Below are 57,671 nucleotides of genomic sequence, written 5' to 3' on the forward strand. Positions count from 1 at the left end.
CCAGCACCACGCTCAGCCAGCCGATGGCCAGTAGAGCGTAACGCAGGATCAGCGGGCGGTTGCCGACTGGCGAGGGCACCCGGTCACTCAGTGGTGGCGAGGCTTGAGGATCGCCGGTTTCTCGTCCGGGGCGTTGCACAGCAGATACAGGGCGGTGAGGGCTTCGGGGATCTGGACGATCATGTCGTCCATCAGGTTCGCGTCGGCGGCGATGTCGGAAAATTCCGGTTGCTCGTCGAACAGGCCGGAACCCACCATGATTGGCAGCAGCATTTCGCTGACTTCCTCTTCGGCGGTTTCGAACCAGGCGGCTTCGCGCAGGAACACGCCTTCCATGAACCCGATACACCAGCCACGCAGTTCCGAATCGTCCGGGTCATCGCCCAGGTCCAGTTCGCATGGCAGCTCGAATTCTTCGTCGGAGGCCAGTTGACGGGCGATATGGGCCTTGAGGCCGACCAGGGTGGCTTCGATTTCGGCGCGCTGGGCTTCGTCGCTGTAATGCGGCTCTTCGGCGAACAGGGCGTCGATCCACTCACGATCCGGCACCGTTTCGGCGCAGATCGACAGGGCGGTCAGGTAGCCGTGAGCGGCCACGTAGTCCAGCGCTTCCTCGTGCAGCTCATCGGCGTCGAGGAAGACTTGCAGGCGGGTCAGTTGCTCAGCGAAGGACATTACGGGCTACCTTGGGGAATAAACAATGCGGGAATTCTAGGCCTTCTTGAGCGTACAGGCCAGCCGCGTGGCGTATTTGCCTCTTGGAGGCTCGGGGGTGGACACAAGTGCGGGGGGCACCGCAAAGCAAATGTGGGAGCGAGCTTGCTCGCGATGAGGGCGTTACATTCCACATCTTCTCAAAATGACCCACCGCTATCGCGAGCAAGCTCGCTCCCACAGGGACTTGTGACAACAGAAGCCATGGGTTGGCCATCCCAGCCGCTAGCACCTCTTGTCAGCAGCCCCCTTTGCGGCGAAGGCCTCGGGTATACTGCCGCGTTTTGTGATGCCCTGCGGCGTTCCGCCGGTTCGAAACGCGCACTTACGATTTGCCGGTGCGGCGTTTGCGATTCTGAACCAGCCTTGCAGGGATGTTTCGGTGATTTTTGGAGTTTCTATGCTCGAACAGGCTCAACGCGTCCTCAAGGACATCTTCGGCTACGACAGTTTCCGTGGCCGCCAGGGTGCCATTATTGAGCGCGTGGCCAACGGTGGCGATGCCTTGGTGCTCATGCCCACCGGCGGCGGCAAATCCTTGTGCTTCCAGGTGCCGGCGCTGCTGCGCAACGGCCTGGCGGTGGTGGTTTCGCCGCTGATCGCGCTGATGGACGACCAGGTCGCGACTCTCGAGGAACTGGGGGTTGCCGCCGCTTCGCTGAATTCCACCCTCAGTGCCGAGCAACAGCGGGACCTGGCGACGCGGATCAAGCGCGGCGAAGTGAAAATGTTGTACCTGGCCCCGGAACGCCTGGTGCAGCCGCGCATGCTGGCGTTCCTGCAGAGCCTGGAAATCGCCCTGTTCGCCATCGACGAAGCCCACTGCGTGTCTCAATGGGGCCACGATTTCCGACGTGAATACCTGCAACTGGGGCAATTGGCGGAACTGTTCCCCGACGTGCCGCGCATCGCCCTGACCGCCACCGCCGACAAACGCACCCGCGAGGAAATCGTCGAGCGCCTGCACTTGCAGGAGGCCGAGCGGTTCCTGTCCAGCTTCGACCGTCCCAACATTTTCTACCGCATCGTGCCCAAGGAACAGCCACGCAAACAACTGCTGGCGTTCCTCGCCGAGCGCCGCAGCGATGCCGGCATCGTCTACTGCCTGTCGCGCAAAAAGGTCGATGAAGTGGCGGCGTTCCTGTGTGAACAGGGGTTCCCGGCGTTGCCGTATCACGCCGGCCTGCCCAACGACCTGCGGGCCTACCACCAGAAGCGCTTCCTCAACGAGGAAGGCCTGATCATGGTGGCCACCGTGGCGTTCGGCATGGGCATCGACAAGCCCAACGTGCGTTTTGTCGCACACCTGGACTTGCCCAAGTCCCTCGAGGCGTACTACCAGGAAACCGGGCGTGCCGGCCGTGATGGCTTGCCGGCCGACGCCTGGATGGCCTACGGCCTGCAAGACGTGGTGATGCTCAAGCAGATGCTGCAGAACTCCGAAGGCGATGAGCGCCACAAGCGCCTGGAGCAGCACAAGCTCGACGCCATGCTCTCGCTGTGCGAAGAAACCCGCTGCCGCCGCCAGACCCTGCTGGCCTATTTCGACGAAGACATGCCCCAGCCTTGCGGGCACTGTGACAACTGCGTCGATGGCGTGGAAACCTGGGACGCCACCGAGCCGGCCCGCCAGGCCTTGTCGGCGATTTTCCGCACCGGCCAGCGCTATGGCGTCGGGCACCTGGTGGACGTGTTGCTGGGCAAGGACAACGAGAAGGTCCGCAACTTCGGCCATCAGCACCTCTCGGTGTTCGGCGTGGGCAAGGCGCGCACCGAAAGTGAGTGGCGCTCATTGTTCCGGCAACTGGTGGCCCGCGGCCTGGCAGACATTGACCTGGAAGGCTACGGCGGCCTGCGCTTGTCCGAAACCTGCCGGCCCTTGCTCAAGGGCGAGGTTACCCTGGAGCTGCGCCGCGACCTCAAGCCGGCCACGGCGATCAAGAGCAGCAAGAGCCAGGCCAGCCAATTGGTCCGTGGCGAAGAGCGCGATCAATGGGAAGCCTTGCGCGCCTTGCGTCGCAAGCTGGCCGAGGAACACGGCGTGCCACCGTACGTCATCTTCCCCGATTCGACGCTGCTGGAAATGCTCCGCAGCCAGCCCACCTCCCTGGCGGAAATGGCCCGGGTCAGCGGCGTGGGGGCGCGCAAGCTGGAGCGTTATGGCGAAGCCTTCCTCCAGGTCCTGGGGGGCGAGGTCGAAGCGCCGAAAGCGGTGGCCGATGTGCGCCACGAGCTCATCACGCTGGCCCGGGCCGGTATGACCCCGTTGCAGATCGCCGGGCAATTGCAGTGCTCGGAGAAAAACGTCTACACGATGCTGGCCGAGGCCATCGGCAAACAGCAGTTGTCCCTGGAACAGGCACTGGATTTGCCCGAGGAGCTGATGGGCGAGGTACAGGACGCGTTCCTGGACGGCGAAGGCGAGTTACCGCCGGTGTCCGAAGTCGCCGCGCTGTTTGTCGGACGGGTGCCTGAAGGTGTGCTGTATTGCGTCAGGGCTGCGTTACAGTCGGAATTTGAAGTCTGATCAGTGAGTTGCGCTCCTTTAACGATTCAGTACAAGGCGAACCTTGCTTGAATCCAAAGCTCATGCTTAGCTGACTAATAATTAGTTTTTCTCTATTTCAGATCTGATGAGTTTTTTATGCCGTTAACCGATCAACACCGCTTTGGCATGCAGTTGGCGCAAATGTCTCGAGGCTGGCGCGCCGAACTGGACCGCCGCCTGGCCGGGCTGGGCCTGTCCCAGGCGCGCTGGCTGGTGCTGCTGCACCTGGCCCGTTTCGAACAGGCGCCGACCCAGCGTGAACTGGCCCAGAGTGTCGCCGTCGAAGGCCCGACCCTGGCCCGGTTGCTCGACAGCCTGGAGACCCAGGGGCTGGTGCAGCGCCAGGCTGTGGCCGAAGACCGTCGGGCCAAGAAAATCGTGCTCTGCGCACCGGCCCTACCGTTGATCGAACAGATCGAAACCATTGCCATGCAATTGCGCCGGGAGCTGTTCGAAGGTGTCGACGAGGCGGACATGCGCGTGTGCATGCGGGTTCACGACACGATCCTGGCTAACCTGGAAAAATCCTGAGGCAGATCCCTGGCGTCAGACTTTTGAGATTCGCCGGTTAGCGAACTATAACCAGTACTAAGCGTTCCTATTGGGAGCGTTTACGCCGTGGTTGGTTCTGGTAATCGAAAGGGATGCCCATGCTTGTAAGTTTGCAGTCCACGTTGCGCAGTTGGGTCAACGTGTCGATCGTCGTGGGTGCCCTGGGGTTTCCGGCCTTGGCGTCAGCACTGGGCCTTGGCGAGATCACGCTCCATTCCGCCCTGAACCAGCCGTTGCGCGCCGATATCGCCCTGGTCGATGTGGCCGGAATCAGTGAAGGGGATCTGTCGGCCAGCCTGGCGAGCCCGGACGACTTCAGTCGTGCGGGTGTGGAGCGGGTATTCTTTCTCAGCAACCTGCGCTTTACGCCGGTATGGCGGGGTGAGCGCAGCTTCATTCGGGTGACGTCCAGCAAGCCGGTGGAAGAGCCCTTTCTCAATTTCCTGGTGCAGCTCAATCAGCCCAATGGGCGCCTGCTGCGCGAATACACCGTGCTGATCGACCCACCTGGCTCACCGGGTATCGTGCCGGCCCGTGACGAACCGTCCACGGCCCCGCAGCCTGCGACGCCGAGCCAGGCCACCCCGGCCGTCAAGCCGCCTCCGGCAGTACAGGGCAAGCGTTACACGGTCGTGCAGGGAGACAACCCCTGGGTGATTGCCCAGCGCCTGCATGACGCCGGCAGCAACGCGTCGGTCAATGAGTTGATGCAAGGGATCCAGGCCCTGAATCCCGGCAGCGACCGGCTCTCCATCGGCCAGCGCCTGTTATTGCCCGACTCGGCCGTGCTGCCGACAGCGGCTGCATCCACCGCTGGCCAGGCCTCCGCCGCGGCCGATGAGCAGTTGGCCGCCAGCGTGCTGCAGAACCAGGAGCAACAGAAGACCATCGAGGCTCTGCAAGCGCGGCTCCAGGCCCAGGACGAAGAAATCGCCGGCCAGCGCAAGCAGATCAGCGAATTGCAGACCCGGCTGGCCGAGACTCCGGCCCCCGTTGCGTCGGCGCAACCTGCGCAGCCTGCGTCGGAGCCGGCTCCGGACGTCTCCCCCGTGACCGAACCGGTTGCAGAGCCGGAGGGCATTGCTTGGACATGGGTGGCGGGGTTGGTGGCCCTGTTGGGGTTGCTCGCATTGTTACTGTTCATTCGGCGTCGCCAGCAGCATGACGAGTTGGAGCCGATGACCGAGCGCCCCGAGCCGATGCTGGAGGAAGGTGGCGAAACCTTTGCGTCAATCCCCGACACGGAGCCATCCGAGGCTGCGAACTCGTTCAACAACGGTGATGCGCCCCAGGGTGATGTGCTGGAGGGCGTCGGGATCTACCTGACCTACGGCCGTTTCACCGAGGCCGCCGGGCTGTTGCGCGCGGCATTGCTGGCCGAACCGGAACGCACCGACCTGGGCCTCAAGTTGTTGGAGGTATTGGGCAAGCAGGGCGATGTCATCGGTTTCCAGGCCCAGGAACATCATCTGCTGGCACAAGGCGTCGATGCCGGGACGCTGGAGGATATCCGCGGGCGCTATCCCAAGGTTGCCTTGATCACCGCACCGATAGTGGAACAGGCGCAACACCAGGTACCGGTTCTTGCGCCTGAACGTGAACAGGCACCCAGTGACGAGTTCGAACTGGACCTGGACGCACTGTCCATGGACACCAGCTGGGACCTGGCGGATGACCAGGGCACCCTCGCCGAAGATAAACCTGCGACGCCACTGCCCGACAACAGTGTCGAGGGCTTGTCGCTTTCAGGTTTCGATGAATCGGAGTTGCAATGGGAAGCGCCCCTGGAAACCGAGTCGTTGGACGATGATTTCCTCGAAGGCTTTGCCGATGAAGAACAGGCGCTGGAATTTGAGCCGTTGGCCCTTGAACCTGTTTCCCTGGACAGCCTGTCCCTCGAACCCCAGGTCCCGGAACATTCGGTCAAGCTGGAACAGGCACAGAATTGTATCGACGATGGCGACCTGAAGACCGCCGTCACCCTGCTTGAAGAATTGCTCGAAGAAGGTGACGAACCCCTCAAGCAGACCGCCCGGGTGCTGCTGGCGGGGATTCGCTAAGCGCCATCGAGGTTGTAGCGGCTGGCCTCATCGCGAGCAAGCTCGCTCCCACATGGGCGCGCAGCTTGCTGTGGGAGCGAGCTTGCTCGCGATGACGGCCTGTCAGGCTATCAACCCAGTCCAGGCAAACACCCAGCCCCTCAAAACGTCTGCCCCAGGTTCAGGTACACCGCCTGTTCATCGTCGTCGTTGAAGCCATAGCTGAAGTTCAATGGCCCCAGCGGTGTATCGAAACCGAGGAAAATGCTGGCGGCGTTGATGTAGCCACTGTCGAATTCGTTGTCGTTGTTCCAGGCCCGGCCGCGTTCCAACGAGCCGCCGATGTACAACGGAAAATCCAATGGCAGGTAGGCCCGCGGTGTAAGGCGGCGGTAATACACGGCGCGCATCAGGCTCATGTTCTGTCCCGACACCCCATCTTCGCGAAAGCCGGACAATTGCCGCGCGCCACCGAGCACAAAGCTGGAGGTCACGACCTCCGCGGTGTCCAGGGTGCGACCGTAGCGTCCGCCCAGGATGAAGGTGTCCGGGCCGCTGCTAAGCGCCTTGTCCAGTTTGAATTCCCACTGGCGGTAGCGCTGGTCGGAGCCCAGCCCCGGTTCGTATTGGCGCCAGCTCAGGCCGATGTCTTCCCCTTCGTGGGGGAAATACACGCTGTCGAGGGAGTCGAACGAGTACTTGAGTTCGTAGAAACCTTCGTTGAAATTCTCGCTGGGCTGGTCGTGGTCGCCGATGCGCACATCGGCCTTGCCCCAGGCCTGGCCGACACCGAAGCGGATTTCGCCGCTGTTGCCAATCTGGCGGCCCACGTTGAGCCCGAAGCCATAACGTTCGACGCGATACTGGGCCACCGGATCGTTGTCCAGGATGGACTCGACATTGCGCGATTCGAATTGCCCATAGGGGGCAATGAAGTAGCGCGAGCCGACGTCCAATGGCTGGTAGAACTCGCTGTACAGCTCCTGCTTGTCGCCGATCTGCGCCCGGGTCAGCCACTCGGCGCCCAGGCGATTGATGCCGTTGACCCGATAGCTGGCCCCCAGGTTGAAAGCGCTGTCGCCGCGCATATCGTCCGACAGGCTCAGCCCCAGCCGCAGGTAGTCGGTGCCGGTGCGTCGGCCCCGGGCGCTGATCACCAAGGTGTGGTCCGGGCCCTTGTGGACCACGCGGTATTGCACCTGTTCGAAGTAGTCCAGGCCGTACAGCGTGCCCATGTCGGTCTGCAGGCGGCCCAGGTCCAGCGGCTCGCCGATCTGCTGGCGAATGTAGTAGCGAATCACGTCATCGCCGACTTTCGAGTCGTTCTCTACGCGAATGGCGGTGATGACTGGTGTGCGTTCGCTGGGCGCGCGCGCGGCCATGAGTTCGGCGTCGGGCGCCTCGGAAGGGCGTAGAGGGGCCAGGCGTGCCTCGAGTATCCGGGTGGCGCGATAGCCGGCGTCGATCATGTCCTGGGCCCGGCCGAAGTCGGTGGAACCGAAGCTCGCCAGGGCCGGCTGGATCAATACGTCGCTTTTTTTCAGGGTAGCCAGTTGTTCTTCAGAGTTGCGCCGGGTCATCAGGGTGGTCGACTGGTTCAGCACGTCGACCACCGTGACCAGTTGCTTGCGGGTGCGCAGCGGTGTGCCGATGTCGACCACGATGGCCACGTCCACGCCCATGTCCCGGGCCACATCCAGCGGGATATTGTCGGCCATGCCGCCGTCCACCAGCAGCCGGCCGTCCAGCTCCACCGGGGCGAACACCGCTGGGATCGACATGCTGGCGCGAATGACCTTGGGCAGGTGGCCTTTGCGGAACACGACTTTTTCGCCTGTGGCGATGTCGGTGGCGACGGCGCGAAACGGGATCGGCAGTTTGTCGAAGTCCCGCGTGTCGCTGGCGTGGGCCAGCAGGCTTTCGAGCAGCAGGGCCAGGTTCTGGCCCTGGATGACCCCCAAGGGCAGGCCGAGGCTGCCGTCGTCACGAAAGCTCAGTTTCTGTTTCACCAGGAAGTCGCGGTCATCCTGCTTGCGCCGGAACGGCACGTCCTTGCGTGGCGGCGCATCGGACAAGGCCTGTTGCCAGTCTATGCCCAGGGCGAGCTTTTCCAGCTCGTCGATCTTGTAGCCCGAGGCATACAGCCCGCCGATCACCGCGCCCATGCTGGTGCCGGCGATGGCATCGATCTTGATGCCTTGCTCCTCCAGGGCCTTGAGCACGCCGATGTGGGCCAGGCCCCGCGCCGCTCCGCCGGACAGCACCAGGCCGATTTTCGGGCGTGGCGCTTCGACGGCGGGCTCGTTGGCATGGCCGGGCAGGGGCAACAGCAGCAGAAGCAGGAGGGGGAGCAGGCGGCGCATCGTCTATCTCGGGGCGGGCGATCAAAGGCAGGTATTATAACGACGCCTTCGAACCCAGGAGTTCACCCGCAATGACCGAACACAAGCCCGAAGTTGTCATCACCTATTGCACCCAGTGCCAATGGCTGCTGCGCGCCGCCTGGCTGGCCCAGGAGCTGCTCAGCACCTTCGGCGACGACCTGGGCAAAGTGTCCCTGGTGCCGGGCACCGGCGGTGTGTTCCACATCAGTTGCGACGGTGCGCAAATTTGGGAGCGCAAGGCCGATGGCGGTTTTCCCGAGGCCAAGGTCCTCAAGCAGCGGGTCCGCGACCGGATCGACCCGGAGCGGGACCTGGGCCACAACGACCGGGTTCAGTGAGACGCGGCTTGGGCGCCCACCCCTGGTTTCTTCGAACCACCCAGCTGGCTCGAGATCACGATGGCCGCGATGATCACCACGCCGCCCACCAGCATGCGCAGCGTCGGGCGTTCGTCGAATAGCCACCAGGCCATGGCGATGCCGTAGACCGGTTCCATGGCGAAGACCACCGCCGCCGTGCGGGCCTTGATCACCGCCAGGCTGGCGACGAACAGGCTGTGGGCCAGGCCGGTGCAGAACACGCCGAGCAAGCCGATCCACAACCAGTCGAGGGGGCGAACGTCGCTCAGTTGTGGCGCGGCCATCGGCAACAGGCACAACCCGACCACCACGTTCTGGCACAGCGCTGCCTGCACGGGCGGTACATGCGCGGAGCCGGCACGGTTGGTCAATGACAGCAGTGAAAACAACAGCCCCGAAGCCACGGCCCAGAGCAGGCCGGTGGTGGCACCGCTGGCCAGGTCGAAGTTCGGCGTGACCAACACCAGGCCGACGCTCACCAGCACCACCAGCCAGATTTCATTGGCGCGAATCCGCTCGCGGAAGATCAGCCCCTCGAGCAATACCGTGAAGGCCGGGAAACTGGCGAACCCCAACGTGGCGATCGCTACGCCGGCCACCTTCACGGCGATGAAGAAACTCACCCAGTGCCCGGCCAGCAACAGGCCGCCCAGCAGCAATCGCCGGCCATCCTGTGCCCGCAGTTTCTGCCAGCGGCTGCTGCTGGCGAACCGGGCGAACATCGCCAGGGCCAGCACGGCGAAGACAGCGCGACCGAACACGATGACCGCTGGCGAAGCCGCGGCGAGTTTGCCGAAGACACCGGTCAGGCCAAACATGAGTGCACCAATGTGCAGGGCGCCGAGGGCAGTACGGGGCGTCATTTCAATCCTTTCAACAGACAGTGGGGCAACTGGCGAGTGTCTTCTGTGGGAGCGAGCTTGCTCGCGAAAGCGGTGGTTCAGGCAATGCAGATATTGACTGACAGATAGCAATCGTCGGATTGCCGCCCGGAGCAAGCTCCCACAGGACCGCCGCGTCACGGATGTCAGTATTTAAGCGTGGGTGAGACGGCTGTGTCTGTCGCGATCCTAGCGATTTTTAGCGCGCATCTAGCGCTGACGCCGCAGCTTGCCCGGCGAGGCGCCGAATTCCCGCAGCACCGCCGCGGCGAAAGCACTCTGGGAGTTGTAGCCGACCCGGTGGGCGATCTCGCCGATGGGCAGGTCCGACTCGCGCAACAACGCCACGGCCTGGTGCAAGCGGCGGCTGCGGATGTACTCCATCGGGGTTTGTCCGCACTCGGCGATGAAGCGCGCATGCAGGCGGGCGCTGGAAAGGCCGGCGACCCGCGCCAGGTCCGCCACTTGCAGCGGATAGGCGGCGTTCTGGTCGATGTGGGCGTTGAGTGCGGCGTAGGGCAGGCGGCGGCCTCCGAGGGGGCGCTGGCGAACGTCATTGAGACTCGCCAGCAGCAGCACCGCGCCTTGCTGGGCGATCACCGGGTCGTCCACCGGGCTGCCCGCCAGCCAACTGACCAATTGGCTTTGTCCCGCGTCCAGGGGCAGGCGAGCGGTGTCGTCGAGCAAGCGGCGGCTGGCGTCGGCGTGATCCCCCAGGCATCGCCCGACCCAATCGTCACTGGGCACATCCAGCACCAGGCAGCGACTGCCCTGGGGACTGCCGCAGGCATGATGGGCTCCGGCGGGTACTACCACGAAACTCTGTTGCACCACCTGGCTGCCACGCCCTTCGACCTCGAAATCCAGCGCGCCGGACAACCCGAACACCAGTTGCGCGTGGTCGTGGCTGTGGACAATCAAATCGTGGCTGTAGTGGCGTAGCGTGAGGATCGGTCTCATCGCGGTCTCCCGTGTCAGGCCGCCAGCATACACCGAGGGCACATCGCCCCGCGCTGTCATGTAATGGACTTGTGTTTGTCATGGGCCATTAACCGCTGGCGTGCACAGTGGCGAAAACGATCAGAGGGTTGCCCAATGACCAGCGCCGAGCTCGCCAAACCCAGCCGCAAGCAGCGTGTTCGCACCCTGTGGATTTCCGATGTGCACTTGGGCACCCGGGATTGCCAGGCCGAGCACTTGTCGCAGTTTCTCAAGGGCTACCACGCCGACAAGATCTACCTGGTGGGTGACATCATCGATGGTTGGAAACTGCGCGGTGGCATGTATTGGCCCCAGGCCCACACCAACGTCATTCGTCGCTTGCTGACCATGAGCAAGCGCGGCACCGAAGTGATCTACGTCACCGGCAACCATGACGAATTCCTGCGGCGCTATTCGAAGCTGATCCTGGGCAATATCCAGTTGGTGGACGAGGCGGTGCACGTCACCGCCGATGGTCGGCACTTGTTGGTGATCCATGGCGACCAGTTCGATGTCATCACCCGTTACCACCGTTGGCTGGCGTTCCTTGGGGATTCGGCCTACGAGTTCACCCTCACGCTGAACCGCTGGCTCAACCATTGGCGGGCCCGTTATGGCTACGGCTACTGGTCGTTGTCGGCGTACCTCAAGCACAAGGTCAAGACCGCCGTCAGCTTCATCAGCGATTTCGAAGAAGCCATCGCCCACGAATGTGTGAAGCGCGAACTGCATGGCGTGGTCTGTGGGCATATCCACCACGCCGAGATGCGCATGGTGGGCGAGGTGGAATACCTCAATTGTGGCGATTGGGTCGAATCCTGCACGGCGCTGATCGAGCATTGGGACGGGTCGATCGAGCTGTATCGGCTGGCGGAAGCTCAGGCGCGTGAAGCGCTGCTCAAGGCTGAGTTGAAAGTGGCCGAGCCGGTTTAGACCGGTCTGATGCTTTCGCAAGCAAACATATAACCCCCTGTGGCGAGGGAGCTTGCTCCCGCTGGGCTGCGCAGCAGCCCCCAAAAACAGGGCGGCTTCGCCACCCAGCGGGAGCAAGCTCCCTCGCCACGGGTTTTGCTGTGTCTGTCAGGCCGGTATGTCAGCCATCGCCGCCTTGTAGATCGATTGCTTGGGCGTGGCAAAGACCCTTTCCAGCATCGGCTCGAAGAAACTCAACGGCAGGGTGTCGTATTCGGCATCGAATGCCGCCGCGTCATACTTCGCACAGAACTCAATGGTCGCCTGGTATTGCGGATGGCCACTGAATTGCTCGCGCAGGTGCCGGTCCATGCCCAGGTGATGGAAGAAGTAATAGCCCTGGAAAATCCCGTGCTTCTCCACCATCCACAGGTTTTCGGCGCTGACGAAGGGCTTGAGGATCGCCGCGGCGATGTCCGGGTGGTTGTACGAACCCAAGGTGTCGCCGATGTCGTGGAGCAGGGCGCAGACCACGTATTCCTCGTCCCGCCCGTCCCGGTAGGCACGGGTGGCGGTTTGCAGGGAGTGAGTCAGGCGATCCACCGGGAACCCGCCGAAATCGCCGTCCAGCAGCTTCAAGTGGGCCAGGATCCGGCCCGGCAATTGTCGCGCGTAGGCGCTGAAGTCGGCCGCGATGATCGCCCAGTCTTGTTGGGTGCCTTCTTTCATGTGGGTAAAGCGTGCGTGGTTGCTCATCGGCAGTCCTTATTAGAACGCGACCTTGCCCAGCAGCATGTCGCGGTACATGACGAAATCGCCGAGCAGGCTGTAGAGCGGATTCTGGAAGGTGGCGGGACGGTTCTTTTCGAAGAAGAAGTGCCCGACCCAGGCGAAGCCGTAGCCGGCCACGGGCAGGGCGAGCCACAGCCACCCGTTACCCACGACCAGAGCGAGGGCGAACACCAGGATAACCAGGGAGGTGCCGATGAAATGCAGTCGCCGGCAGGTGCTGTTGCTGTGTTCGCTGAGGTAATACGGGTAGAACTCGGCGAAACTATTGAATCGTTTAGCGTTTTCCACGACGGATGGCTCTGTGGTTATTGTTCTGGTACTTGGAGTCTAGAGCCATCAATCGCTACGGCCAGTGACAATCAGCGCCACTTTAGTATCCTTCGCAAATCCAGCCGTACCCTGCGGCTCGTCATGCAAGTAAAACGTCATGAGCGAACGAACCACTTCTTCAAGCTGGGCGATGGGGATTGTCAAGGCGTTGGAAATGGACGGCCTGAATTGTCGGGTACTGTTCAAGCAACTGGGGCTGGACTTCGATGCGCTGGAGGATCCGGATGCGCGTTTCCCCCAGGACTCGATGACTCGGCTCTGGCAACGGGCCGTGGAGTTGTCGGGTAACCCGGCCATCGGCTTGAACATGGGCAAGGTGGTGCGCCCGGCCTCGTTCCATGTGGCTGGCTACGCCTTGATGTCCAGTCGCACCTTGGTGGAGGGGTTCCAACGGCTGGTGCGTTATCAGCGGATCATTGCCGAAAGCGCCGATTTGAGTTTTCGCCAGTTGGAAGAGGGCTATGGGCTGATCCTGACGGTGCATGGCGACCATCTGCCGCCAACCCGTCAAAGTGCCGAAGCGTCCCTGGCGTGTGCGCTGGCCCTGTGCAGTTGGTTGACCGGGCGCACCCTGCACCCGGTGAAGGTGTTGCTCCAGGGCGCGGAACCGTTGGACCTGGCGCCTTATCACCGAGCCTTCCCCGCGCCGTTGGTGTTTGGCGCGCCTTATGACGCGCTGATCTTTGAGCGGGCCGACATGGAGGCGCCGCTGCCGACGGCCAACGAAGCCATGGCACAGCTTCACGACCGGTTTGCCGGGGAATACCTCGCGCGTTTTTCGGAAAGCCGCGTGACCCACAAGGCGCGACAAGTATTGTGTCGGCTGTTGCCCCAGGGGGAACCCAAGCGAGACGTGGTGGCGCAGACGTTGCACCTGTCGCAGCGCACCTTGCAGCGGCGCTTGCAGGAGGAGGGCACCAGTTTCCAGAACCTGCTCGAGGACACCCGTCGTGAACTGGCCGAGCAGTACCTGGCGCAGCCAGGCATGACGCTGCTGGAAATCGCCTATCTGCTGGGGTTCGCCGACCCGAGCAATTTTTTCCGGGCCTTTCGCCGCTGGTTCGACACCACGCCCGGCGAATACCGGGCGCGATTGGCGAGCCAGCCTGAACCGGTCAGTGGCGCCAGAACGCCGGGATACACAGCACGAACACCGTGATGATCTCCAGCCGGCCCAGCAGCATGCCCCCGGATAGAATCCACTTGGCCGCGTCCGGCAGCGGTGCGAAGTTGCCGGCTGGCCCGATGGTTTCCCCCAGCCCCGGGCCGACACCGGACACGGTACTGGCCGCGCCGGTCAGGGCCGTCATCCACTCCACGCCCAGCAGCGACAGCAGCAGGGCGATCACGCAGATGGTGATGGCGAAGAAGAACGAGAACGTGAGGATCGAGCGGACGATTTCTTCGTCGAGGCGATGACCGTTGTACTTCTGCTTGATCACCGCACGGGGGTGGATCAGTTGGTTGAGGTTGGCCCGAAGCAGGATGTAGGCGACCTGGAAGCGGAAAATCTTGATCCCGCCAGCCGTCGAGCCCGAACAGCCGCCGACGAACCCCAGGTAGAAGAACAGCATCAACGAGAAATTGCCCCACAGGCTGTAGTCGCCCAGGGCGAAGCCGGTGGTAGTGACGATGGACGTCACGTTCAGCGCCACGTGCCGTAGCGCGTCCAGCCAATGCAGGTCGGTGGTCGCCCAATACCAGGTGCCGAGTACCAGCCAGGTCACCAGCAGCACGCCGATGAGCCCTTGGACCTGCTGGTCCTTGATCAGCGCCCGGCGATTGCCTCGCAGTGTCGAGACATACAGGGCAAACGGCAGGCTGCCGAGGATCATGATGACGATGGCGACCCAGTGCACCGCCGGCTGGGTCCATTTGGCCAGGGACAGGTCCGAGGTGGAGAAACCGCCGGTGGAGATCGCCGACATCGAATGGTTGATGGCATCGAACAGGCTCATCCCGGCCCACCAGAGCGCCAGGGTGCCGAGGATGGTGATGCCCACGTAGGACGCCACGATCAGTCGCGCCACCATGTGGGACCGGGGCATGACTTTTTCCGAGCGGTCCGACGACTCGGTCTGGAACAGCCGCATGCCACCGATGCGCAGCAGCGGCAGGATCGCCACCGCCATGCCGATGAAGCCGATACCGCCGAGCCAGTGCAGCAGCGAGCGCCACATCAGGATGCCCGGGGACATGGTGTCCAGGCCGCTCAGGACGGTGGCGCCGGTGGCGGTGATGCCCGACATGCTTTCGAAGAACGAATCCGTATAGCTGATGTGCTGGGTCAGCAGGAAGGGCAGGGCGGCGAAGATACACACCACCAGCCAGCTGCTGACGGTCAGCAGGTACATGTCCCGCGGACGCAGGTGGATGTGTTCCGGGCGCCCGGGAAGCACCAGCGCCAGGCCGGCGACGAAGGTAATCATGCTCGACCAGAGGAACGACGGCAGGTCGCGGGTGCGCTCGAAGACCAACAGGGTGGCCATGGGCACGACCATGAAGATCGCCAGGGTGATCAGGAAGATGCCGATGATGAAACCAATGATCCGCAGGGTCGGCAACGCCATGAAGTCCGCTCAGGCTGTAAAGGGAAGGGCGCCATTCTACCCGCGACAAGCGGCATGTAAACCGGCAGCCGGCGGCGCTTCCCGCTAGAATGGCCAAACATTTTTTCAGGAGGTGGCCGATGCAGGCTCTCGACGCTTTGCTCAATCGTGTTTCTGTCCCGCGCCTGGTGGAGCCGGCACCCACGCCGGAACAGCGCGAACTCATGTTCGCCGCGGCCATGCGTGCGCCGGATCACGGCCAGTTGCGGCCTTGGCGCTTTCTGACGGTCGAGGGACAGGCGCGGCATCGCATGGGCGAACTGCTGGCCGAAGCGGCGAAATTCAATGACCCGCTCGCCCCTGAAGCCGTCGTGGAAAAAGCCCTCAACGGCCCATTGCGCGCGCCGCTGGTCGTGGTGGTGATTGCCCGTCTGCAGGACCATTTCAAAATCCCTAAATCCGAGCAACTGCTGGCGGCCGGCTGCGCGGCCCATGGCATCTTGCTGGCCGCGTATGCCCAAGGGGTGGGTGGGGTGTGGCGTACCGGTGAGCTGGCGTATTCGCCGCATGTGGCCAGGGGGCTTGGTCTTGAGGAGGGGGAAGAGGTGATCGGTTTCCTCTACCTGGGCACGCCGCAGAAAGAAGCGCGCACCGCGCCCCAGGAAGATGTCGGGCAGTTTGTCCAGGAGTGGACGGGCTCGTAACGTCTCAAGGGCGGCGGATGACTTTGGGTGTGTTTGATCCACTGTGGCGAGGGAGCTTGCTCCCGCTGGGCGGCGAAGCCGCCCCAAATGCCTGGTTAGAGGCCGCCTGACACTCCGAGGTGCCGGGTTTCAGGGCTGCTGCGCAGCCCAGCGGGAGCAAGCTCCCTCGCCACAGGGAAAGTGCCCGGCCTTGGGTTAGTTGCAAGCGTCAGCAATCGCCTCGGCCAGCAGGTCCAGGCGCGTGGCGTCGATGCCGGCCACGTTGGCCCGGCCGGTGCCGACCATGTAGACACTGTGGCGCTCGCGCAGGTGCTTGACCTGTTCCGGCGTCAGGCCAGTGTAGGAAAACATCCCGCGTTGCACGCCGATATGGGCGAAGCGCTCGCGCAAGCCATGGGATTCGAGGGCTTCCAGCAAACCGCTGCGCAATTGCGCGATGCGCAGGCGCATGGTCTGGACTTCATCGGCCCACAGGCTTTTGAGCTCCGGGTCGCCGAGGATGGTCGCCACGACGGCAGCGCCATGGTCCGGCGGTGTCGACCAGAGATTGCGGGCGATGTTTGCCAGTTGGCTGCGGACGTCCACCAGCTTCTCGCCATCCCGGGCGCAGACGATCAACGCACCGGTACGGTCGCGGTACAGGCCGAAGTTCTTCGAACAGGAACTGGTGACCAACACTTCCGGCAGGGCCTGGGCAAACAACCGCACCGCCCAGGCGTCCTGCTCCAGCCCATCGCCGAAGCCCTGGTAGGCGAAGTCGATCAGCGGCAGCAGTTCACGGTTGCGCACCACTTCCAGGACCTGGCGCCATTGCTCATGGGACAGGTCGAACCCGGTGGGGTTGTGGCAGCAGGCGTGCAGTAGCACCACATCGCCTTTGGGGGCCTGGTTCAAGGTCGCCAGCATCGCCTCGAAATCCAGGCGATTATCGGCGCCCACGTAGGGGTAATGACTGGCCTTGACCCCCGCCGCGGCGAAAATGGTTTCGTGGATCGGCCAGGTCGGGTTGCTCAGCCATACACCACGGCCCGGCAGGCACTGGGCGATGAAGTCGGCGCTCAGGCGCAGGGCACCGGTACCGCCCGGTGTCTGGGTGGCGCCCGCGCGTTTTGCTGCGATCAGCGGCGAGTCGGCGCCCAGTACCAGCTCATTGATCAGTTGGCCGAACGCGGCGTCACCATGACCACCGATGTAGGTCTTGGTGGTCTGGCGATCCACCAGTCGCTGCTCGGCCCGCTTCACCGACTCAAGAATCGGCGTCAGGCCCTGGGCGTCCTTGTAGACACCCACGCCGAGGTCGAACTTGCTCGGGTTGCTGTCCGCCCCGTAGGCCTCCATCAGGCCGAGGATCGGGTCGCCGGGGACCCGGCCGATGGCATCGAAATGCATTACTTGCGGCCCTCGGCGGTCTTGGCCACGTCATCGGTGCGGGCGGCCATGATGAAGTCGTTGCGGTGCAGGCCCTTGATGGAATGGCTCCACCAGGTCACGGTGACTTTGCCCCATTCGGTGAGCAGGCCAGGGTGGTGGCCTTCGGCCTCGGAGATCTCGCCGACGGCGTTGGTGAACGCCAGGGCGTGCTTGAAGTTCTTGAACAGGAAAACTTTTTCCAGCTGCATGACGCCATCGCGCACTTCGATGTTCCAGTCTGGGATCTGCTTGATCAGCACCGGCAGTTCTTCGTCGCTCACTTGCGGGGCATCGGCGCGGCAGGCTTCGCAATGGGCTTGGTTCAGAGTGTTCATGATGTGTTCCTGGATCGAATATTTGGAAAACGTCGATGCACCCACGCTAAAGCAAAGCGGCGTCGTGCAACAGACTCAATTGGGATTAAAAGAGGCGGTTCACGCCGCTTTTGGTGGGAATTTCGGGGCATGCAAGCCCAGCTCCCGACCGCGCTTGACCATGCCCATGATGTCTTCGTGAGCCAGGTCGAACAGACGCTTGAGTTCGGGCAGCACGAAATACACCGGTTGCAGGATGTCGATGCGATACGGGGTGCGCATGGCTTCCAGCGGATCGAAGGCCTGGTGTTCCGGCTCGTCCGACAGGCAGTACACGGTTTCCTTGGGCGAAGACAGGATGCCGCCGCCGTAGATGCGCCGGCCCTGCGGGGTCTGCACGAGGCCGAACTCGATGGTCATCCAGTACAGGCGCGCCAGGTAAACCCGTTCTTCCTTGGACGCCTGTAGGCCGAGTTTGCCGTAGGTGTGGGTAAATTCCGCAAACCAAGGGTTGGTCAGCAGCGGGCAGTGGCCGAAGATCTCGTGGAAAATGTCCGGCTCCTGCAGGTAATCCAACTCTTCCCGGGTGCGAATAAAGGTCGCCACAGGAAACTGTTTGCTGGCGAGCAATTCGAAGAAGGTCTGGAAGGGAATCAGCGCTGGCACCCGGGCGACTTGCCAGCCCGTGGTCTCGCCCAGCACCTTGTTGATTTCGTCCAGTTGCGGGATACGGTCGTGGGGCAGGCCCAGCTTGTCGATGCCATCCAGGTATTCCTGGCACGCACGGCCTTCGATGACTTTCAGCTGGCGGGTGATCAGCGTGTTCCACACCGCGTGTTCTTCAGCGGTGTAGTGGATAAAACCTTGCGCATCGGGCTCGCGAGCCACGTACTGCGTCTGCTTCATGCTGCTCTCCTGCTGATTTCCCTCAGGGGGATGATGTGTTTGTTGTTATGTCCAGCGATGCAATAGAGATAGCGCGAAGCAGGGGTACGTGCAGTAGGGGTGAGCCAGCGAGCGGGGCCAAGAATGGCTCATTTCGTAAACTTATCGTTACATAATCGCCTATGCTTCGGCAGTATCAGGATTTTTGAGTGGGAAACGGCCTACAGCTGTCACATAATCTTGACAACTATTTGTGTGCCTAGACAAAAAGCCCTACGCAAAACCCTGTGGCGAGGGAGCAAGCTCCCTCGCCACAGGTGTGTGTCGGGGCTTGAATGGCGCGTCTCTCTCATCCACACCCGGGCCTTTCCATGCGCATCAAAGTCCATTGCCAGAACCGCATCGGCATCCTGCGAGACATCCTCAACCTGTTGGTGGAATACGGCATCAACGTCGCCCGAGGGGAGGTCGGTGGTGAGCATGGCAACGCGATCTACCTGCACTGCCCAAACCTGATCAACATCCAGTTCCAGGCACTGCGTCCGAAATTCGAAGGCATCGCCGGGGTGTTTGGCGTCAAGCGCGTAGGACTGATGCCCAGTGAGCGTCGGCACATGGAACTCAACGCCCTGCTCGGCGCCTTGGAGTTTCCGGTGCTGTCCATCGATATGGGGGGCTCCATCGTCGCGGCCAACCGGGCGGCGGCGCAGTTGCTCGGGGTGCGTGTCGACGAGGTGCCGGGCATCCCGCTGTCCCGATACGCCGAGGATTTCGACTTGCCGGAACTGGTGCGCGCCAACCAGTCGCGTATCAACGGCCTGCGGGTCAAGGTCAAGGGCGATGTGTTCCTGGCGGACATCGCGCCACTGCAATCGGAACACGACGACAGCGAGGCCATGGCCGGTGCGGTGCTGACGCTGCACCGGGCCGACCGGGTGGGCGAGCGGATCTATAACGTGCGCAAGCAGGAGTTGCGCGGCTTCGACAGTATTTTCCAGAGTTCGAAAGTGATGGCGGCGGTGGTCCGTGAGGCCCGGCGCATGGCCCCCCTGGACGCGCCGCTATTGATAGAAGGGGAAACCGGCACTGGCAAGGAACTGCTGGCTCGCGCTTGTCACCTGGCGAGCCCGCGCGGGCAATCGCCATTGATGGCACTCAACTGCGCCGGGCTGCCCGAGTCCATGGCCGAGACCGAACTGTTCGGCTACGGGCCGGGTGCCTTCGAAGGCGCCCGGGCCGAAGGCAAGCTCGGTCTGCTGGAACTGACCGCGGGGGGAACGCTGTTTCTCGACGGGGTCGGGGAGATGAGCCCGCGCCTGCAAGTGAAATTGCTGCGCTTCCTGCAGGACGGTTGCTTCCGCCGTGTCGGCAGCGATGAAGAGGTATACCTGGACGTCAGGGTGATCTGCGCGACACAGGTCGACTTGTCCGAACTCTGTGCCCGGGGCGAATTCCGTCAGGATTTGTACCACCGCTTGAACGTGCTTTCCTTGCATATTCCGCCCCTGCGCGAATGCCTCGATGGCCTGGCGCCGCTGGTGGAACATTTCCTCGACCAGGCCAGCCGCCAGATCGGTTGTGCACTGCCCAAGCTGGCCCCGGCGGCGATGGACCGCCTCAGTCACTACCACTGGCCGGGCAATGTCCGACAGCTGGAAAACGTGCTGTTCCAGGCCGTTTCCCTGTGCGACGGCGGGAAGGTGAAGGCTGAGCACATCCGCTTGCCGGACTACGGCGTGCGTCAGCCCCTTGGCGATTTTTCCCTTGAGGGGGGGCTGGACGACATCGTCGGACGCTTCGAGAAAGCCGTGCTGGAGCGCCTGTACTCCGAGCACCCGAGCAGCCGGCAATTGGGCAAGCGGCTGGGGGTTTCCCATACGACCATCGCCAATAAATTGCGTGAGTATGAGGTAGGCAAGACCGAGCCGTAGCGAGCTTTGTTTCGCTGGTATGGGATTTGCTACATCCAGACCTGTCCACGCATATTCATATTTGGTGGCGATTTTTTGACAGGGCAGAGCCCCGATTCCCGCTGCGTATGTGAGGTTCAGGATGCAAAAGAAGATAGCTGTGGTGCAGTCGAATTACATTCCCTGGAAGGGCTATTTCGATCTGATCCGCAGCGTCGATGCGTTCATCCTGTATGACGATGTCCAGTACACCCGGAGTGACTGGCGCAACCGCAACAAGATCAAGACTGCCCAGGGTGAGCATTGGCTGAGTATTGCGGTCAAGAAGAAGGGCCGTCTTGGCCAGTTGATCAATGAAGTCCAGGTCAGCAGTCCGGATTGGGCCGCCGCGCACTGGAAGACGATTGAGCAGAGCTACCGGCGCGCACCCTGTTTCGCCCAGATGGAAGCGCCGATTCGCACGCTCTACGAGCAAGCCGCCGACCTTACCCACCTGACCGCGATCAACCACCTGTTCATCGCCGGCTTGTGCCCGCTGCTGGATATCCACACGCCGCTTTACCGTTCCGAGGACCTGGGGGGAGTAGAGGGCAAGAATGAACGCTTGATCCATCTGTGCCAGGCCCTCGGGGCCAACGAATACCTCTCTGGACCCGCAGCCAGTCACTACCTCGATGAAGCGGCATTCGCCGCCAACGGGATCGCGGTGTCGTACATGAGTTATGCCGGCTATCCCGAGTATCGGCAGGTCTACGGCGACTTCCAGCATGCGGTCAGTGTGATCGACCTGTTGTTCAATACCGGCGCGGATGCATCGGCTTTTCTGAAGAAAAGGGCTGCCTGAGCGGGCCTTGCCAGTGACACCCTTTTGATTTGATTTGGAGATTGCACCCGATGTCGAACCTTGCGCAGCTGGACGCTTACTCGCTCGAACAAGCGTTGGCGCGTCTGCGGCTGATGTATGCCAAACCCGAACATCCCTACTACTTCCTGGCACCTGCATACCGTGAGTCGTCGTCGGGCGTCGTCTCGCTGCACTATCTCTGCCATATGCTCAACCTCAGTGGTCGTGAGGCCTACATCTGCGGCACCGAAGTGGTCAACCCGGAACTCAAGACGCCGCTGCTCAATTCGACGATCAGGCAGCGCCATGCGGCAGCGGGCAAGGTGCCGATTGCGGTTTATCCCGAGGTGTTCCCTGGCAATCCACTCAACTGTTCGGTCGTGGCGCGTTTCTTACTGAATTTCGAGGGATTTCTCACGGGAAATGGCATGGACGCCGCGCCCACCGACTTGTTTTTCTATTACGCAGCCAGGCTCGCCGAGCACCGTGGCGACCCTGACGGTGACCTGTTATGCCTGCCGACCATTGATGTCGAAATGTTCTCGGCGGTGGGCGCTGGAGCCGTGCGCAAGGGGAGCTATCTCTACCAGAACCGCCACCCCTTGGATCAGGTCGACTACTCGCTGCTGCCCGCGGATATCCGCCTGTTAAGCATGGCTAATCCGCTGGCCCTGCCTGAGCTGGCCGAGCTGCTGCGCAATGCAGAGGTGATGTACAGCTATGAGTGGTCGATGACCTGCGTCATGGCAGTGCTGTGTGGATGCCCGGTGATATTCATTCCGGGACATGGCGTCGACCAGCCACTGCTCGACACCAGTTTCTTCGGCAGTGTCGGCTTTGCCATGCTCGATCAGCCGGACCCGTTGGAACATGCGCGGGCAAGCCTCGGTGACGCCCTGCAGCGTTACGTTGAGCGTACTGCGTCTTTCTGGCAGCAGTTGGACGTGTTTATTGCCAAAACCCAGGCGACTGCCGTGCGTGAGGCGGTCGGCAACCGTCTGGGTGTGCTCGACTGGTTGCGCCAGCGCTACCCCTTGGCGCAGCAACTGCGTCTGATCAATGAGCGGTTGGCGAACTCGGCGGCGCCTGCCTTCACTGTCCTGGTCCGTGATGACGGCAATCAGTTGGCGCTGGCTCACACCCTGGACAGCCTGGATCGACAGTTATACCAACGCATCCATGTGTGCGTGATCGGTAGCACTGACCCGGGGCGAGCCAACGTTCAATGGTTGGCGTGTGATCCGAAGCAACCGGCGGCAGCGATCAATGGTTTGCTCGAGGGCGTCCGGAGCGATTGGTTCATGCTGGTGGAGGCTGGGGAGGAATTCATTGCCGCAGGGCTGCTGGTGACAGCGCTGAATCTGCTCGAAGCGCCTGACAGTTGCCTGGCGGTGTACGCCGACGAGGCGCTGCACATGGGCGGAGTGATCGACCTCTCGTTGCGGCCCGACCTGAATCTGGATTTGCTGTTGGCGTTTCCGGCCAGCCTTTCCCGTCACTGGATGTATCGTCGCGAGGCGCTGGTGCGCCTGTGCGGTTTTGACAATACCTGGGGTGAGGCCTTCGAATTGGCCTACCAACTGCGGCTGATCAGCGAGCTGGGTGTGGCGAGTGTGGGTCATGTCAGCGAACCCCTGTTGATCGCCAACGAGCTGCGGCAGTCGGAATGCGCCGATGAGCGTGCGGTCATCGATGCGCACCTGCAAGCGCGTGGCTACGGTCAGGCGCGAGCGATTGCACTGGAGCCGGGCCGCTATCGTATCGACTACGGCCACGAGCGGCAGGCCTCGGTCAGTATTCTGATTTACCTGGAAGGACAGCTGGCGAATTTCCAGCGTTGCCTGGAAAGCCTGCTGACGCAGACTGACGCGGTGGACTTCGAGGTCCTGCTGATAGAACCGGGCAACGACGAGCCCGCATTGCTGGAGTGGCTGGGGCTGGTGGAGGAAATGGGCGAGGGCCGTTTCCAGGTGTTGCGTTTCATGCCGGGACAGTCTCGTGCGGCCATGTGCAATGCGGCGGCGCAGGAGGCGCGGGGCGAGTATCTGCTCTGGCTCGATGCGCAAAGCGCTGTGCTTGAGCCGGGGTGGATACACGCGTTGCTCAATCATGCCCAGCGCCCGGAAGTTGGTGCGGTGGGAGGCAAGTTGCAGGATAGCCAGGGTCGCATACGCCAGGCGGGCCTTGTGTTGGGATTGGGTGCCACTGTCGGTCGGGCTTTTGAGGGCTTGTCATCCCAGGCAGCGGGTTACATGGGGCGACTGGGGCTCGAGCAGAACTGCTCCGCAGTGGGCGGTGAATGCCTGATGCTGCGGCGAGGGCTTTTCCTCGAGGCCGATGGCTTCGACACCGATCCGCTGCTGGCGCCCTGGACCCATGTCGACCTGTGTCTGAAGCTGCAGCAGGCCGGTTACCTGAACGTCTGGACGCCTTACGCGCGACTGTTGATGAACCCGGTGGCAGACACCCGTGCGAGTCGCGAGCAGGAGGATGCCTTGCTCGCGCGCTGGTTGCCGCAGTTGGCCCGCGACCCTGCCTACAATGCCAACTTTTCGCTGCGTGTCGGCGAGGGTTTTACCCGGGAAAACACCGACCTGTGCTGGTATCCGCTGCAAGGCAGCGTGCCAAGGGTGCTGGTTTGTGTCACCGACCAGCAGGCGGCGGCTTATTCGCGGCTGGTTCAGCCGTTCAGCACATTGCTTGAAGCGGGGCAAATCGAAGGCGCGGCTGTTTCGAGTTTACTGTCGCCGGTGGAGTTCGAGCGCCTGGCGCCGACCACCGTGGTGTTGCAGCGCCCGCTGGACGACGCCGGGCTTCTGGCTCTGAACCGCCTGAGGGCGTTTTCCAAGGCGTTCACCGTCTACGAGTTGGACGGTTATTTGCCGCAGATGGAGTTGAAGGGGGATTACGCTGCCGATGAGCTGCTGGAGCGCCTGCGGATCGGGATGATGCAGGCTGATCGGGTGCTGGTCCCCACGCCGGCGCTGGCCGAACTGTTGCAGGGCCAGCACCACGACATCCGTGTGCTGGAAACCTTGCTGCCGGCCGCCTGGGGGCGCGTGCAGAGCAAGCGGCGCATAGGGGCCAAGCCGCGCCTGGGCTGGCAGGGCGGCAAGGATACCCAGCTGCTGGCCGACGTGCTGCCCGCATTCGCGGGTGAAGTAGACTGGGTGGTGCTGGGCGACTGCCCCGCGTCACTGCAGCCTTTTCTCAAGGAGCTGCACCCAGCTGTCGCGCAGCAGCAGTTGGCAGCGGCCCTGGCCGCATTGAATCTGGATCTTGCGCTGGTGCCCATGGCGGAAAACCTGGGTAATGCCTGTTCTGGCGACCTGCGTGTCCTGCAGCATGCCGCTTGCGGCCATCCGGTCATTTGCAGCCGGGTACCGGGTTTTGTCGGCGGCGAGGTATTGCCACTGTCACGGGTGAGCAACGAGGCACAAGACTGGATCCGGGCGATTCGCTTGCACCTGGAAGACCGTGAGGCCTCCGCGACGCTGGGGGACGCCTTGCAGTCGACCGTGCGGGCGCAATGGCTGCTCGAAGGTGAGCGCCTGGACGCCTGGCGACGGGCCTGGTTGGCCGATTGATCCGTATGAACTATTACTTTGGCCGCCCAGCGGAGTGCATGTGACATGAGTAGCGATCTGGATACCTTCATCGCAGCCTACAGCGACAGCTTTGGCTATGCGTATGACAACAACATCATTCTCAATTGGTATCCCCAGCGCATCATGGCGCTATGCACCCAGGCGCAAAGCCTGCTGGAGCTCGGTGTGGGCCATGGTTTCAGCACCCACCGCTTCTCGCAGTTCTTCAGTGGGCACACGGTCATCGATGGCTCTGCCTCGGTGATCGCCCAGTTCAAGGCCCAGTACCCGGACAGCACGGCCGAGATCGTCGAAAGTTACTTCGAGACATTCGACACCGACAAGCGCTTCGATCTCATCGTGATGGGGTTTGTCCTGGAGCATGTCGAAGATCCACAGACCGTACTGCAAAGGTTCAAGCGCTTTCTTGCGCCGGGTGGACGTTGCTTTGTCCTGGTTCCCAATGGCGAGTCTCTGCATCGGCGGTTCGGTCATGCTGCCGGACTGCTTGACGACATGATGGCGCTGGGGCGCGGTGATCTGGAACTGGGCCATGTGCGCAGCTACTCGGTCCAGACCCTGACCGCTGAGCTGGAAGCCGCCGGGTTCCAGGTGGTGCGTAAGGAAGGCGTGTTCCTCAAGCCATTCACCACCGGACAATTGAAGGAATTGAACTTGGGTGCAGACATCGTCCAGGCGATGTGCACCGTAGGTATCGATTACCCAGAGCTCAGTTGCGCGCTGATGCTCGAAGCGACAGTCCCCCAGCCATGAAAAGCCTGGTAATCGGAAGTACTTCGGTCATTGGCAAGGCCGTCGCCCAGGCGCTGTCGCGCTATGGCCAGGTCAAGTTGGCGGGGCGCAGGGAGGCCGATATCACCTTTGACTTGAGCGGCCCGGTGCCCGTTGCTATCGACGAGCGCTTCGACATCGTCGTGCTGGCCGCTGCCGATTTTGGCGGCCGTGAGCCGGATGACCTGGTTCGCGCCGAACGGGTCAACAGCGTCGGTACATTGGTTGCCTGCCGCCTGGCTGAACAATGCGGGGCGCGTCATTTCATTCTGTTGTCGTCGCGTTCGGCCTGTGACCAGGCGACAGATCCCTACTTCGGCATCTACTCGCTGTCCAAGCGCCATGCCGAGGAAGTGGCGAGCCTGTATTGCCAAGAGCGCGGCATGGCATTGAGCGTGCTGCGCATCAGTCAGGTCTACGACGACGGCGAGCAGTGCAGGCCTCACCAACCGCTGTTGTACGCCATCGCCGACAAGGCGCAGGCGGGGCGAACCGTCGAGCTGTATGGCAGCAACGACGCCAGGCGCAACTACCTGCATCTGAGTGACCTTGCCGAGGTCTGCGCACGGCTGGCAGAGCAGGGTGTTACTGGTTTTTACAACTGCGGTCATCCCGAAAGCCCTCGTCTTTCCGAGATTGCCCAGGCTGCGTTCGAGGCATTTGGCAAGCCGCTGGATGTACGCTTCCTGCCAGAAAAAAACGATATTCCCGATCTGCCCCCCTTCGACTGCGGGCATGAATTGTACGAGCGAATAGGTTTCGTCCCGCAAATAGATGTCCGCCGGGGCTTTGGGCTGATGAGAGCGCACCGGGAGCGTCTGTCATGAAGACCGTCATGGTGACGGGTGTAGGGGCCATCATGGGCTACGGCCTGCTCAAGTCGCTGCGCGCTGCCGACCCTTCTGTTCGGCTCGTCGGCACCGATATCTACGACGATGCTGTCGGTCGCGGCTGGAGCGATGTATTCGTGCAGGCTCCTTTGACCGCTGACCCGGGGTACGGCCAGTGGCTGAGTGACACCCTGGCCAGGCACGAGGTCGATCTGCTGATTCCCGGGATCGAACAGGACGTCCATTGGCTGTCGGACAACCGAGCGTTGTTGGCGACATTCGATTGTCAGGTCGTGCTCAACAACCAGCACTTGATCGATCTTTCCAAGGACAAATGGGCAATGGACCAGGCGCTGGTGGCGCTGGGGGACGCCAGCCGTATTCCCAGCCTGCTGTCGGGGGATTTTCACGCGCTCAAGGCGGCCTTGGGCCTGCCGTTTCTGCTCAAGCCGCGCCGAAGCTATGCTTCCAAAGGGCTGGTCTGGGTTCGCGAGGAACGCGACTTTACGCCTCACGCGGCCCTGCTCGGCGATTACCTCATGGCGCAGCCCATCATTGGCAGCGCGGCCGACGAATTCACCGTGGCGGCGTTCGGTGATGGCGGTGGCGACACCGGTCCGATCATCGCCTTCCAGCGCAAGTTGGCCTCGGACGGGTCTACCGCCAAGGCCTGGGTGTATCAGGATGATTCGCTGGACGAGACGGTCACCAGGCTGTGCCGCGCCTTCAAACCGGTCGGGCCGACCAACTTGCAGTTCCGGCGGGGCTCCGATGGCGAATGGCGCCTGCTTGAGATCAATCCGCGAATCTCCTCGACCAGTTCGATACGTCGCGCATTTGGCTACAACGAGGCGGCGATGTGTCTGGACTATTATCTCGATGGCAAGACACCGGCCCCGCCGACCCTTCGCAGTGGTTTCGCTGTTCGTTTTATAGAGGATTTCATTGTCTATGATCGGGATCATTTCTGACGTACATGGCAATTACAGCGCCCTTCGAACAGTGCTTGCCAAACTTGATGGGCTGGGTGTGTCGCGGATTATCTGCCTGGGTGACACGGCCGGTTATTACAGCCAGGTCAATGAGTGTTGCGAGGCCCTGCGCGAGCGAAACATCTTCTCCGTGATGGGCAACCATGATTGGTACCTGGCCCGGAATGAGCGCTGCCCTCGTTCCAATAGCGCCAATGCCTGCCTGGACTATCAACAGGGCGTCATCACTTCGCAGAACCTGGCCTGGCTGGGATCACTCCCGGAGCGCTCGACCCAGGATGAATTGAGCATTGTCCATGGCGGCTGGAACGATCCGTTGGATGAATACGTACGACCCTCGCAGGGGTATTTCGCCCCGTTGCCTGGCCGGTATTTCGCGTCAGGCCATACCCATGTCCAGTACCTGTGGAGTGGTGAAGGCAAGGCCTATTGCAACCCCGGTTCAGTCGGCCAGCCACGTGATGGTGATCCCCGGGCGGGTTTCGCGACCTGGGATGGCGAGGTCTTCAACCTGCATCGGGTTGAATACGATAGAAGTGAAACCCAACAGGCAATGAAGAAGGCCGGGTTCACCCCGTACTTCTATGAAAATCTTGATATCGGCAGTCAGATAGGTGGGCGGATCAGTGCGGTTTGAAGTTTTGTGCTGTGCGTCACCCATGACCATGCCCACCCTGGGAAGTTTGCAATGAGCCAAGAAACGATACTCTTCAACCGCCCGTACATGACCGGCAAGGAACTGGATTACATTGCCCAGGCCAAGTTTGGCAACATGCTCGCCGGTGATGGTCCGTTCACCAAGCAGTGTCACCGCTGGCTGGAGTCCCACACGGGTTGCAGCAAGGCATTGCTCACCCACTCCTGTACCGCTGCGCTGGAAATGGCGGCCTTGCTGCTGGACATCCAGCCCGGCGACGAAGTCATCCTGCCTTCCTATACCTTCGTGTCCACGGCCAACGCCTTTGTGTTGCGTGGCGCGGTGCCGGTTTTCGTCGATATACGTCCCGACACCTTGAACCTGGACGAGCGCCTGATCGAGGCGGCGATCACGTCACGGACCAAGGCCATCGTGCCCGTCCATTACGCCGGCGTGGCCTGCGAGATGGACACTATCGTGGCCATTGCACGTAAGCATGGGCTGGCGGTGGTCGAAGACGCCGCGCAAGGGGTGATGTCCACCTACAAGGGCCGGGCCTTGGGCAGCATCGGGGACCTTGGGGCCTTCAGTTTTCACGAAACCAAGAACGTAATCTCGGGGGAGGGCGGCGCTTTGCTGGCCAATGACCCGGCAATGGCGCTGCGAGCCGAGATCATCCGGGAAAAAGGAACCGATCGCAGTCGCTTCTTCAGGGGCGAGGTGGACAAGTACACCTGGCAAGAGGTGGGCTCCTCGTTTCTGCCTGGAGAAATGACTGCGGCCTTTCTTTGGGCCCAGTTGGAGGAGGCGCAAGCCATCACCCAGCGCCGCCTGGCGATCTGGGAGCATTACCATGCCGCTTTGGCGGGGCTTGAGCGGCAAGGGTTGCTGCGTCGTCCGATCGTTCCTGAAAATTGCCAGCACAATGCGCACATGTACTACGTGCTCCTGGCCCCTGGTATGGAACGCCAGGTTGTTCTCGAGGCGCTCAAGAGCCATGCCATCTATGCGGTGTTCCATTACGTGCCGCTGCATTCATCCCCCGGTGGAGCGCGCTATGGGCGTGTGCATGGCTCAATGGAAATCACCGATGGTTATTCCGAGCGGCTGTTGCGTTTGCCGATGTGGCTCGGTCTCTCCAAGGATCAACAAGACCGGGTGGTCGATGTGCTCGGCGGTGCTTTGGCAGCCCTTGCCACTTAGCGGCATAACACCGCCGGTTTTTCGACTTCGACTCAACTGAACGGTGCCCTCTGAATCCCCAGAGCCCTTTGTTTCCAGGGCCTGGGCCCGCCAGAAAAAAGTTGGTCTGCAAATTGCTTGAGGCTGTGCAACACAGCAGTGGACGGCAAACGTCCGGCATGCAGAGGAACGACAGTGGACAAGTACCTTTATGTGGCAATGACCGGCGCCAGCCAGAACGCACTGGCGCAGCGGGCCCATGCCAACAACCTGGCGAACATCTCCACCAATGGTTTTCAGAAAGACCTGGAGCAGGCGCGCTCGATGCCGGTGTTCGGTGACAGCTTTCCGGCGCGGGCCTTTGCCCTGTCCGAGCGTCCCGCTACTGACTTCACCCCGGGCGCCCTGGTGGAAACCGGTCGTGACCTCGATGTTGCGGTGAGCGGGCCGGGCTGGATGGCCGTGCAGAACCCCGACGGCGGTGAAAGCTACGTGCGCACCGGCAGCCTCAATGTCGATGCCCTGGGCGTACTGCGGGCCGGCAACGGCATGCCGGTGATGGGCAACGGCGGTCCGATCGCTGTGCCGCCGGAACAGAAAATCGAAATCGGCCAGGACGGCACCATCAGCATTCGCGCCATGGGTGAGGGCCCGAGGGTGATGGCTGAAGTGGACCGCATCAAGCTGGTCAACCCGGACCTCAAGAACATGACCAAGGGCCTGGACGGCTCGATCCGTACCAAGGACGGCCAGCCGGCGCCCATCGATGCCAACGTGCAGTTGGTGTCGGGTTTCCAGGAGGCGAGCAACGTCAACGCCGTGGATGAAATGACTTCGGTGCTGGCCCTGGCCAAGCAGTTCGAGCTTCACGTGAAGATGATGAACACCGCCAAAGAAGGCGACGAGGCCATGGCTCGGGTCTTGCAGATCTAACCATTAATTAAAGCGTCGCGCCGAAAAACAGGCGTACGAGGAGAATCGAATGCTTCCGGCTCTATGGGTTGCCAAAACAGGTCTGTCCGCCCAGGACACCAACCTGACGACCATTTCCAACAACCTGGCGAACGTTTCGACCACGGGTTTCAAACGTGATCGCGCCGAGTTCCAGGACCTGCTGTATCAGGTAAAACGCCAGCCTGGCGCCCAGTCGACCCAAGACAGCGAATTGCCGTCGGGCCTGCAAGTGGGTACGGGTGTACGCATTGTCGGCACCCAGAAGAACTTCAACGCCGGCAGCCTGCAGACCACCGAGCAGCCGCTGGACATGGCCATCGACGGTCGCGGTTTCTTCCAGATCCTGCAGCCGGACGGCACCACGTCCTACACCCGTGACGGTACGTTCCACCTCGACTCCAACGGCCAGATCGTCAACGCCAGCGGTTTCGCCCTGGAACCGGCGGTCATCATTCCGAACGATGCCCAGACCTTTACCGTGGGCCGTGACGGCACCGTGTCCATCACCGTGGCGGGCAACCCGGCCGCCCAGGTGATCGGCAACCTGCAGACCGCCGACTTCATCAACCCGGCCGGCCTGCAAGCGGTGGGCAACAACCTGTTCCTGGAAACCGCCGCCAGTGGCGCGCCGCAAATCGGCACCCCGGGCCTGAACGGTTTCGGCACCACGCTGCAGAACACCCTGGAAACGTCCAACGTGAGCACCGTCGAGGAGATGGTCAACATGATCACCACCCAGCGTGCCTACGAGATGAACTCCAAGGTGATCTCCACCGCCGACCAGATGCTCTCGTTCGTTACGCAGAATCTGTAATCGTCACAACGTCCGTCACCACGTAGACAGGGCGGCCCCAGGGTCGCCTGCAACACCAAGAGGTAGGGTCATGAAACGCTTCGTATCTGTTCTGGCACTGAGTGGCATCACCGCACTCGCGGGCTGTGTCGCGCCGACACCCAGGCCCAATGACCCGTATTACGCTCCGGTGTTGCCACGCACGCCGTTGCCGGCTGCCGCCAACAATGGCTCGATCTACCAGGCCGGCTTCGAGCAGAACCTGTACAGCGACCGCAAGGCCTTCCGGGTTGGGGACATCATCACCATCACCCTGAACGAGCGGACCCAGGCCAGCAAGAACGCCAACTCGCAAATGGACAAGACCAGCAATACCAGCGTCGGCCTGACGTCGTTGTTCGGCTCCAGCCTGACCACCAACAACCCGATCGGCAGCAACGACCTGAGCCTCAACGCCGGTTACAGCGCCGACCGGGCCACCAAGGGCGACAGTCAGTCGGGCCAGAGCAACAGCCTGACCGGTTCGATCACCGTGACCGTCGCCGATGTGCTGCCCAACGGCATCATTGCCGTGCGGGGCGAGAAGTGGCTGACCCTCAACACCGGTGACGAGCTGGTGCGCATCGCCGGCATGGTTCGCGCCGATGACATCTCTACCGACAATACTGTTCCGTCAACTCGTGTGGCCGATGCACGCATTACCTATTCGGGCACCGGTGCCTTTGCCGATGCGAGTCAGCCAGGCTGGTTCGACCGTTTCTTCCTCAGCCCGAAGTTCCCTTTCTAGGTGGCCCAGTTGAATCTTAAGCAGCTGTTGATCGGTGCCCTGGTGATGTCCGCGGCCTTTACCGCTCAGGCCGAGCGTTTGAAGGACATCGCCAGCATTTCCGGTGTGCGTTCCAACCAGTTGATCGGCTACGGCCTGGTCGTGGGCCTGAACGGCACCGGTGACCAGACCACCCAGACCCCGTTCACCCTGCAGACCTTCAACAACATGTTGTCGCAGTTCGGCATCAAGGTGCCGGCCGGCTCTGGCAACGTGCAGTTGAAGAACGTTGCGGCGGTGTCGATCAGTGCCGATCTGCCGGCGTTCGCCAAGCCCGGTCAGCAAGTGGATATCACCGTTTCGTCCATCGGTAACTCCAAGAGCCTGCGTGGCGGTACGTTGCTGCTGACGCCGCTCAAGGGTATCGACGGCAACGTCTACGCCATCGCCCAGGGCAACCTGGTGGTGGGCGGTTTCGATGCCGAGGGTCGCGACGGTTCGAAGATCACCGTCAACGTTCCGTCGGCCGGTCGCATCCCCGGCGGTGCGTCGGTGGAGCGTGCGGTGCCGAGCGGTTTCAACCAGGGCAACAGCCTGACGCTGAACCTCAACCGTTCCGACTTCACCACCGCCAAGCGTATCGTCGACAAGATCAACGACATGCTTGGCCCAGGCGTGGCCCAGGCCATCGACGGTGGGTCGATCCGTGTCACCGCGCCGCTGGATCCGAGCCAGCGGGTCGACTATCTGTCGATCCTGGAGAACCTCGAGGTCGATCCGGGCCAGGCGGTGGCGAAAGTCATCATCAATTCGCGCACCGGCACCATCGTGATCGGCCAGAACGTCAAGGTTTCCCCGGCCGCCGTGACCCACGGCAGCCTGACCGTGACCATCACCGAAGATCCGATCGTCAGCCAGCCGGGGCCATTGTCCAACGGTCAGACCGCCGTGGTCCCGCGTTCGCGGGTCAATGCCGAGCAGGAAGCCAAGCCGATGTTCAAGTTCGGCCCGGGCACGACCCTGGATGAAATCGTCCGGGCGGTGAACCAGGTCGGCGCGGCGCCGGGCGACTTGATGGCCATTCTCGAAGCCTTGAAGCAGGCCGGCGCGTTGCAAGCCGACCTGATCGTGATTTGAGGGGCGAGTCATGGATATGCGCAAGGGCGCTTTGATCAGCGGAGATTCGGGTTCCTACTCGGACTTGAATCGCCTGAACCAGCTCAAGGTCGGCGACAAGAACAGCGACGGCAACCTGCGTAAAGTGGCGCAGGAGTTCGAATCGCTGTTCCTCGGTGAAATGCTCAAGTCCATGCGTTCGGCCACCGAGGCCTTGGGCAAGGACAACCCGATGAACACGCCTGAAGCCAAGCAATACCAGGAAATGTACGACCAGCAGTTGGCCGTCTCCATGTCCCGCGAGGGCGGCGGTATCGGCCTGGCCGATGTGCTGCTGCGCCAGATGTCGAAGAACAAGCCGCTGGCGCCCGGTGAGGCGGCGACGTTGTCGGCGGCCAAGCAGCAAGAGGCCCTGGACAAGGTCGCCAAGGCACCGGTCCCGACGCCGGTGGCGGCCGGGACCTTGCCCACCGACGGTCCGTTGTCGCGTACCAGTGGCCAGCGTCCGTTGTGGGCTTCGCGGGCCGTGAGTGCGCCGCAAGGCGCCGAGGGCGTCCACCGTAACGATATGGAATTGCTCAACCAGCGTCGCCTGGCCTTGCCGCCGAAACTGGCCGACCGCCTGCTCGCCGGGCTGGTGCCTTCGGCCTCGGCCAATGCCGATGTCCCTGCGCAGAACCTGCTGCCGGATCGTGCCATCGCCGCCGTCAAGCCGGCCACCGGCGAACTGGCCAATGGCGACTGGCTGGCCGCGCTCAAGGCTTCCGAGTCGAAAGGGGACATGCAGGTCTATGGTCGTGCCGTGGCCCAGCCACCGCTGGCACCGGCGCGCAAGGCCTTCCGCGATGCCGATGAATTCGTCAACGCCATGCTGCCAATGGCCAAGGAAGCCGCCGACCGCATCGGTGTCGACCCCCGTTACCTGGTGGCCCAGGCCGCCCTGGAAACCGGTTGGGGCAAGTCGGTGATGCGCCAGCCCGATGGCAGCAGCAGCCACAACCTGTTCGGCATCAAGGCCAGCGCCAACTGGAAGGGCGATTCGGCGCGGGCGATCACCAGCGAGTTCCGCAATGGTGCGATGGTCAAGGAGACGGCCGAGTTCCGTTCCTACGCCTCGTATCGCGACAGTTTCCATGACTTGGTCAACCTGCTGCAAAGCAACAGTCGCTATCAAGATGTGCTGAAGTCGGCCGATAACCCCGAACAGTTTGTACGCGAGTTGCAGAAGGCCGGTTACGCCACCGACCCGCACTACGCCAGCAAGATTTCGAACATAGCCCGGCAGATGACGAGTTACCAAAACTACGCTTCTGCAGGCGCCACCACGACTTTATAAGGTCTGAACCATGAGTTTGCTCAATATAGGGATGTCGGGTCTGTCAGCAAGCCAGACTGCGTTGGTGACCACGGGTAACAACATTGCCAACGTCGATACCGCAGGGTATTCGCGTCAGCAGACCGTGCAGACCACCAAGGCCTCCAACCAGTACGGCAACGTGTTCATTGGTTCCGGCACGACCCTGGCCGATGTGCGCCGGGTGTATAACGCCTTCCTTGAAGCACAACTGAAAACCACCACGTCGCTCAACAGTGACGCGGCGGCCTACCAAGGGCAGATCACTCCGCTCGACTCCCTGCTGTCGGACAGCGGCACCGGCCTCAACGGCGCACTGACCAAGTTTTTCGCCTCGGTGCAGAACGTCAACGCCAAGCCGGGTGACGATGCATCCCGGCAGTTGCTGCTCAGCGATGCCCAGGCCTTGAGCAACCGTTTCAATTCGATTTCCAACCAGTTGACGGAGCAGAGCCAGAACATCAATGGCAACCTGTCGAACATGGTCGACCAGGTCAATAACCTGGCGGCCACCGTTGCGCAGTTGAACAAGAAAATTTCCGAAGTCTCCAATGCCGGTGGCGCCCCCAACGACCTGCTCGATGCCCGCAGCGAAACCATTCGCCAACTGTCGACCTTCACCGGCACACAGGTTGTCGAGAACGGCAGCAGCCTGGACATCTACCTGGGCTCCGGTCAGCCGTTGGTAATGGGCAACATCGTCAATACCCTGGAAGCGGTGCCGGACAAGAACGATCCGGGGCGCATGGGCATCCAGCTCAACAGCGGTTCCAGCTCCATGGACCTGACGTCGGTGCTCACCGGCGGCGAGATCGGTGGCCTGATGCGCTACCGCAGTACCGTGCTCGACCCGGCCATGAACGAGCTGGGGCGCGTGGCCCTGGTGGTCGCCGACCAGATGAACAGCGTCCAGGCCTCGGGCATCGACATGAACGGGGCCTTCGGCTCCAACCTGTTCACTAACATCAACAGCGCCGCGCAGATCAGCCAGCGCAGCGTTGCGTCGTTGAACAACAGCGCCGGCTCCGGCAACTTCAACATCGCCATCAAAGACTCCGGCAAGCTGACCACCAACGACTACAAGGTGACGTTCACCAGTGGCACGGACTACACCGTCCAGCGCCTGCCGGACGGCACCTCGATGGGCGCGTTCAACACCGCGACCACGCCACCGCCGGTGATCGACGGTTTTTCGATGACGTTCGCCAACGGCACCGCCGTCGCTGGCGACTCGTTCAAGCTCACGCCGACCCGCAACGCGGCGACCAACATCAAGACCGAGATGACCGACTCCAAGCGGCTGGCGATTGCCGCGCCGTTGGGTGCCGCCATCGTGCCAGGGGGCAGCGGCACGCTGACCATCCCGGCCAGCGGTCAGCCGAGCATGACCACCAAGCTGGACATCTACGACGCAGCCACCACGACCATCATCCAGAACGGCATCAAGAACTCCATGCCGGTCAAGGTGGTGTTCGGCGCGACGTCCGCCGATGGCACCAGCCAGGCTTATCAATTGCTCGATGCCAAAGGTGTCCAGATCAGCAATGGCACGATCAAGCCCGGCGAAAGCAACACCTTGAACCTGAGTGTTCCGCTCAAGGACGCCAGTGGCAACCCGATCATGGATTCGTCCGTGCCGCCGGTACAACGCACCGTCACGTTCGACATGTCCATTGCCGGTGCTCCATCCAACGGCGCCTCGATCAATGTCAGCCTCAGCCAGGCCGGCAGCCTGGACAACCGTAACGGTACTGTCCTGGCCGGTTTGCAGACCGCCAAGACCGTCGACACCGGTTCGGCCAGCAAGGGTATTTCCCTGAACGATGCCTACGGCAAGCTGGTGGAAGGCGTCGGCGCCAAGGCCGCCCAGGGCAAGCTCGACAGCGCCGCCACTGGGGCGATCCTGGACAACGCCAAGACCGCTCGCGATTCGCTGTCGGGCGTGGACCTGGATGAAGAAACCGGCAACCTGGTCAAGTTCCAGCAGTACTACACCGCGTCTTCGCAGATCATCAAGGCTGCGCAACAAATCTTCAGCACATTGATCAACAGTCTTTAAGGAGCCGTAGCCCATGCGCATTTCCACCTCCCAGTTCTACGAAAGCACGGCTGCGAACTACCAGAAAAACTTCGCCAAGGTGGTCAAGACCAGCGAGGAAGCCAGCAGCCTGGTGCGCGTGAACACCGCCGCTGATGATCCGGTGGGCGCTTCGCGTCTACTGCAGTTGGGCAACCAGGCGTCGATGCTTTCCCAATATGAAGCCAACGTCACCACTATCAAGGCGACCCTGGGCACGACCGAAGCGGTCATGACCAGCATCGGCAACGTGCTGCAGCGCGCCAAGGAATTGGCCGTCAGTGCCGGTAACGCCGCCTACACCGACGCGGACCGTAAAGCGGTTGCCTCGGAATTGGGGTCGATCGAGGATCAGTTGCTGAGCCTGATGAACACCAAGGATGAAAACGGCAAATACATCTTTTCCGGTTCCAAGGGCGATGTCGTACCGTTCACCCGCAACGGCGATGGCACCTACAGCTACAACGGCGACCAGGTGACCCTGGATCTGCCGATCGGCGACACCATGTCGATGGCCACCAACAGCACCGGCTGGGAAGTGTTCCAACAAGCTGTCAACACCAGTCGCACCCAGGTCACCATGACTGCGCCGACGGTGGATGATGGTCGCGTGGTGCTGACCAATGGCCAAGTGTCGTCCAGCGTGACCTACAACAACCAGTTCCGCAGTGGCGAGCCGTACACAGTGGAGTTCGTCAGCGGCACCCAATTGAAAATCACCGACTCGGGTGGCAACGATGTGACCGCCGAAGCCAGCAAGGGCGGGGTCATCGAACCGAGTAACCAGATCGGGCAGACGGTGAGCTTTCGCGGTGTCGACCTGACCTTGAACGTCAACCTTCATGCGGGTGACGTTGCAGGCACGGTCTTGCCCGGCCACACGTTCACCCTGGCCGCCAAACCCGATACGTTCACTCCGGCCCGTGGCCCGGGCAACGCCACCGCGACCCAGGTCACCGGTAGCGCAATCACCGATCCGACGGCCTACCACGCCAGCTTCCCGACGGGAGCGGCGGTGCTGAAGTTCACCAGTGCCACGGATTTCGATCTGTACGCCGCGCCACTGACCGCTGACAGCAAACCGGTGTCCAGCGGCACCCTGGCGGGTAACGTCGCCACCGCATCCGGTGTGAGTTTCACCCTCAATGGTGCCCCGGCCGCCAACGATCAGTTCAACATCGCGGTCAATACCCACGAGACGCAGAACGTCCTGGACACTGTGAACCAGTTGCGGACTGCTTTGAACACGCCGGCCGATGGCGACAACATCGCCATCCAGAAACTGAATGCGTCACTGGCTTCGGCTATCGGTAACCTGGCCAGCGGCACTGACCACTTGACCAGTGCATTGAGTTCGGTCGGTGGTCGTGGCCAGTCGCTCGATACCCAGAGCGATACCAATCAGAGCTTTGTCCTCGCCAACTCGCAGACCCAGTCGGCGATTCGTGATTCCGACCCGGCCGAAGTGATGACGCGCCTGACCTTGCAGCAGACTATGCTGCAGGCGTCGCAGTTGGCGTTCAGCAAAATCACGCAATTGGGATTGTTCAACAAAATCTGATCCAGGGCCGGGACCGTGACGCTATAAGCGGTCCCTGACTCGTTCCTTATAAGATTCAGGACGTCCTGCTCTCGCCTGAGTTGACGCCCACCGGTTGAGAGCCAAGCGTGTGAAATCAGCTCCTCTTGTCAGCATTGCCATCCCCGCGTACCACCCACGCTTTTTCCGCCTCGCCTTGCAAAGCGCGCTCGAGCAGACCTACGAGAACCTGGAGATTGTCATCTGCGACGACTGCCGCACCGATGGCATCGAGCAGATTGTCCAGGAAGTTGGCATGGGCTCCACTGTTGCGGTGCGTTACCTGCGCAACCCGACCCGACTGGGGTTCCAGCAGAATCTGTTGCGTTGCCTTGAAGAGTCCCGGGGCGAGTTCATCAAGTTCCTGTGCGATGACGACCAGTTGCTGGCGTTCTGCGTCAGCCAGCAGGCGGCCATCTTGCAGGAGCATCCTCAAGTATCGCTGGTGATCAACAAGCATCATTTAATCGATGCCGACAACTATGCCTTGCCGATCCGCGTTGAAAATACGGGCATCACGCAGTTCGATGCGTTGTTCAACGGCAACGACATGCTGGCGTATTTTGAAAAGACCACCCGTAATATCCTCGGTGGTTTGAGTGGCGCATTGATGCGCCGCACAGATGTCGAGGCCTTGCTGCCAGCGTTGGCGCGGCCCGGTGAAGGCTTCGAGGCTGTCCTCGATTTTGCCTTGTTCATCTGCCTGTTGCGCCGCGGCAATATGGTCCAGCTTTATGCCGAGGGAAGCGGCCAGCGGTTGCATCCGGAGCGCCTGGCGCGTCAGGCCAAGATGCTTGAAGCGGCCACGGTGGAGCTGACCTGGCTCAAGGAAATGCTGGCCCAGCGCAGCGGCGAGCCGGCGCCAGCCAGTGGCTGGGTGCGTTACCAGTCGCTGGGGCAGCCCAAGGAACCAGGGGCGCCCGAGTGGGAAGAAATCAACGTCTATTCAGTCATTGCGACTCGCCAGGGCGTCATCGGCTCGCAAGTCGGCACGGACATCGAAAGCTACGCAGACCTCTATGCGCAGTGGCTGACATGTCGACGTTTCAGTCCATTGCGCAAGCAAGTCTTGTCCCGACAGATTGCCCGCTGGGCCTATCGGCCGATGATCGTTCCCGTCATCATCGATGAGCAGGACGATCCTTATGCGCTGGGTATTACCCTGCAGAGTATCGCTGCCCAAGCCTATGCCTGCGAATCGGTGCTGTTGCTGTCCAATGGGCGCCAGGCCGTGGACAACCATGTCCTGCGCCTTGGCCTGCAAGCGGACTGGGCGCAGCAGCTCAATGGGCTGTTGCCTCAACTGGACGGCGCCGACTGGTTCTACCTGCTGCGTGCCGGCGATCGCTTGACGGAGTCTGCGCTGCTGATCATGGCCGATCGGATTGTCAGCTCGCCGGTTGCTGCCTGTTTCTACAGCGATGAAGGTGCGCTGGTGGATGACAAGTCGGTGGAGCCGATCTTCAAACCCGACTTCAATCTCGACCTGATGCGCGGTTATCCCTATGTCGGTCGGACACTGGCTTTCGAGCGTGCCCGATTCCTGGCCTCGGGTGGATTCGATTCGAGCCTGGGCGAGTTGGCACCCCATGACTTGATCTGGCGGCTGGTGGAAACGGACGGGCCACAGGTCATTGGCCACATTCCTGAAGTCCAGGTCGAGTCGACGTTTTCGTTTGCCCAATGGCTGTCGTTGCCGGAAGTCATCGAGCAAAACGCCCGGCTGATCGAAGCTCATCTGCAGCGTATCGGCGTGCCTTACCGGCTTCACCCAGGACCGCTCCTGGCGTTGGTCCCGCGCATCGAATACCTATTCGACGAGCGACCCCTGGTGTCGATCGTCATCAGCATCAAGGATGACCTGGGCACGCTGGAGCGTTGCGTCAACAGCCTGATCAGCACGACCGCGTATCCGCATTACGAAATCATCATTGTCGATAACGCCAGTGAAAACGCCGAGCTGCAGCATTGGCTGCGGGCCATGGCCGAGCTGGGCAGTGAAAAGTTGCGAATATTCCTGCACCCGGAAAGCGGCAGCGAAGCGGTGATCCGCAACTTCGCCGTGCAGCATGCCCGTGGCGAATACCTGTTGTTGCTCAACCCCAATTGCATCGTTCTGGAAGCCGCCTGGCTGGATGAGTTGCTCAATCATGGGCAACGTCCCGAGGTCGGTATCGTGGGGCCTCGCACACTCAACCAGCAAGGCCGGGTCATCGACTCCGGCATGATCATGGGGCTGGGTGGGTTGGCGGGCAGGGCCTTCGTCAACGAGTCGGTCACGTCTGGCGGCTACATGCAGCGCTTGCAGACGGTGCAGAACTGGAGCGCTGTCGGCGATCACTGCCTGTTGGTGCGCAAGCAGGTTCTGGAAGAAGCCGGTGGGTTCGATGAGTCGATCACGACGCAGCGCATCAACGCTCTGGAGCTATGCCTGCAGGTCGGAAAAAACGGCTACCTGATCGTCACCACGCCTTACAGTGATGTCGTGCTGGTGTCCGGTGTGGAAGCCAGTCGCGATCCTTCGTGGAAGCAGCGGCTGGAACTCGAACAAGAGGCGTTCTATCAGCGCTGGCTGCCCAGGATCGCCAACGATCCTGCCTACAACCGTAACCTGACCCTGACCGGGAAAAGCTTCAGTCTCGAGCCCGGGCCACGCACCGGCTGGAATCCGCTGATCACCCGCAACGTCCCTTCGATCCTGGGGCTGGCGGTCAATACCTCGGCGGTGGGGCACTACCGGGTCAGCCAGCCGTTATTCGAACTGGAAGCGGCTGGGCGAATCGTGGGACGTGTTGCCTACGATACGCCCTCGATCATCGACATCGAGCGCCAGTCACCGGATGTGATCATCCTTCAGGGTCGCTATAACGTGGGTAAGTTCAAGGACATCGCTCAAGTCAAGACTTACTCCAACGCCATGCGCATCTACGAATTGGATGACTACATCGCCAGGGTCCCGGAAAAAAACGAACACCGCCGCAATATGCCGGACAACCTCGAGGACTTGCTGCGCCAAGGGATCGGCCTGTGTGATCGGGTCGTGGTCTCCACCCATCCGCTGGCGGACGTCTTGTCCAGCATGCACCACGACATCCGCGTCGTACCGAACATGCTGGCTGCGGGCCTGTGGAACCGGCTCAGAAGCCAGCGTGCAACCTCCAGCAAGCCGCGTATCGGTTGGGGAGGCGGCACCAGCCACCGTGGCGACCTGGAGCTGATCGCCGATGTCGTGCGGGAATTGGCTGATGAAGTCGAATGGGTGTTCTTCGGCATGTGCCCCGATTTGCTCAAGCCTTATGTCCATGAGTTTCATCCGGGCGTGAGCCTGGCGGCTTATCCGGCGAAGCTTGCCAGCCTGAACCTCGACCTGGCCTTGGCGCCGTTGGAGTTCCATATCTTCAACGACTGCAAGAGCAACCTTCGCCTGCTGGAATACGGTGCGTGCGGCTATCCGGTCATTTGTTCGGATACCGAGGCTTACCGGGGGCACCTGCCTTGTACCCGGGTCCTCACCAACAGCACCGAAGAATGGCTGGAGGCAATCCGTATGCACCTGGCGGATCCGATTGCCAGCTACCGGATGGGCGACGAATTACGTGAAGTGGTGCTGCGCGACTTTATCTTGCGCGGCGATAACCTGCAGTACTGGGCCAATGGTTGGCTACCGGATTGAGAGTTTCAACTCACGAAACTCCCGGTGTCGCTGATGCGGTCACCCCACTTGTTAAGGAATGAATATGCAAAGCAATGTCCCAACAGGATCGACTGCGCCGTTGAATGAACGGTTTACCCTGGTGCTGCTCGCTCACGACCAGTCGACTGCCCTGCGGCGGGCGTTGCGCCATTATCGCGACAGTTCGTTCGCCGTACTGGTGATCGACTCGTCGAGCCTGGTCGACGCTGATATCAAGGCAGCGTTCCCCGCTGTGCAATACCTGCACGCGCCCACGGCCATTGGTTTCGGCGACAAGGTTCGCCAGGCCGTCGAGCGCGTCGCCACGCCTTACCTGGCGATAGCCGAAGCCGAGACTTTCCTGCTGCCGCCGGCGCTGGAACAGGCGTTGAATTTCCTGGAAACGCACGCTGACTACAGTGCCTGCCAAGGCTACAGCCTGGCGTTCGAGGCCCATGCCGATCGTGTCGACTATTACTTGCTCGATCGCAAGGGCTGTGAGGATTATTCCGGCCCATCGGCCGAAGCCCGGCTGGCCGTGTTTGCCGAGGATTGCCCGTCCCTGGTGAATGCCCTCACGCGCACTGAAACCCTGCGGCGCAGTTACGCTGCGTTGCCTGCCGGTTTTGATTCGCGGTTGCAGGAGGCCGGTCATTGCTATGGGGTGGTGGCGGATGCCAGGGTTCGCTTGCTGGACATTCCTTATGGCCTGCATGAACGTAGCCGCGTGGCGAAGCCACAGAGCCAGGTTGCCATGGCGCCAGGCTCCGTGGACTTGCGTGCGGTCGCTGAGCAGGAGCGTTTTGCCACGGCCTTGGCCAGTGCCTTCGGTACGGATGCCCCGGTGCGGGACTATGCCAAGGTCATCGTCAAGAAACTGGACGAGCGTTCAGTGCCACAGACCAGGAAACTGTTCGAGTCGATCTGGGATTCGCGGCGTGGCGAGCCGGTCCGTCGTTTCGAACCGACGCAATACGTCGAGATGCCGTTCTACAACCAGGCTTTTTTCGATGTGCTCACTTCGCTGGAATTCCTGCTGCATGCGGCGCCAAGCGGGCAGGTGCAGTTGAAAGAGCTGGAAGCGGTCATGCTCAAGCAGAAGGAGCTGTCTCGCCCCCAGCGCAACACCAGCGCCGAGCCGCTTGATGAACAGCTGGCGAGGGCTTTCCTGAGCTATGCGTTCAACCAGGATCTGGTGAAGCAACTGCTGGAGGTCATGCAGGCCAAGGGTGACAAGCGCTACGTGCAAATGCTCCAGGCCTGGGACCAACGGCTCAAGGCGGCGGCGTTTGAAAATACCGCCAGGTTGTTCGACACCATGCATTCCGGTCAATTGCTGCGCTGGCTCGAAGCACGTGAACCGAGTGCCAGGGAAGCCCGGAAAGTGTCTGAGTACCTGGCTGCTCGCAACGGTGGCCCTACGTTCGGCATTTTGATCCTGGATTTGGACGCCGACATTTTCAAGATGCAGGCCACCTTCGACAGCGTGCTCAATGGCTATTGCCGGGCATTCAAGATTGTTGTTTTCACCACCGGCGACCTGCCGGCCGAGACGACGCCAAAGCAAGTCCTGCATTTCGTCAAAGTCAACGAAAGCAATTACATCGACAAAATCAATCAGGTTGTCAGCCAGAGCGATTGCGATTGGATGGTCATGGTCGAGGCCGGCGATGAATTGACCCCCGGCGGGCTGTTCCGCGCGGGGGTGGAATTGCTGGCCGCGCCGCAATGCCAGGCCGTGGCAATGGACGAGTTCCAGCGCCAGCCTGACGGGACCCTGGCCGATGTCTTCCGGCCAGGGTTCAACCTTGACTTGCTGCAAAGCGCCCCGGCGTTGATGGCCCGTCATTGGCTGGTACGCCGCGAGACGTTGGTGAAACTCGGCGGTTATTCGCGCGAGTTCAAGAACGCCATGGAGTTCGACCTGTTGTTGCGTCTGATCGAGCAGGACGGCCTGGAGGGGCTTGCCCATCTGGATGAGCCTCTGCTGGTTTGCCAGGCGCCTCCAGTGGAGGATAACGCCGATGAGCGCAAGACATTGCTGCGTCATCTGGCGGTTCGTGGCTATCAGGCCGATGTGAGTGCGGTCGTGCCGGGCACGCATAAAATCGACTACCGCTTTGCCGAGCGTCCCATGGTGTCGATCATTGTCCACGGTGCCTGCGACCTGACGACCCGACAACGTTGCCTGCTCAGCGTCCTGCAGCGCACGCGATATCAGCGCTACGAGGTATTGCTCTGTGCCGCCGCGGCAGACAATGCTGTGCTGCGTACCTGGCTCCCGGGGCAGGGGCACCAGGCAAGTCGTGTGCGCCTGTTGGATATCGAACCAGGCATGGCGACGGGCGCATTGATCAACGCTGCCAGTCAGGAGGCCAAGGGCGACTATCTGGTGACGCTGGCGGCAGACAGTGAAGTGGTCAACGTCAACTGGATCGAGTCGCTGCTCAACCAGGCCTTGCGTCCGGAAGTCGGCGTGGTCGGTGCCAAGCTGGTCGAGCGCGACGGACGTATCACCCAGGCGGGCCTGATTCTGGGCTTGAACGACGAGGTCGGCTCGGCATTCGTGGGCGAGCCGAAGACTGCCAGAGGCTACATGAACAGGTTGGTCGTCGAGCAGAACTGTTCGGCGGTGTCGTTTGCCTGCCTGATGATTTCCAAGCAACTGTTCGAAGCGGCTGACGGCATAGACAGCGATTTGTTCGACGATGCCTTGGGTGATGTGGACCTGTGCCTCAGGGTCGGCCAGGCCGGTTACCTGACGGTATGGACGCCGCATGTGCAGGTTATCCAGTCCGGCGTGCTGGCGAGTACGCCACAGGCGCGTGCGGCGCTGCGTGAGAAATGGTCCGCGGTGTTCGCTCAGGATCGGTTCTACAGCGGTAACCTGGCGCTGCAAGGCGCAGGTTTCGCCCTGGGGCCGGTGCGCAACGTACCCTGGACCGACTTGTTGGTATAACCCCGCCTTCCGAGGCGAGCCATCGACGCTGGCAGGTAAAACCTGCCGGCGCTCTCGCCCAATTGCACCGCCATCCTCAAGATTCCTGTCCAGCATCCAGTACTGTCGTGGAAAATGACACGGCTTCGTTTGTCATGAAAAAATGCCCCTTCAGGACAAAACAGCGTGACGCATAGGTCATAAAGTGCATCTTCACTGTATTGTATTCCCCGGAGTGGAGGCCTGTTCGTTCGCCTGATAAGGCGTCCGCCCTTGGAAATCAACCATTTTTGACGCGCCCCTGAGCTTTTGGGGGTGAACCTAGTCGCAGTTCATGATCGGGAAGCCATGATGATTGGCATAAAAAGCATAGCGAGTTATGTGCCGACCGCTGGTGTGGATAACTACGCTCAGGGTGCCAAATTCGAGAAGGATGAAGAGTTCATCCTTGGCAAGATTGGTTCGGCGTTCCTGCCGCGCAAAGACGCTGACCAGGAAACCTCGGACCTGTGTGTCGAAGCAGTGAATGCATTGTTCGCCAACAACCCGCAGCTTTCGCGCGAATCCATCGACGCGTTGATCGTTGTCACCCAGAACGGTGATGAAGAAGGGCTGCCGCACACGGCCGCCATCGTGCAGGACAAGCTCGGGTTGCCGACCCATGTGGCGGCGTTCGATATATCGCTGGGCTGCTCGGGCTACGTATACGGCATCTATGCCCTGAAAGGCTTCATGGAGGCCGCTGGGTTGAAGAACGGGTTGCTGGTGACCGCCGACCCGTATTCGAAAATCGTCGACCCTGAAGACCGCAACACCACCATGTTGTTCGGCGATGCCGCCACGGCTACCTGGATGGCCGAGGGCGCCAGCTGGCAGTTGGGCAAGGCCAAGTTCGGCACCGATGGTTCCGGCGCGCCACACCTGAAGGTCAGTGACGGGGTGTTTTTCATGAACGGTCGTCAGGTGTTCAACTTTGCCTTGCTGAAAGTACCGGCTCATTTGCACGAACTGCTGGACGAATCCTCATTGCAAGCCAGCGACATCGACGCATTCTGCATCCACCAGGGCAGTGCGGCGATTGTCGATGCCGTGGCGCGGCGTTTCGAGGGTGAGCCTGAGAAATTCATCAAGGACATGGTCGAGACCGGCAATACCGTGTCGTCGAGCATTCCGCTGCTGCTGGAAAAGCATGTTCTGGATGCCGACTGGAAGCGCGTGGCGATCAGCGGTTTCGGTGTGGGCCTGTCGTGGGGCTCGGCGATTCTGTATCGCGATTGATCGAATCACGTTCTTCCAATAGCGCTTCAGGTTGGCCTGTGGCGCTTTTTTTTTGCCCGCGACATTGTTCTGCGGTTTATTGACGCCATTTTTCGGGCCTTCCCCCATGGCTAAACCCTTGTTTCACAAGGGGTGGCAGTCTGCTAGCAAATTTTTTGAAAAAAGCCCTCAAGCAAGTTCCCAATCCGACGATAACTATTACGAAGGTTCTCTAGGCCACACCCGGCGGTTGCCAGGGCCGGAAGCCGCAGTACCCAACCAACGAGGAATTCGTCATGGCTTTAACAGTAAACACTAACGTCACATCGTTGAACGTTCAGAAGAACCTGAACAAGGCTTCCGATGCTCTGTCCACTTCGATGACCCGCCTGTCTTCCGGCCTGAAAATCAACAGCGCCAAAGACGACGCCGCCGGCCTGCAGATCGCTACCCGTATGACCTCGCAAATCCGCGGTCAGAACATGGCGATCAAAAACGCCAACGACGGTATCTCCATGGCGCAGACCGCTGAAGGCGCGATGCAGGAGCAGACCAACATTCTGCAACGTATGCGTGAACTGGCCATCCAGTCTCGTAACGACAGCAACAGCGCAGATGACCGTATCGCTCTGAACAAAGAGTTCTCGCAGATGAGCGACGAACTGACCCGTATCGCCAACAGCACCAACCTGAACGGCAAGAACCTGATGGACGGCACCGCGAGCACCATGACCTTCCAGGTCGGTGCTGAAAACGGTTCTGACAACCAGATCACCCTGACTCTGAGCGCCAGCTTCGACGCCGCCACCCTGGGTGTTGACTCGGCAATCACCATCGTTGGTTCCGACAGCGCTACTTCGGAAACCAACTTCTCGGCCGCCATGGATGCAATCACCAGCGCGATCGACACCATCAACAGTGCTCGTGCCGACCTCGGTGCTGCCCAGAACCGTCTGAACAGCACCATCTCCAACCTGCAGAACATCAACGAAAACGCCAGTGCTGCACTGGGTCGCGTACAAGATACCGACTTCGCTGCTGAAACTGCACAACTGACCAAGCAGCAGACTCTGCAGCAAGCGTCTACCTCGGTTCTGGCCCAGGCCAACCAACTGCCATCCGCTGTACTGAAGCTGCTTCAGTAATAGCTGGATGAGTTTTAGCGGGGGAGTGCGCTTGCGTGCTCTCTCGCTTTTTCCGTTCAAGAGGTGATGGACATGGATATGAGCGTGAAGCTGAACTTGTCTTATCCAGCGGCGAAGCCGGCACCTACAGTGGCCGACAAGCCCGTGGAGAAGCCTCAAGCCGAAGTTGCTACCGTGACCCCGGTCAAGGAAACTCCTAAGGACGCTGCCGCCGAGCAGGACAAACTCAAGAAGGCCGTTCAGGAAATCGAGAAGTTCGTCCAGTCGGTCAAGCGCAACCTGGAGTTTTCTATTGATGAGCCTTCAGGCAAAGTAGTGGTCAAAGTAATTGCCAGTGGTTCCGGTGAAGTGATTCGCCAGATCCCGAACGAAGAAGTTCTGAAACTGGCCAACAGTTTGAATGATGCAAACAGCTTGTTGTTCAGCGCCGAAGCCTGACAACCGGCACGAATTTTGTTGTTATGTTCTTTTGGGCGTTGTAAAGGTCAAAAGGCCGGCGACACACTGAAGGGAGTCCCACATGGCAAGTCCAATTCTACCTGGCTTGGGTCTAGGCTCTGGCCTTGATACCACCGCGATCGTCAAGGTACTGGTCGATTCCGACAAGGCTGCCAAGCAAGGTCAGATCACCCGAGCGACGACGAAGACTAACGACAGTATCTCCGGGGTGGGAACCCTGAAGTCGTTGCTGGCGGCGTTCAAGACCGCCATGAAGGACTTGTCCAGCACCACGACCCCGCAATTCTCGGGTTTTGCTGCCACATCCTCCGCTCCAGGTGTTGTCACGGCTACCGCCGGCAACTCGGCGGTGAATGGCACTTACGCAATCAAAGTCACAAACCTTGCCACGGCGTCCAAGGTCACCTCGGCGGCCTTTGCCGGGGGGGCGACCAGTGCCATCCCCACCGGCACGCTGACGATCGCGCAGAAGGGGGTCAACTACAACCTCAATGTGCCAGATGGTTCGACCTTGCAATCGGTTCGCGACGCGATCAATGCCGACACTTCGCTCAAGGCCGCCGGTGTCAGTGCCAACATCGTGACCGACTCGTTCGGATCGCGCCTGGTACTGGGTTCCAGCACTACCGGTGCAGGTTCCGACATCTCGGTGAGCGGCATCGCGGGGCTGGAGATCGATGGAACGAATGTCGTAGGTGCCGGCAATACTCCGCTGACGGCTACCTCGGCGGGTGCCATCGGTGCTTTGGCCCTGGATGCCAATTTCTCTGTCGATGGCATGGTGCTGACCAGCAAGAGCAATACGGTAAGCACGGCGATTTCCGGATTGACGTTGAATTTGGTCGGAGTGGCAGGCGACGGCACTTCAACCCTAACGGTGGCGCCGAACAACGACGGCCTGAAAGCCTCGATCCAGAAATTCGTCGATGCCTATAACGCGATCGCCAATAGCGTCACCGCACTGACCAAGCCGTCGCTCGACGATGATGGGAAGCTGACGGTGTCGGCAAAATTGACTGGTGATGCGTTGCCTCGCGCGCTGCTGGCATCGATTCGAACGCCTTTGTCTGAAACCGGCGCTGGCGACAAGCTGACGTCGCTGGCCCAGTTGGGTATTACCACCGATCAGAAGACGGGCGCATTGAACTTCGACACCACCAAGTTCAGCGCGGCGATGAACGACAAGAAGCTCAGCGGTGAAGTCCAGACGTTGTTCACGGGCACCAATGGCCTGCTGGAGCGCATGGGCAAGGCGATCGAACCCTACAGCCAGACGGGTGGTATCCTCGATCAACGGAGCACGACGCTGACCAGGACCCAGACCCGCCTGAAGAACGATCAGGAGGCCCTGGATCGCCGGGTCGTGACCCTGACCGCCACGCTGACCAAAAAGTACAACGACATGGACGCCTTGGTCGGCAAGTTGAAGGCCACTGCCAGCAATATCACCTCGATGTTTGAAGCAATGGCGGCGCAACAGAAAAACAGCTGATTTTCGACCGATGCAAAAAGCCCGGCAGCGTTTTGACAACGTTCCGGGCTTTCGGCTTTTCGGTCTAAAGTTTTTTGACGCAGCGTCGATACGCTGTTTATACGAACCGAAGTTTTTTGATGAGGTAGAACATGAATCCGATGTTAGCCCTTCGCCAATACCAGAAGATTGGCGCCCAGGCGCAAACCTCCGAAGCAAGTCCCCATCGTCTTGTACAGATGCTCATGGAAGGGGGGCTGGATCGTATCGCCCAGGCCAAGGGCGCGATGGAGCGCAAGGATATTGCAAATAGAGGCATCCTGATCAGCAAGGCCATCGGCATCGTCGGTGGTTTGCGTGAAGGCCTGGACCTGGAAAACCAGGCCGAGTCGGTCGCTGAATTGGATGCTCTTTACGCTTACATGATGAAACGTCTGGCCGAAGCCAACGTCAAGGCCGATCCGAAGATCCTCGACGAAGTCGCCGATCTGCTTCGTACGGTCAAGGAAGGCTGGGATGCCATTGCCGCGCCTGGTCCGCAATTCTAAGGAGTGCTCTCATGAGTCTTGTCCTGCAGCGAATCGAACACACCCGTGATGCCCTGGTCGATGCCTTGGCTGAGCGCAACTGGGAGGCCATCGGACAATTGGACCTGGCCTGCCGTTCCTGCATGGAAGACGTCCTGAGCGAGTCCGAGGTGGATGAGGCGGCGTTGCGTAATAACCTTGAGGAGTTACTGGGGGTGTATCGGCAATTGCTGGAGGCGGCCACAGGAGAGCGTCAGGCGATCGTCGACGAGATGCAACAGATCCATCAAGCACAGAACGCCGCAAAGGTTTACCATCTGTTCGGTTAATGCTCAGTTAATCCGAGCCCGTTGCGCCATAAATTTGACTGTGCACGGTTTTTTGACTTAACTAGTAGCTGTTTACAGATTTAAGGCGTCTACAGGCATGACAAGTCTGCAAGCGTCTAGCTTGCCCCCTAATTTCGGGCATTGGGTTGACTAGGGAAGTTGCTATTGCATGTGGCGTGAAACCAAAATTCTCCTGATCGATGACGATAGCGTTCGGCGCCGCGACCTGGCGGTGATCCTGAATTTTCTTGGCGAAGAAAATTTACCCTGCGGAAGCCATGATTGGCAGCAGGCTGTCGGCTCATTGTCGTCCAGTCGTGAAGTCATCTGTGTCCTTATCGGGACCGTAAATGCTCCCGCAACGCTTTTGGGCTTGCTAAAGACACTCTCAACCTGGGATGAGTTCCTTCCGGTTTTGTTAATGGGCGAAAATTCTTCCCTTGACTTGCCTGAAGACCAGCGCCGCCGGGTACTTTCCACGCTCGAAATGCCGCCCAGCTACAGCAAGCTGCTCGATTCGCTGCACCGCGCGCAGGTTTATCGCGAGATGTACGATCAGGCTCGCGAGCGCGGCAGGCATCGCGAACCCAACCTGTTCCGCAGCCTCGTCGGCACCAGCCGGGCGATCCAGCACGTGCGCCAGATGATGCAGCAGGTCGCCGATACCGACGCCAGCGTGCTGATCCTGGGCGAGTCGGGCACCGGCAAGGAAGTGGTCGCACGCAACCTGCATTACCACTCCAAGCGTCGCGAAGCGCCGTTCGTGCCAGTCAACTGTGGTGCAATCCCGGCCGAGTTGCTGGAAAGCGAACTGTTTGGCCATGAGAAAGGCGCCTTCACCGGCGCGATCACCAGCCGCGCCGGGCGTTTCGAACTGGCCAACGGCGGTACGCTGTTTCTCGACGAGATCGGCGACATGCCGTTGCCGATGCAGGTCAAGCTGTTGCGGGTCCTGCAGGAGCGCACCTTCGAACGCGTGGGCAGCAACAAGACCCAGAGCGTCGATGTGCGCATCATTGCCGCCACGCACAAGAACCTCGAGAGCATGATCGAGGTCGGCAGTTTCCGCGAAGACCTCTATTACCGCCTCAATGTTTTCCCGATCGAAATGGCGCCACTGCGTGAGCGCGTCGAAGACATCCCGTTGCTGATGAACGAACTGATCTCGCGCATGGAGCACGAAAAGCGCGGTTCTATCCGCTTCAATTCGGCGGCGATCATGTCCCTGTGTCGCCATGGTTGGCCGGGCAACGTCCGCGAGCTGGCCAACCTGGTGGAGCGCATGGCGATCATGCACCCGTACGGGGTGATCGGCGTGAATGAGTTGCCGAAGAAATTCCGCTACGTCGACGACGAAGACGAGCAAATGGTCGACAGCCTGCGCAGCGATCTGGAGGAGCGGGTGGCGATCAACGGTCACACGCCGGACTTCACCGCCAATGCCTTGCTGCCACCCGAAGGCCTGGATCTCAAGGATTACCTGGGAGGCCTTGAACAAGGGCTGATCCAGCAGGCGCTGGACGATGCCAACGGTATCGTGGCCCGCGCGGCAGAACGCCTGCGCATCCGTCGTACCACCCTGGTGGAGAAGATGCGCAAGTATGGCATGAGCCGTCGCGAAGGAGATGAACAGGCGGATGATTGACGCCTGTTTTCCAACCGTCTGATTCTTGGGCGGTTTTTTTTCGGCACGGGTATTGCTATAGCCCTCGCAACGTTCCGTTTAACTGACGGTCAGCCAAGCGAGAGAGCACGATGACCCAAGCCGCCCAGATGTCTCCTGTCCCCGAACCGGGACACATGCCGTCCGCCGAACAGGCAGGCCGGCTTGGACTTGAGCAGGCATTTTCGCTGTTCAGCCAGATGTCCAGCCAACTGACTGACTCCTACAGCCTGCTCGAAGCCCGGGTCACCGAGCTCAAGGGCGAGTTGGCCGTGGTCAGCGCCCAGCGCATGCAGGAGCTGGCGGAAAAGGAGCGCCTGGCCAATCGTCTGCAAAATCTCCTCGATCTGTTGCCCGGTGGCGTGATCGTCATCGACGCCCACGGCCGTGTGCGCGAAGCCAACCCGGCGGCCTGCGAATTGCTCGGCCTGCCGTTGGAAGGCGAGCTGTGGCGGCACGTCATCGCCCGCTGCTTTGCGCCCCGGGACGACGACGGCCATGAAGTGTCCCTCAAGGACGGCCGGCGCCTGTCCATCTCGACGCGCTCGCTGGACGCCGAGCCTGGGCAGTTGGTGCTGCTCAATGACTTGACTGAAACCCGTCATCTGCAAGACCAGTTGGCTCGCCACGAGCGCCTGTCCTCCCTGGGGCGGATGGTGGCTTCGCTGGCCCACCAGATTCGTACGCCGCTTTCCGCCGCTCTGCTCTATGCCAGTCACCTGACCGAGCAGCAATTGCCGATGGAAACCCAGCAACGCTTCGCCGGGCGCTTGAAAGAGCGCCTGCACGAGCTGGAGCACCAGGTGCGCGACATGCTGGTGTTCGCTCGCGGTGAGTTGCCGTTGACCGACCGTGTCACCCCCAAGGCCTTGTTGCAATCGCTGCAGGCCGCGGCGTTGACCCATGTGCAGGAGCTGCCGATCCGCTGGCAGTGTGACAGCCATGTCGGTGAAGTGCTGTGCAACCGCGACACACTGGTGGGCGCGGTGTTGAACCTCATCGAAAACGCGATCCAGGCCAGCGGCGGCGACGTCCGGCTGAAAGTGCACTTGTACACACGCGACAACACCTTGCGCCTGTCCGTCAGCGATAACGGCAGCGGTATCGAGCCGGCCGTGCTGGCGCGCCTGGGTGAGCCATTCTTCACCACCAAGACCACCGGCACGGGCCTGGGCCTGACCGTGGTCAAGGCCGTGGCTCGTGCTCATCAGGGAGAATTGCAATTGCGCTCGCGGTTGGGCCGTGGCACTTGTGCGACGGTGTGCTTGCCGCTGTTTTCCAATGCGCCAGGGGTGGAGTGAGAGCAATGGCGATCAAGGTGTTGCTGGTTGAGGATGACCGGGCCCTGCGCGAGGCGCTGGCCGATACCCTGGTGCTCGCCGGGCACGACTACGCCGCCGTCGGTTCGGCGGAGGAAGCGCTGCTGGCGGTGGGCCGGGAAGCGTTCAGCCTGGTGGTCAGTGACGTCAACATGCCGGGCATGGACGGCCATCAATTGCTCGGACTGTTACGTGCCCGTCAGCCGCAACTGCCCGTCTTGCTGATGACCGCTCACGGCGCCGTCGAGCGAGCGGTGGACGCCATGCGCCAGGGCGCGGCGGATTACCTGGTCAAGCCGTTCGAGCCAAAAGCACTGCTGGACCTGGTCGCGCGCCATGCCTTGGGCAGTCTCGCGGTCGAGGGCGAAGGCCCGGTGGCCATCGAGCCGGCCAGCGCACAACTGCTGGAATTGGCCGCACGGGTCGCTCGCAGTGATTCAACCGTATTGATTTCCGGTGAGTCCGGTACGGGCAAGGAAGTGCTGGCCCGCTACATCCATCAACAATCCCGGCGTGCCGGGGAACCGTTCATTGCCATCAATTGCGCGGCGATTCCCGACAACATGCTCGAGGCGACACTGTTTGGCCATGAAAAGGGTTCGTTCACCGGCGCCATCGCGGCCCAGGCCGGAAAGTTCGAGCAGGCCGACGGTGGCACGATCCTGCTCGATGAAATTTCCGAAATGCCGTTGGGCCTGCAAGCCAAGCTGCTGCGGGTATTGCAGGAGCGGGAAGTGGAGCGGGTGGGGGCGCGCAAGCCCATCAGCCTGGACATTCGCGTGGTGGCGACCACCAACCGCGACCTGGCCGGCGAAGTGGCGGCGGGGCGTTTCCGTGAAGACCTCTATTACCGTCTGTCGGTGTTCCCGCTCGCCTGGCGTCCCTTGCGCGAGCGCACCGCCGATATCCTGCCGCTGGCCGAGCGCCTGCTGAACAAACACGTCAATAAAATGAAGCACGCGGCGGCCCGGCTTTCAGCCGAGGCCCGGGCTTGTCTGGTCGCCTACCCGTGGCCGGGCAATGTCCGAGAGCTGGATAACGCCATTCAGCGGGCCTTGATCCTGCAACAGGGCGGTTTGATCCAGCCGGAGGATTTCTGTCTGGCCGGTCCGGTGGCCTGCGCGCCATTGCCTGCATTGGCACCGGCCCCGACCGCAACCCCCATGCCGCCGATGGACGTCGAGGGCGATTCGGTCGGCGCCTTGGGCGATGACCTGCGGCGTCGCGAGTTCCAGATGATCATCGACACCCTGCGCGCCGAACGCGGTCGTCGCAAGGAGGCCGCCGAACGCCTGGGGATCAGCCCGCGCACCCTGCGCTACAAGTTGGCGCAAATGCGTGACGCCGGCATGGATGTCGAGGCTTATCTGTTCGCCAGTTGAACAAGCACCAAAACCCCCTGTGGGAGCGAGCTTGCTCGCGATAGCGGTGGGTCAGTCAAGTTGACGTCGGATGTGATGGGTTATCGCGAGCAGGCTCGCTCCCACAATGGGGTTGTGCGCGCATTTGTTTTCTATCGCCATGGAGCTGGCACCCTTGTTGCTAATACCTGATTACCCGCTGAGTAAGTGTCAAAAAAATGCGGGCCGCCAGAGAGAGTAGACCATGAGCCAAAGTATTGAATTTAATCGGTTGATGTTGGACATGCGGGCCATGCAAATGGACGCCATGGCCCAGCCTAAATCGGTCGCGGTCCCACAAGTGGGCGGCAGCAGCTTTTCCGACATGCTCGGTCAGGCCGTCAATAAAGTGAACGATACCCAACAGGCGTCGAACCAGTTGGCCAGTGCTTTCGAGATTGGCAAAAGTGGCGTCGACCTGACGGACGTAATGATCTCCTCGCAGAAAGCCAGTGTCTCGTTTCAGGCGCTGACCCAGGTTCGCAACAAACTGGTTCAAGCCTACCAAGACATCATGCAGATGCCGGTTTAAGGAAATTATTGAGTCATGGCAGAAGCAGCCGTTGATAACGTTCCAGCCAAGGCCACTCCGGTAGACGGCAAACCGCCGTTGTTCGGCCTGTCCTTCCTGGAAAATCTCTCCGAGATGACCATGCTGCGTCAGGTGGGCCTGTTGGTCGGCCTGGCTGCCAGCGTGGCGATTGGTTTTGCCGTGGTGCTGTGGTCCCAGCAACCGGACTATCGTCCGCTGTATGGCAGCCTGGCGGGCATGGACGCCAAGCAAGTCATGGAGACCCTGGCTTCCGCCGACATTCCTTACACCGTCGAACCCAATTCCGGCGCCTTGCTGGTCAAGGCCGATGACGTCGCTCGTGCGCGCCTCAAGCTCGCCGCGGCCGGCGTGACGCCAACCGATGGCAACATCGGTTTCGAGATCCTCGACAAGGACCAGGGCCTGGGCACCAGCCAATTCATGGAAGCGACCCGTTATCGTCGCGGCCTGGAAGGTGAGCTGGCGCGGACCATTTCCAGCCTGAACAACGTCAAGGGTGCCCGCGTGCACCTGGCGATTCCGAAAAGCTCGGTGTTCGTGCGCGATGAGCGCAAGCCCAGTGCTTCGGTATTGGTCGAGCTGTATTCGGGGCGTTCCCTGGAACCAGGCCAGGTCGTGGCCATCGTCAATCTGGTGGCGACCAGCGTACCCGAACTGAGCAAATCGCAGATCACCGTGGTCGACCAGAAGGGCAACCTGCTGTCCGACCAGGCGGAAAACTCCGAACTGACCATGGCTGGCAAGCAATTCGATTACAGCCGTCGCATGGAAGGCATGCTGACCCAGCGGGTGCACAACATCCTGCAACCGATCCTGGGTAACGATCGCTATAAAGCCGAAGTGTCGGCCGATGTCGACTTCAGCGCCGTCGAGTCCACTTCCGAGCAGTTCAACCCGGACCAGCCGGCGTTGCGCAGCGAGCAGTCGGTGAATGAACAGCGCACCGCCAGCAATGGCCCGCAAGGCGTCCCGGGTGCCCTGAGCAACCAGCCGCCGTCGCCGGCCAGCGCGCCGCAAACCACCGGTGGCGCCACGGCGGCCGCCGGCATGGTGCAGCCAGGCCAGCCGCTGATCGATGCCAACGGCCAGCAGATCATGGATCCGGCCACCGGTCAGCCGATGCTGGCGCCGTACCCGGCCGACAAGCGTCAGCAGTCGACCAAGAACTTCGAGCTCGATCGTTCCATCAGCCACACCAAGCAACAGCAGGGCCGTTTGAATCGCCTGTCGGTCGCGGTGGTGGTGGACGATCAGGTCAAGGTCAACCCGGCCAACGGCGAAACCAGCCGTGCGCCATGGAGCGCCGATGAATTGGCGCGCTTTACCCGCCTGGTGCAGGACGCCGTCGGTTTCGACGCCAGCCGCGGCGACAGCGTCAGCGTGATCAACGTGCCGTTCTCCCTGGAGCGCGGTGAAGTGGTCGCCGATATTCCATTTTATTCGCAACCCTGGTTCTGGGATGTGGTCAAGCAAGTATTGGGTGTGCTGTTCATCCTGATACTGGTGTTCGGCGTGCTGCGTCCGGTGCTCAATAACATCACCAATGGCGGCAGGAACAAGCAGTTGGCCGGCTTGGGTGATGTGGAGCTGGGCGGCATGGGCGGCCTGGATGGCGAATTGGCCAATGATCGCGTCAGCCTCGGCGGGCCGCAGAGCATTCTGCTGCCAAGCCCGAGCGAAGGCTATGACGCTCAGTTGAACGCTATCAAGAGTTTGGTGGCAGAAGACCCGGGTCGTGTGGCCCAGGTCGTGAAAGAGTGGATTAACGCAGATGAGTGATAATCGAGCCGCTGTTGCCAAATTGTCCCGGGTCGACAAAGCCGCGATCCTGCTGCTGTCCCTGGGTTCGACCGACGCCGCCCAGGTGCTGCGCCACATGGGGCCCAAGGAGGTCCAGCGTGTGGGCGTGGCCATGGCGCAGATGGGTAACGTGCACCGTGAGCAGGTCGAGCAGGTGATGAGCGAGTTCGTCGACATCGTCGGCGATCAGACCAGCCTGGGCGTGGGTTCCGACGACTACGTGCGCAAGATGCTCACCCAGGCACTGGGCGAGGACAAGGCCAACGGTCTCATCGACCGGATCCTGCTGGGTGGCAATACCAGCGGCCTGGACAGCCTCAAGTGGATGGAGCCGCGGGCGGTTGCCGACGTGATCCGTTACGAGCACCCGCAGATCCAGGCGATCGTGGTGGCTTACCTCGACCCGGACCAGGCCGGCGAAGTGCTGGGCAACTTCGACCACAAGGTGCGCCTGGACATCATCCTGCGCGTTTCTTCGCTCAATACCGTGCAGCCGGCGGCCCTGAAAGAATTGAACCAGATTCTCGAGAAGCAGTTCTCGGGCAACTCCAATGCCTCGCGCACCACCCTGGGTGGCATCAAGCGTGCGGCGGACATCATGAACTTCCTCGACAGTTCGATCGAAGGTCAGTTGATGGACTCGATCCGCGAATTCGACGAAGACCTGTCCGGTCAGATCGAAGACCTCATGTTCGTGTTCAACAACCTGTCCGATGTCGACGATCGTGGCATCCAGGCCTTGTTGCGCGAAGTGTCGTCCGATGTGCTGGTACTGGCCCTCAAGGGCTCGGACGAAGGCGTCAAGGAAAAAATCTTCAAGAACATGTCCAAACGGGCGGCCGAACTGTTGCGCGACGACCTCGAGGCCAAGGGCCCGGTGCGCGTCAGCGATGTGGAAACCGCACAGAAGGAAATCCTCACCATCGCCCGCCGCATGGCCGAAGCCGGGGAGATCGTTCTCGGTGGCAAGGGCGGCGAAGAGATGATCTAAGGTCGTTATGTCTGCCAAGAGTGATGAAGCGCCCAGCGACCTGATCCGCGCCCGGGACGTCGGTGGTTTCGACGTCTGGTCGCTGCCCAGCTTCGACCCCCATGTGCCCGAGCCTGAGCCGGAACCGGTGGAAGAGCTGCCGGAAATGGAGGAGGTGCCGCTGGAAGAAGTCCAGCCACTGACCCTCGAGGAAGTCGAGAGCATTCGTCAGGAAGCCTATAACGAAGGCTTTGCCGTGGGTGAAAAGGAAGGCTTCCACAGCACCACGCTCAAGGTCCGCCAGGAAGCCGATGTGGCGCTGACGGCCAAGCTCCGTGCGTTGGAATCGCTGATGCTCAACCTGTTCGACCCCATCGCCGAGCAGGACACCCAGATCGAG

The 57,671-nt window shown here is 61.3% G+C and carries 48 protein-coding genes (2 of these 48 only partly in view); 37 read left to right on the plus strand and 11 right to left on the minus strand.

The genetic code is table 11. From position 1 onward, the window contains the following. Window positions 1–79, minus strand: the 5' end (the start) of a protein-coding gene (locus J4E63_RS05210) for a YbaN family protein (protein ID WP_103307884.1). It extends 317 nt beyond the left edge of the window; 79 of the gene's 396 nt are visible here — the first part of the coding sequence; its start codon is at window positions 77–79; its stop codon lies beyond the left edge, outside the window. Between the two features lie 8 nt (window positions 80–87). Next, entirely contained in the window at window positions 88–675 is a 588-nt protein-coding gene (locus J4E63_RS05215) for a YecA family protein (protein WP_060738682.1), read from the minus strand. A gap of 439 nt (window positions 676–1,114) precedes the next feature. Here J4E63_RS05215 and recQ point away from each other — a divergent pair, with 439 nt between their 5' ends. The 3 genes from recQ to J4E63_RS05230 all read left to right on the plus strand — a co-directional run bounded on the left by recQ (window position 1,115) and on the right by J4E63_RS05230 (window position 5,874). Then, a complete protein-coding gene (recQ, locus tag J4E63_RS05220; protein WP_207281294.1) occupies window positions 1,115–3,241 on the plus strand; it encodes a DNA helicase RecQ in 2,127 nt (708 codons plus the stop codon). A 117-nt stretch (window positions 3,242–3,358) separates the two neighbouring features. Continuing rightward, entirely contained in the window at window positions 3,359–3,793 is a 435-nt protein-coding gene (locus J4E63_RS05225) for a MarR family transcriptional regulator (RefSeq protein ID WP_207281295.1), read from the plus strand. 119 nt (window positions 3,794–3,912) lie between these two features. Then, window positions 3,913–5,874: a FimV/HubP family polar landmark protein gene (locus J4E63_RS05230; protein ID WP_207281296.1), complete on the plus strand. Its 1,962-nt coding sequence runs from the start codon at window positions 3,913–3,915 to the stop codon at window positions 5,872–5,874. A gap of 140 nt (window positions 5,875–6,014) precedes the next feature. Here J4E63_RS05230 and J4E63_RS05235 read toward each other — a convergent pair whose 3' ends face one another. Beyond that, window positions 6,015–8,216, minus strand: coding sequence for a patatin-like phospholipase family protein (locus tag J4E63_RS05235; protein WP_207281297.1), 2,202 nt, complete (start codon window positions 8,214–8,216; stop codon window positions 6,015–6,017). 71 nt (window positions 8,217–8,287) lie between these two features. Here J4E63_RS05235 and J4E63_RS05240 point away from each other — a divergent pair, with 71 nt between their 5' ends. Further along, window positions 8,288–8,575: a SelT/SelW/SelH family protein gene (locus J4E63_RS05240; protein ID WP_060738678.1), complete on the plus strand. Its 288-nt coding sequence runs from the start codon at window positions 8,288–8,290 to the stop codon at window positions 8,573–8,575. Here the strand turns inward: J4E63_RS05240 and J4E63_RS05245 are convergent. Together J4E63_RS05245 and J4E63_RS05250 are read right to left on the minus strand one after the other, a co-directional pair. Next, complete coding sequence (locus J4E63_RS05245; RefSeq protein WP_207281298.1) at window positions 8,569–9,459, minus strand: DMT family transporter; 891 nt, start codon at window positions 9,457–9,459, stop codon at window positions 8,569–8,571. The two genes, J4E63_RS05240 and J4E63_RS05245, sit on opposite strands and share 7 nt — an antisense overlap. 228 nt (window positions 9,460–9,687) lie before the next feature. After that, window positions 9,688–10,437, minus strand: a complete 750-nt coding sequence (locus J4E63_RS05250) for an AraC family transcriptional regulator (protein WP_207281299.1) — start codon at window positions 10,435–10,437, stop codon at window positions 9,688–9,690. Window positions 10,438–10,572: 135 nt separating this feature from the next. Here J4E63_RS05250 and J4E63_RS05255 point away from each other — a divergent pair, with 135 nt between their 5' ends. Beyond that, window positions 10,573–11,391, plus strand: coding sequence for a UDP-2,3-diacylglucosamine diphosphatase (locus J4E63_RS05255; RefSeq protein WP_060738675.1), 819 nt, complete (start codon window positions 10,573–10,575; stop codon window positions 11,389–11,391). Between the two features lie 147 nt (window positions 11,392–11,538). On the opposite strand, the gene J4E63_RS05260 is transcribed toward J4E63_RS05255, so the two are convergent. Together J4E63_RS05260 and J4E63_RS05265 are read right to left on the minus strand one after the other, a co-directional pair. Next, entirely contained in the window at window positions 11,539–12,126 is a 588-nt protein-coding gene (locus tag J4E63_RS05260; RefSeq protein WP_063322435.1) for an HD domain-containing protein, read from the minus strand. Between the two features lie 12 nt (window positions 12,127–12,138). Continuing rightward, on the minus strand, window positions 12,139–12,450 hold the full coding sequence (locus tag J4E63_RS05265) for an Mpo1-like protein (protein ID WP_207281300.1): 312 nt from the start codon (window positions 12,448–12,450) through the stop codon (window positions 12,139–12,141). A 139-nt stretch (window positions 12,451–12,589) separates the two neighbouring features. Here J4E63_RS05265 and J4E63_RS05270 point away from each other — a divergent pair, with 139 nt between their 5' ends. Next, a complete protein-coding gene (locus J4E63_RS05270) occupies window positions 12,590–13,651 on the plus strand; it encodes an AraC family transcriptional regulator (RefSeq protein ID WP_207281301.1) in 1,062 nt (353 codons plus the stop codon). On the opposite strand, the gene J4E63_RS05275 is transcribed toward J4E63_RS05270, so the two are convergent. Beyond that, window positions 13,608–15,062 carry a TrkH family potassium uptake protein gene (locus J4E63_RS05275; protein WP_060738671.1) on the minus strand — a complete coding sequence of 485 codons (1,455 nt, stop codon included), beginning with the start codon at window positions 15,060–15,062 and terminating at the stop codon, window positions 13,608–13,610. The genes J4E63_RS05270 and J4E63_RS05275 overlap by 44 nt on opposite strands. A 119-nt stretch (window positions 15,063–15,181) precedes the next feature. Here J4E63_RS05275 and J4E63_RS05280 point away from each other — a divergent pair, with 119 nt between their 5' ends. Next, complete coding sequence (locus J4E63_RS05280; protein ID WP_207281302.1) at window positions 15,182–15,745, plus strand: NAD(P)H nitroreductase; 564 nt, start codon at window positions 15,182–15,184, stop codon at window positions 15,743–15,745. Between the two features lie 195 nt (window positions 15,746–15,940). On the opposite strand, the gene J4E63_RS05285 is transcribed toward J4E63_RS05280, so the two are convergent. The 3 genes from J4E63_RS05285 to phhA form a co-directional block, all read right to left on the minus strand. Beyond that, complete coding sequence (locus tag J4E63_RS05285) at window positions 15,941–17,134, minus strand: amino acid aminotransferase (protein WP_207281303.1); 1,194 nt, start codon at window positions 17,132–17,134, stop codon at window positions 15,941–15,943. Beyond that, window positions 17,134–17,490, minus strand: a complete 357-nt coding sequence (locus tag J4E63_RS05290) for a 4a-hydroxytetrahydrobiopterin dehydratase (RefSeq protein ID WP_003184087.1) — start codon at window positions 17,488–17,490, stop codon at window positions 17,134–17,136. Before J4E63_RS05290 ends, J4E63_RS05285 begins: the two co-directional genes overlap by 1 nt. Window positions 17,491–17,589: 99 nt before the next feature. Beyond that, a complete protein-coding gene (gene phhA / locus J4E63_RS05295) occupies window positions 17,590–18,375 on the minus strand; it encodes a phenylalanine 4-monooxygenase (RefSeq protein WP_053120239.1) in 786 nt (261 codons plus the stop codon). Between the two features lie 350 nt (window positions 18,376–18,725). On the opposite strand from phhA, the gene J4E63_RS05300 reads away from it, so the two are divergent. From J4E63_RS05300 to fliH, 30 genes are all read left to right on the plus strand, one after another. Then, window positions 18,726–20,285: a sigma-54-dependent transcriptional regulator gene (locus J4E63_RS05300; protein WP_207281304.1), complete on the plus strand. Its 1,560-nt coding sequence runs from the start codon at window positions 18,726–18,728 to the stop codon at window positions 20,283–20,285. Between the two features lie 121 nt (window positions 20,286–20,406). Further along, window positions 20,407–21,108, plus strand: a complete 702-nt coding sequence (locus tag J4E63_RS05305; protein ID WP_192259417.1) for a WbqC family protein — start codon at window positions 20,407–20,409, stop codon at window positions 21,106–21,108. A gap of 50 nt (window positions 21,109–21,158) precedes the next feature. Further along, window positions 21,159–24,695: a glycosyltransferase gene (locus J4E63_RS05310; protein ID WP_207281305.1), complete on the plus strand. Its 3,537-nt coding sequence runs from the start codon at window positions 21,159–21,161 to the stop codon at window positions 24,693–24,695. 45 nt (window positions 24,696–24,740) lie between these two features. Next, entirely contained in the window at window positions 24,741–25,469 is a 729-nt protein-coding gene (locus tag J4E63_RS05315; protein ID WP_192259421.1) for a trans-aconitate 2-methyltransferase, read from the plus strand. After that, window positions 25,466–26,314 (plus strand): NAD(P)-dependent oxidoreductase, encoded by an 849-nt coding sequence (locus J4E63_RS05320; RefSeq protein ID WP_207281306.1) that lies wholly within the window; start codon window positions 25,466–25,468, stop codon window positions 26,312–26,314. Before J4E63_RS05315 ends, J4E63_RS05320 begins: the two co-directional genes overlap by 4 nt. Continuing rightward, window positions 26,311–27,288 carry an ATP-grasp domain-containing protein gene (locus tag J4E63_RS05325; protein ID WP_207281307.1) on the plus strand — a complete coding sequence of 326 codons (978 nt, stop codon included), beginning with the start codon at window positions 26,311–26,313 and terminating at the stop codon, window positions 27,286–27,288. The genes J4E63_RS05320 and J4E63_RS05325 overlap by 4 nt, the downstream gene beginning before the upstream one ends. Then, window positions 27,269–27,946: a metallophosphoesterase gene (locus J4E63_RS05330; RefSeq protein WP_207281308.1), complete on the plus strand. Its 678-nt coding sequence runs from the start codon at window positions 27,269–27,271 to the stop codon at window positions 27,944–27,946. Before J4E63_RS05325 ends, J4E63_RS05330 begins: the two co-directional genes overlap by 20 nt. Before the next feature lie 51 nt (window positions 27,947–27,997). After that, entirely contained in the window at window positions 27,998–29,149 is a 1,152-nt protein-coding gene (gene rffA, locus J4E63_RS05335) for a dTDP-4-amino-4,6-dideoxygalactose transaminase (protein ID WP_207281309.1), read from the plus strand. Window positions 29,150–29,323: 174 nt separating this feature from the next. Further along, entirely contained in the window at window positions 29,324–30,061 is a 738-nt protein-coding gene (locus J4E63_RS05340; protein ID WP_060738660.1) for a flagellar basal body rod protein FlgF, read from the plus strand. A 49-nt stretch (window positions 30,062–30,110) separates the two neighbouring features. Beyond that, entirely contained in the window at window positions 30,111–30,896 is a 786-nt protein-coding gene (gene flgG / locus J4E63_RS05345; protein ID WP_092204530.1) for a flagellar basal-body rod protein FlgG, read from the plus strand. A gap of 70 nt (window positions 30,897–30,966) precedes the next feature. Next, window positions 30,967–31,662, plus strand: a complete 696-nt coding sequence (flgH, locus tag J4E63_RS05350) for a flagellar basal body L-ring protein FlgH (protein ID WP_207281310.1) — start codon at window positions 30,967–30,969, stop codon at window positions 31,660–31,662. 45 nt (window positions 31,663–31,707) lie between these two features. After that, complete coding sequence (locus J4E63_RS05355; protein ID WP_161798353.1) at window positions 31,708–32,778, plus strand: flagellar basal body P-ring protein FlgI; 1,071 nt, start codon at window positions 31,708–31,710, stop codon at window positions 32,776–32,778. 10 nt (window positions 32,779–32,788) lie between these two features. Beyond that, on the plus strand, window positions 32,789–34,093 hold the full coding sequence (gene flgJ / locus J4E63_RS05360) for a flagellar assembly peptidoglycan hydrolase FlgJ (RefSeq protein WP_192259432.1): 1,305 nt from the start codon (window positions 32,789–32,791) through the stop codon (window positions 34,091–34,093). A gap of 10 nt (window positions 34,094–34,103) precedes the next feature. Further along, window positions 34,104–36,170, plus strand: coding sequence for a flagellar hook-associated protein FlgK (flgK, locus tag J4E63_RS05365; protein ID WP_207281311.1), 2,067 nt, complete (start codon window positions 34,104–34,106; stop codon window positions 36,168–36,170). A 13-nt stretch (window positions 36,171–36,183) separates the two neighbouring features. Continuing rightward, window positions 36,184–37,749, plus strand: coding sequence for a flagellar hook-associated protein 3 (locus J4E63_RS05370; protein ID WP_207281312.1), 1,566 nt, complete (start codon window positions 36,184–36,186; stop codon window positions 37,747–37,749). A gap of 109 nt (window positions 37,750–37,858) precedes the next feature. Next, entirely contained in the window at window positions 37,859–41,440 is a 3,582-nt protein-coding gene (locus tag J4E63_RS05375; RefSeq protein WP_207281313.1) for a glycosyltransferase, read from the plus strand. A gap of 64 nt (window positions 41,441–41,504) precedes the next feature. After that, window positions 41,505–44,399, plus strand: coding sequence for a TIGR00180 family glycosyltransferase (locus J4E63_RS05380; protein WP_207281314.1), 2,895 nt, complete (start codon window positions 41,505–41,507; stop codon window positions 44,397–44,399). Between the two features lie 330 nt (window positions 44,400–44,729). Beyond that, window positions 44,730–45,656, plus strand: coding sequence for a ketoacyl-ACP synthase III (locus tag J4E63_RS05385; protein WP_027912745.1), 927 nt, complete (start codon window positions 44,730–44,732; stop codon window positions 45,654–45,656). 275 nt (window positions 45,657–45,931) lie between these two features. Then, the gene (locus J4E63_RS05390) at window positions 45,932–46,780 is read left to right on the plus strand and encodes a flagellin domain-containing protein (protein WP_053178496.1); all 849 of its coding nucleotides are present in this window, start codon (window positions 45,932–45,934) and stop codon (window positions 46,778–46,780) included. 72 nt (window positions 46,781–46,852) lie between these two features. After that, the gene (locus J4E63_RS05395) at window positions 46,853–47,218 is read left to right on the plus strand and encodes a flagellar protein FlaG (RefSeq protein WP_192259442.1); all 366 of its coding nucleotides are present in this window, start codon (window positions 46,853–46,855) and stop codon (window positions 47,216–47,218) included. Between the two features lie 82 nt (window positions 47,219–47,300). Continuing rightward, a complete protein-coding gene (fliD, locus tag J4E63_RS05400; protein WP_207281315.1) occupies window positions 47,301–48,731 on the plus strand; it encodes a flagellar filament capping protein FliD in 1,431 nt (476 codons plus the stop codon). A 131-nt stretch (window positions 48,732–48,862) separates the two neighbouring features. Continuing rightward, window positions 48,863–49,258: a flagellar export chaperone FliS gene (fliS, locus tag J4E63_RS05405; protein WP_060738652.1), complete on the plus strand. Its 396-nt coding sequence runs from the start codon at window positions 48,863–48,865 to the stop codon at window positions 49,256–49,258. An 11-nt stretch (window positions 49,259–49,269) separates the two neighbouring features. Beyond that, complete coding sequence (locus J4E63_RS05410; RefSeq protein WP_072408529.1) at window positions 49,270–49,566, plus strand: flagellar protein FliT; 297 nt, start codon at window positions 49,270–49,272, stop codon at window positions 49,564–49,566. A gap of 169 nt (window positions 49,567–49,735) precedes the next feature. Next, window positions 49,736–51,211 carry a sigma-54 dependent transcriptional regulator gene (locus J4E63_RS05415; RefSeq protein ID WP_003199076.1) on the plus strand — a complete coding sequence of 492 codons (1,476 nt, stop codon included), beginning with the start codon at window positions 49,736–49,738 and terminating at the stop codon, window positions 51,209–51,211. A gap of 110 nt (window positions 51,212–51,321) precedes the next feature. Next, window positions 51,322–52,530 carry an ATP-binding protein gene (locus J4E63_RS05420; RefSeq protein ID WP_207281316.1) on the plus strand — a complete coding sequence of 403 codons (1,209 nt, stop codon included), beginning with the start codon at window positions 51,322–51,324 and terminating at the stop codon, window positions 52,528–52,530. Window positions 52,531–52,535: 5 nt separating this feature from the next. Beyond that, on the plus strand, window positions 52,536–53,930 hold the full coding sequence (gene fleR, locus J4E63_RS05425) for a sigma-54 dependent transcriptional regulator (RefSeq protein WP_207281317.1): 1,395 nt from the start codon (window positions 52,536–52,538) through the stop codon (window positions 53,928–53,930). Window positions 53,931–54,153: 223 nt separating this feature from the next. Further along, the gene (gene fliE / locus J4E63_RS05430; protein ID WP_207281318.1) at window positions 54,154–54,480 is read left to right on the plus strand and encodes a flagellar hook-basal body complex protein FliE; all 327 of its coding nucleotides are present in this window, start codon (window positions 54,154–54,156) and stop codon (window positions 54,478–54,480) included. Window positions 54,481–54,495: 15 nt separating this feature from the next. Further along, the gene (gene fliF / locus J4E63_RS05435; protein WP_060738649.1) at window positions 54,496–56,280 is read left to right on the plus strand and encodes a flagellar basal-body MS-ring/collar protein FliF; all 1,785 of its coding nucleotides are present in this window, start codon (window positions 54,496–54,498) and stop codon (window positions 56,278–56,280) included. After that, a complete protein-coding gene (gene fliG, locus J4E63_RS05440; RefSeq protein ID WP_003199086.1) occupies window positions 56,273–57,292 on the plus strand; it encodes a flagellar motor switch protein FliG in 1,020 nt (339 codons plus the stop codon). Before fliF ends, fliG begins: the two co-directional genes overlap by 8 nt. A gap of 7 nt (window positions 57,293–57,299) precedes the next feature. Continuing rightward, window positions 57,300–57,671: the start of a flagellar assembly protein FliH gene (gene fliH / locus J4E63_RS05445; RefSeq protein ID WP_207281319.1), read on the plus strand. 474 nt of this gene lie beyond the right edge of the window; the window shows 372 of its 846 coding nt (coding positions 1–372); the start codon lies at window positions 57,300–57,302; the stop codon falls past the right edge of the window.

Origin of the sequence: Pseudomonas sp. FW300-N2F2, from assembly GCF_017351655.1 — a bacterium.
Lineage (GTDB): Bacteria > Pseudomonadota > Gammaproteobacteria > Pseudomonadales > Pseudomonadaceae > Aquipseudomonas > Aquipseudomonas fluorescens_AA.

Bases quoted from the DNA above. Each gene is read 5' to 3' on its own strand.
- J4E63_RS05385 (WP_027912745.1), top strand. From the start codon at position 44,730: ATGATTGGCATAAAAAGCATAGCGAGTTATGTGCCGACCGCTGGTGTG.
- J4E63_RS05215 (WP_060738682.1), bottom strand. From the start codon at position 675: ATGTCCTTCGCTGAGCAACTGACCCGCCTGCAAGTCTTCCTCGACGCC.
- J4E63_RS05325 (WP_207281307.1), top strand. From the start codon at position 26,311: ATGAAGACCGTCATGGTGACGGGTGTAGGGGCCATCATGGGCTACGGC.
- J4E63_RS05370 (WP_207281312.1), top strand. From the start codon at position 36,184: ATGCGCATTTCCACCTCCCAGTTCTACGAAAGCACGGCTGCGAACTAC.
- flgJ (WP_192259432.1), top strand. From the start codon at position 32,789: ATGGATATGCGCAAGGGCGCTTTGATCAGCGGAGATTCGGGTTCCTAC.
- J4E63_RS05245 (WP_207281298.1), bottom strand. From the start codon at position 9,459: ATGACGCCCCGTACTGCCCTCGGCGCCCTGCACATTGGTGCACTCATG.
- J4E63_RS05230 (WP_207281296.1), top strand. From the start codon at position 3,913: ATGCTTGTAAGTTTGCAGTCCACGTTGCGCAGTTGGGTCAACGTGTCG.
- fliF (WP_060738649.1), top strand. From the start codon at position 54,496: ATGGCAGAAGCAGCCGTTGATAACGTTCCAGCCAAGGCCACTCCGGTA.
- J4E63_RS05280 (WP_207281302.1), top strand. From the start codon at position 15,182: ATGCAGGCTCTCGACGCTTTGCTCAATCGTGTTTCTGTCCCGCGCCTG.
- J4E63_RS05420 (WP_207281316.1), top strand. From the start codon at position 51,322: ATGACCCAAGCCGCCCAGATGTCTCCTGTCCCCGAACCGGGACACATG.
- flgH (WP_207281310.1), top strand. From the start codon at position 30,967: ATGAAACGCTTCGTATCTGTTCTGGCACTGAGTGGCATCACCGCACTC.
- J4E63_RS05250 (WP_207281299.1), bottom strand. From the start codon at position 10,437: ATGAGACCGATCCTCACGCTACGCCACTACAGCCACGATTTGATTGTC.
- fleR (WP_207281317.1), top strand. From the start codon at position 52,536: ATGGCGATCAAGGTGTTGCTGGTTGAGGATGACCGGGCCCTGCGCGAG.
- phhA (WP_053120239.1), bottom strand. From the start codon at position 18,375: ATGAAGCAGACGCAGTACGTGGCTCGCGAGCCCGATGCGCAAGGTTTT.
- J4E63_RS05225 (WP_207281295.1), top strand. From the start codon at position 3,359: ATGCCGTTAACCGATCAACACCGCTTTGGCATGCAGTTGGCGCAAATG.
- J4E63_RS05390 (WP_053178496.1), top strand. From the start codon at position 45,932: ATGGCTTTAACAGTAAACACTAACGTCACATCGTTGAACGTTCAGAAG.
- J4E63_RS05290 (WP_003184087.1), bottom strand. From the start codon at position 17,490: ATGAACACTCTGAACCAAGCCCATTGCGAAGCCTGCCGCGCCGATGCC.
- rffA (WP_207281309.1), top strand. From the start codon at position 27,998: ATGAGCCAAGAAACGATACTCTTCAACCGCCCGTACATGACCGGCAAG.
- J4E63_RS05255 (WP_060738675.1), top strand. From the start codon at position 10,573: ATGACCAGCGCCGAGCTCGCCAAACCCAGCCGCAAGCAGCGTGTTCGC.
- J4E63_RS05315 (WP_192259421.1), top strand. From the start codon at position 24,741: ATGAGTAGCGATCTGGATACCTTCATCGCAGCCTACAGCGACAGCTTT.
- flgG (WP_092204530.1), top strand. From the start codon at position 30,111: ATGCTTCCGGCTCTATGGGTTGCCAAAACAGGTCTGTCCGCCCAGGAC.
- fliG (WP_003199086.1), top strand. From the start codon at position 56,273: ATGAGTGATAATCGAGCCGCTGTTGCCAAATTGTCCCGGGTCGACAAA.
- J4E63_RS05275 (WP_060738671.1), bottom strand. From the start codon at position 15,062: ATGGCGTTGCCGACCCTGCGGATCATTGGTTTCATCATCGGCATCTTC.
- J4E63_RS05240 (WP_060738678.1), top strand. From the start codon at position 8,288: ATGACCGAACACAAGCCCGAAGTTGTCATCACCTATTGCACCCAGTGC.
- J4E63_RS05305 (WP_192259417.1), top strand. From the start codon at position 20,407: ATGCAAAAGAAGATAGCTGTGGTGCAGTCGAATTACATTCCCTGGAAG.
- J4E63_RS05415 (WP_003199076.1), top strand. From the start codon at position 49,736: ATGTGGCGTGAAACCAAAATTCTCCTGATCGATGACGATAGCGTTCGG.
- J4E63_RS05235 (WP_207281297.1), bottom strand. From the start codon at position 8,216: ATGCGCCGCCTGCTCCCCCTCCTGCTTCTGCTGCTGTTGCCCCTGCCC.
- fliD (WP_207281315.1), top strand. From the start codon at position 47,301: ATGGCAAGTCCAATTCTACCTGGCTTGGGTCTAGGCTCTGGCCTTGAT.
- J4E63_RS05330 (WP_207281308.1), top strand. From the start codon at position 27,269: ATGATCGGGATCATTTCTGACGTACATGGCAATTACAGCGCCCTTCGA.
- J4E63_RS05320 (WP_207281306.1), top strand. From the start codon at position 25,466: ATGAAAAGCCTGGTAATCGGAAGTACTTCGGTCATTGGCAAGGCCGTC.
- flgK (WP_207281311.1), top strand. From the start codon at position 34,104: ATGAGTTTGCTCAATATAGGGATGTCGGGTCTGTCAGCAAGCCAGACT.
- J4E63_RS05410 (WP_072408529.1), top strand. From the start codon at position 49,270: ATGAGTCTTGTCCTGCAGCGAATCGAACACACCCGTGATGCCCTGGTC.
- J4E63_RS05310 (WP_207281305.1), top strand. From the start codon at position 21,159: ATGTCGAACCTTGCGCAGCTGGACGCTTACTCGCTCGAACAAGCGTTG.
- J4E63_RS05380 (WP_207281314.1), top strand. From the start codon at position 41,505: ATGCAAAGCAATGTCCCAACAGGATCGACTGCGCCGTTGAATGAACGG.
- J4E63_RS05270 (WP_207281301.1), top strand. From the start codon at position 12,590: ATGAGCGAACGAACCACTTCTTCAAGCTGGGCGATGGGGATTGTCAAG.
- fliS (WP_060738652.1), top strand. From the start codon at position 48,863: ATGAATCCGATGTTAGCCCTTCGCCAATACCAGAAGATTGGCGCCCAG.
- J4E63_RS05300 (WP_207281304.1), top strand. From the start codon at position 18,726: ATGCGCATCAAAGTCCATTGCCAGAACCGCATCGGCATCCTGCGAGAC.
- J4E63_RS05395 (WP_192259442.1), top strand. From the start codon at position 46,853: ATGGATATGAGCGTGAAGCTGAACTTGTCTTATCCAGCGGCGAAGCCG.
- J4E63_RS05355 (WP_161798353.1), top strand. From the start codon at position 31,708: ATGTCCGCGGCCTTTACCGCTCAGGCCGAGCGTTTGAAGGACATCGCC.
- fliE (WP_207281318.1), top strand. From the start codon at position 54,154: ATGAGCCAAAGTATTGAATTTAATCGGTTGATGTTGGACATGCGGGCC.
- J4E63_RS05260 (WP_063322435.1), bottom strand. From the start codon at position 12,126: ATGAGCAACCACGCACGCTTTACCCACATGAAAGAAGGCACCCAACAA.
- J4E63_RS05285 (WP_207281303.1), bottom strand. From the start codon at position 17,134: ATGCATTTCGATGCCATCGGCCGGGTCCCCGGCGACCCGATCCTCGGC.
- recQ (WP_207281294.1), top strand. From the start codon at position 1,115: ATGCTCGAACAGGCTCAACGCGTCCTCAAGGACATCTTCGGCTACGAC.